This window comes from Proteus sp. fly-1008 (genome assembly GCF_040140305.1).
Taxonomy (GTDB): domain Bacteria; phylum Pseudomonadota; class Gammaproteobacteria; order Enterobacterales; family Enterobacteriaceae; genus Proteus; species Proteus vulgaris_B.
In genome coordinates, this window is record NZ_JBEEWH010000014.1 from 1 (window position 1) to 57,671 (window position 57,671).

The 57,671-nt window shown below is 39.4% G+C and carries 50 protein-coding genes and 5 tRNA genes (1 of these 55 running past the window's edge); 41 read left to right on the forward strand and 14 right to left on the reverse strand.

From position 1 onward, the window contains the following. The first annotated feature begins 82 nt into the window (after nucleotides 1-82). A tRNA-Trp gene (locus ABN256_RS17315) sits at nucleotides 83-158 on the forward strand. 221 nt (nucleotides 159-379) lie between these two features. Here ABN256_RS17315 and hdfR read toward each other — a convergent pair. Further along, nucleotides 380-1,183, reverse strand: coding sequence for an HTH-type transcriptional regulator HdfR (gene hdfR / locus ABN256_RS17320; protein ID WP_349439834.1), 804 nt, complete (start codon nucleotides 1,181-1,183; stop codon nucleotides 380-382). Between the two features lie 115 nt (nucleotides 1,184-1,298). On the opposite strand from hdfR, the gene ABN256_RS17325 reads away from it, so the two are divergent. After that, on the forward strand, nucleotides 1,299-1,637 hold the full coding sequence (locus tag ABN256_RS17325; protein ID WP_072070866.1) for a MaoP family protein: 339 nt from the start codon (nucleotides 1,299-1,301) through the stop codon (nucleotides 1,635-1,637). A 46-nt stretch (nucleotides 1,638-1,683) separates the two neighbouring features. On the opposite strand, the gene ABN256_RS17330 is transcribed toward ABN256_RS17325, so the two are convergent. Continuing rightward, nucleotides 1,684-3,216, reverse strand: coding sequence for a YifB family Mg chelatase-like AAA ATPase (locus tag ABN256_RS17330; protein ID WP_340894672.1), 1,533 nt, complete (start codon nucleotides 3,214-3,216; stop codon nucleotides 1,684-1,686). A gap of 442 nt (nucleotides 3,217-3,658) precedes the next feature. On the opposite strand from ABN256_RS17330, the gene ilvL reads away from it, so the two are divergent. The 6 genes from ilvL (at nucleotide 3,659) to ilvA (ending at nucleotide 10,250) form a co-directional block, all read left to right on the forward strand. Further along, a complete protein-coding gene (ilvL, locus tag ABN256_RS17335; RefSeq protein WP_071788577.1) occupies nucleotides 3,659-3,760 on the forward strand; it encodes an ilv operon leader peptide in 102 nt (33 codons plus the stop codon). Between the two features lie 130 nt (nucleotides 3,761-3,890). Then, entirely contained in the window at nucleotides 3,891-5,540 is a 1,650-nt protein-coding gene (ilvG, locus tag ABN256_RS17340; protein WP_197269672.1) for an acetolactate synthase 2 catalytic subunit, read from the forward strand. Further along, nucleotides 5,537-5,812 carry an acetolactate synthase 2 small subunit gene (gene ilvM, locus ABN256_RS17345; RefSeq protein ID WP_023583660.1) on the forward strand — a complete coding sequence of 92 codons (276 nt, stop codon included), beginning with the start codon at nucleotides 5,537-5,539 and terminating at the stop codon, nucleotides 5,810-5,812. The genes ilvG and ilvM overlap by 4 nt, the downstream gene beginning before the upstream one ends. Before the next feature lie 10 nt (nucleotides 5,813-5,822). Further along, on the forward strand, nucleotides 5,823-6,749 hold the full coding sequence (gene ilvE, locus ABN256_RS17350; RefSeq protein WP_023583659.1) for a branched-chain-amino-acid transaminase: 927 nt from the start codon (nucleotides 5,823-5,825) through the stop codon (nucleotides 6,747-6,749). Nucleotides 6,750-6,821: 72 nt separating this feature from the next. Next, complete coding sequence (gene ilvD / locus ABN256_RS17355; protein WP_196554216.1) at nucleotides 6,822-8,672, forward strand: dihydroxy-acid dehydratase; 1,851 nt, start codon at nucleotides 6,822-6,824, stop codon at nucleotides 8,670-8,672. A 3-nt stretch (nucleotides 8,673-8,675) separates the two neighbouring features. After that, nucleotides 8,676-10,250 (forward strand): threonine ammonia-lyase, biosynthetic, encoded by a 1,575-nt coding sequence (ilvA, locus tag ABN256_RS17360; protein ID WP_072070862.1) that lies wholly within the window; start codon nucleotides 8,676-8,678, stop codon nucleotides 10,248-10,250. On the opposite strand, the gene ilvY is transcribed toward ilvA, so the two are convergent. Then, on the reverse strand, nucleotides 10,236-11,123 hold the full coding sequence (gene ilvY / locus ABN256_RS17365) for an HTH-type transcriptional activator IlvY (RefSeq protein ID WP_072070861.1): 888 nt from the start codon (nucleotides 11,121-11,123) through the stop codon (nucleotides 10,236-10,238). The two genes, ilvA and ilvY, sit on opposite strands and share 15 nt — an antisense overlap. 169 nt (nucleotides 11,124-11,292) lie before the next feature. Between ilvY and ilvC the strand changes: the two genes are divergently transcribed. Next, nucleotides 11,293-12,768 carry a ketol-acid reductoisomerase gene (gene ilvC / locus ABN256_RS17370; protein WP_196554218.1) on the forward strand — a complete coding sequence of 492 codons (1,476 nt, stop codon included), beginning with the start codon at nucleotides 11,293-11,295 and terminating at the stop codon, nucleotides 12,766-12,768. A gap of 371 nt (nucleotides 12,769-13,139) precedes the next feature. Then, the gene (gene rep, locus ABN256_RS17375; protein ID WP_196554219.1) at nucleotides 13,140-15,164 is read left to right on the forward strand and encodes a DNA helicase Rep; all 2,025 of its coding nucleotides are present in this window, start codon (nucleotides 13,140-13,142) and stop codon (nucleotides 15,162-15,164) included. Between the two features lie 73 nt (nucleotides 15,165-15,237). Here rep and gppA read toward each other — a convergent pair whose 3' ends face one another. Both gppA and rhlB read right to left on the reverse strand, forming a co-directional pair. After that, nucleotides 15,238-16,746, reverse strand: a complete 1,509-nt coding sequence (gene gppA, locus ABN256_RS17380) for a guanosine-5'-triphosphate,3'-diphosphate diphosphatase (RefSeq protein ID WP_196554220.1) — start codon at nucleotides 16,744-16,746, stop codon at nucleotides 15,238-15,240. 3 nt (nucleotides 16,747-16,749) lie between these two features. Further along, entirely contained in the window at nucleotides 16,750-18,051 is a 1,302-nt protein-coding gene (gene rhlB / locus ABN256_RS17385; RefSeq protein ID WP_196554221.1) for an ATP-dependent RNA helicase RhlB, read from the reverse strand. Nucleotides 18,052-18,170: 119 nt separating this feature from the next. Here rhlB and trxA point away from each other — a divergent pair, with 119 nt between their 5' ends. The 19 genes from trxA to ABN256_RS17480 all read left to right on the forward strand — a co-directional run bounded on the left by trxA (nucleotide 18,171) and on the right by ABN256_RS17480 (nucleotide 35,572). Beyond that, the gene (gene trxA / locus ABN256_RS17390) at nucleotides 18,171-18,497 is read left to right on the forward strand and encodes a thioredoxin TrxA (RefSeq protein WP_006535838.1); all 327 of its coding nucleotides are present in this window, start codon (nucleotides 18,171-18,173) and stop codon (nucleotides 18,495-18,497) included. A gap of 567 nt (nucleotides 18,498-19,064) precedes the next feature. Then, nucleotides 19,065-20,324 (forward strand): transcription termination factor Rho, encoded by a 1,260-nt coding sequence (gene rho / locus ABN256_RS17395; RefSeq protein WP_036939597.1) that lies wholly within the window; start codon nucleotides 19,065-19,067, stop codon nucleotides 20,322-20,324. A gap of 411 nt (nucleotides 20,325-20,735) precedes the next feature. Continuing rightward, nucleotides 20,736-21,824, forward strand: a complete 1,089-nt coding sequence (wecA, locus tag ABN256_RS17400; RefSeq protein ID WP_197269670.1) for a UDP-N-acetylglucosamine--undecaprenyl-phosphate N-acetylglucosaminephosphotransferase — start codon at nucleotides 20,736-20,738, stop codon at nucleotides 21,822-21,824. A 24-nt stretch (nucleotides 21,825-21,848) separates the two neighbouring features. Further along, on the forward strand, nucleotides 21,849-22,907 hold the full coding sequence (gene wzzE, locus ABN256_RS17405; RefSeq protein WP_197269988.1) for an ECA polysaccharide chain length modulation protein: 1,059 nt from the start codon (nucleotides 21,849-21,851) through the stop codon (nucleotides 22,905-22,907). Between the two features lie 129 nt (nucleotides 22,908-23,036). Next, nucleotides 23,037-24,167, forward strand: coding sequence for a non-hydrolyzing UDP-N-acetylglucosamine 2-epimerase (gene wecB, locus ABN256_RS17410; RefSeq protein ID WP_069369918.1), 1,131 nt, complete (start codon nucleotides 23,037-23,039; stop codon nucleotides 24,165-24,167). Further along, on the forward strand, nucleotides 24,164-25,426 hold the full coding sequence (wecC, locus tag ABN256_RS17415; RefSeq protein WP_109410126.1) for a UDP-N-acetyl-D-mannosamine dehydrogenase: 1,263 nt from the start codon (nucleotides 24,164-24,166) through the stop codon (nucleotides 25,424-25,426). Before wecB ends, wecC begins: the two co-directional genes overlap by 4 nt. Next, entirely contained in the window at nucleotides 25,423-26,490 is a 1,068-nt protein-coding gene (gene rffG / locus ABN256_RS17420) for a dTDP-glucose 4,6-dehydratase (RefSeq protein ID WP_284551360.1), read from the forward strand. The genes wecC and rffG overlap by 4 nt, the downstream gene beginning before the upstream one ends. 19 nt (nucleotides 26,491-26,509) lie before the next feature. Continuing rightward, nucleotides 26,510-27,391, forward strand: coding sequence for a glucose-1-phosphate thymidylyltransferase RfbA (gene rfbA / locus ABN256_RS17425; protein WP_072064612.1), 882 nt, complete (start codon nucleotides 26,510-26,512; stop codon nucleotides 27,389-27,391). Further along, nucleotides 27,369-28,082 carry a dTDP-4-amino-4,6-dideoxy-D-galactose acyltransferase gene (rffC, locus tag ABN256_RS17430; protein WP_196554224.1) on the forward strand — a complete coding sequence of 238 codons (714 nt, stop codon included), beginning with the start codon at nucleotides 27,369-27,371 and terminating at the stop codon, nucleotides 28,080-28,082. Before rfbA ends, rffC begins: the two co-directional genes overlap by 23 nt. Before the next feature lies 1 nt (nucleotide 28,083). Further along, a complete protein-coding gene (gene rffA / locus ABN256_RS17435) occupies nucleotides 28,084-29,214 on the forward strand; it encodes a dTDP-4-amino-4,6-dideoxygalactose transaminase (RefSeq protein WP_196554225.1) in 1,131 nt (376 codons plus the stop codon). 2 nt (nucleotides 29,215-29,216) lie between these two features. Further along, nucleotides 29,217-30,473, forward strand: a complete 1,257-nt coding sequence (wzxE, locus tag ABN256_RS17440) for a lipid III flippase WzxE (RefSeq protein WP_349439835.1) — start codon at nucleotides 29,217-29,219, stop codon at nucleotides 30,471-30,473. Then, nucleotides 30,470-31,555, forward strand: coding sequence for a TDP-N-acetylfucosamine:lipid II N-acetylfucosaminyltransferase (locus tag ABN256_RS17445; protein ID WP_196554226.1), 1,086 nt, complete (start codon nucleotides 30,470-30,472; stop codon nucleotides 31,553-31,555). Before wzxE ends, ABN256_RS17445 begins: the two co-directional genes overlap by 4 nt. Then, on the forward strand, nucleotides 31,552-32,916 hold the full coding sequence (gene wzyE, locus ABN256_RS17450) for an ECA oligosaccharide polymerase (protein ID WP_072070848.1): 1,365 nt from the start codon (nucleotides 31,552-31,554) through the stop codon (nucleotides 32,914-32,916). The genes ABN256_RS17445 and wzyE overlap by 4 nt, the downstream gene beginning before the upstream one ends. Further along, nucleotides 32,916-33,653: a lipopolysaccharide N-acetylmannosaminouronosyltransferase gene (gene wecG, locus ABN256_RS17455; RefSeq protein WP_196554227.1), complete on the forward strand. Its 738-nt coding sequence runs from the start codon at nucleotides 32,916-32,918 to the stop codon at nucleotides 33,651-33,653. The genes wzyE and wecG overlap by 1 nt, the downstream gene beginning before the upstream one ends. A 217-nt stretch (nucleotides 33,654-33,870) precedes the next feature. Then, a tRNA-Arg gene (locus ABN256_RS17460) sits at nucleotides 33,871-33,947 on the forward strand. Nucleotides 33,948-34,011: 64 nt separating this feature from the next. Continuing rightward, a tRNA-His gene (locus ABN256_RS17465) sits at nucleotides 34,012-34,087 on the forward strand. A 22-nt stretch (nucleotides 34,088-34,109) separates the two neighbouring features. Further along, nucleotides 34,110-34,196, forward strand: a tRNA-Leu gene (locus ABN256_RS17470). A gap of 28 nt (nucleotides 34,197-34,224) precedes the next feature. Further along, nucleotides 34,225-34,301, forward strand: a tRNA-Pro gene (locus ABN256_RS17475). A 953-nt stretch (nucleotides 34,302-35,254) separates the two neighbouring features. Next, nucleotides 35,255-35,572, forward strand: coding sequence for a hypothetical protein (locus tag ABN256_RS17480; protein WP_196554228.1), 318 nt, complete (start codon nucleotides 35,255-35,257; stop codon nucleotides 35,570-35,572). 85 nt (nucleotides 35,573-35,657) lie between these two features. On the opposite strand, the gene hemY is transcribed toward ABN256_RS17480, so the two are convergent. From hemY to hemC, 4 genes are read right to left on the reverse strand one after another with little or no spacing between them, the layout of a single operon-like run. Next, entirely contained in the window at nucleotides 35,658-36,878 is a 1,221-nt protein-coding gene (gene hemY, locus ABN256_RS17485; protein WP_196554229.1) for a protoheme IX biogenesis protein HemY, read from the reverse strand. A gap of 4 nt (nucleotides 36,879-36,882) precedes the next feature. Continuing rightward, nucleotides 36,883-38,136 (reverse strand): uroporphyrinogen-III C-methyltransferase, encoded by a 1,254-nt coding sequence (gene hemX, locus ABN256_RS17490; protein WP_349439836.1) that lies wholly within the window; start codon nucleotides 38,134-38,136, stop codon nucleotides 36,883-36,885. Nucleotides 38,137-38,156: 20 nt separating this feature from the next. After that, the gene (hemD, locus tag ABN256_RS17495) at nucleotides 38,157-38,894 is read right to left on the reverse strand and encodes a uroporphyrinogen-III synthase (RefSeq protein WP_196554231.1); all 738 of its coding nucleotides are present in this window, start codon (nucleotides 38,892-38,894) and stop codon (nucleotides 38,157-38,159) included. Beyond that, the gene (gene hemC, locus ABN256_RS17500; protein WP_196554232.1) at nucleotides 38,891-39,832 is read right to left on the reverse strand and encodes a hydroxymethylbilane synthase; all 942 of its coding nucleotides are present in this window, start codon (nucleotides 39,830-39,832) and stop codon (nucleotides 38,891-38,893) included. Before hemC ends, hemD begins: the two co-directional genes overlap by 4 nt. A gap of 987 nt (nucleotides 39,833-40,819) precedes the next feature. Here hemC and ABN256_RS17505 point away from each other — a divergent pair. After that, on the forward strand, nucleotides 40,820-43,414 hold the full coding sequence (locus tag ABN256_RS17505; protein WP_340894693.1) for a class I adenylate cyclase: 2,595 nt from the start codon (nucleotides 40,820-40,822) through the stop codon (nucleotides 43,412-43,414). Nucleotides 43,415-43,482: 68 nt separating this feature from the next. Here the strand turns inward: ABN256_RS17505 and cyaY are convergent, their stop codons facing one another. After that, on the reverse strand, nucleotides 43,483-43,800 hold the full coding sequence (cyaY, locus tag ABN256_RS17510) for an iron donor protein CyaY (protein WP_197269665.1): 318 nt from the start codon (nucleotides 43,798-43,800) through the stop codon (nucleotides 43,483-43,485). A gap of 79 nt (nucleotides 43,801-43,879) precedes the next feature. Between cyaY and lptM the strand changes: the two genes are divergently transcribed. From lptM to ABN256_RS17545, 7 genes are all read left to right on the forward strand, one after another. After that, nucleotides 43,880-44,047 carry an LPS translocon maturation chaperone LptM gene (lptM, locus tag ABN256_RS17515; protein ID WP_072070841.1) on the forward strand — a complete coding sequence of 56 codons (168 nt, stop codon included), beginning with the start codon at nucleotides 43,880-43,882 and terminating at the stop codon, nucleotides 44,045-44,047. A 41-nt stretch (nucleotides 44,048-44,088) separates the two neighbouring features. Beyond that, a complete protein-coding gene (gene dapF / locus ABN256_RS17520; protein WP_072070840.1) occupies nucleotides 44,089-44,913 on the forward strand; it encodes a diaminopimelate epimerase in 825 nt (274 codons plus the stop codon). Nucleotides 44,914-44,938: 25 nt separating this feature from the next. Then, nucleotides 44,939-45,649, forward strand: a complete 711-nt coding sequence (locus ABN256_RS17525; RefSeq protein WP_196554234.1) for a DUF484 family protein — start codon at nucleotides 44,939-44,941, stop codon at nucleotides 45,647-45,649. Continuing rightward, complete coding sequence (gene xerC, locus ABN256_RS17530) at nucleotides 45,646-46,569, forward strand: tyrosine recombinase XerC (protein WP_197269663.1); 924 nt, start codon at nucleotides 45,646-45,648, stop codon at nucleotides 46,567-46,569. Before ABN256_RS17525 ends, xerC begins: the two co-directional genes overlap by 4 nt. Continuing rightward, nucleotides 46,569-47,285: a 5-amino-6-(5-phospho-D-ribitylamino)uracil phosphatase YigB gene (gene yigB, locus ABN256_RS17535; protein ID WP_196554235.1), complete on the forward strand. Its 717-nt coding sequence runs from the start codon at nucleotides 46,569-46,571 to the stop codon at nucleotides 47,283-47,285. The genes xerC and yigB overlap by 1 nt, the downstream gene beginning before the upstream one ends. A gap of 144 nt (nucleotides 47,286-47,429) precedes the next feature. Then, complete coding sequence (gene uvrD / locus ABN256_RS17540) at nucleotides 47,430-49,586, forward strand: DNA helicase II (protein WP_036939531.1); 2,157 nt, start codon at nucleotides 47,430-47,432, stop codon at nucleotides 49,584-49,586. A gap of 151 nt (nucleotides 49,587-49,737) precedes the next feature. Then, a complete protein-coding gene (locus ABN256_RS17545) occupies nucleotides 49,738-50,145 on the forward strand; it encodes a hypothetical protein (protein ID WP_196554236.1) in 408 nt (135 codons plus the stop codon). Here ABN256_RS17545 and rarD read toward each other — a convergent pair. Further along, complete coding sequence (gene rarD, locus ABN256_RS17550; protein WP_109410165.1) at nucleotides 50,142-51,035, reverse strand: EamA family transporter RarD; 894 nt, start codon at nucleotides 51,033-51,035, stop codon at nucleotides 50,142-50,144. The two genes, ABN256_RS17545 and rarD, sit on opposite strands and share 4 nt — an antisense overlap. Nucleotides 51,036-51,180: 145 nt before the next feature. After that, nucleotides 51,181-51,648, reverse strand: a complete 468-nt coding sequence (locus ABN256_RS17555) for a thioesterase family protein (protein ID WP_036939522.1) — start codon at nucleotides 51,646-51,648, stop codon at nucleotides 51,181-51,183. A gap of 232 nt (nucleotides 51,649-51,880) precedes the next feature. On the opposite strand from ABN256_RS17555, the gene pldA reads away from it, so the two are divergent. From pldA to yigL, 4 genes are all read left to right on the forward strand, one after another. Beyond that, nucleotides 51,881-52,756, forward strand: coding sequence for a phospholipase A (pldA, locus tag ABN256_RS17560; protein WP_072070834.1), 876 nt, complete (start codon nucleotides 51,881-51,883; stop codon nucleotides 52,754-52,756). 114 nt (nucleotides 52,757-52,870) lie between these two features. Then, on the forward strand, nucleotides 52,871-54,700 hold the full coding sequence (recQ, locus tag ABN256_RS17565) for an ATP-dependent DNA helicase RecQ (RefSeq protein ID WP_340894699.1): 1,830 nt from the start codon (nucleotides 52,871-52,873) through the stop codon (nucleotides 54,698-54,700). Between the two features lie 18 nt (nucleotides 54,701-54,718). After that, the gene (pldB, locus tag ABN256_RS17570; RefSeq protein WP_196554238.1) at nucleotides 54,719-55,723 is read left to right on the forward strand and encodes a lysophospholipase L2; all 1,005 of its coding nucleotides are present in this window, start codon (nucleotides 54,719-54,721) and stop codon (nucleotides 55,721-55,723) included. A gap of 12 nt (nucleotides 55,724-55,735) precedes the next feature. Continuing rightward, the gene (yigL, locus tag ABN256_RS17575) at nucleotides 55,736-56,536 is read left to right on the forward strand and encodes a sugar/pyridoxal phosphate phosphatase YigL (protein ID WP_349439838.1); all 801 of its coding nucleotides are present in this window, start codon (nucleotides 55,736-55,738) and stop codon (nucleotides 56,534-56,536) included. A 76-nt stretch (nucleotides 56,537-56,612) separates the two neighbouring features. On the opposite strand, the gene ABN256_RS17580 is transcribed toward yigL, so the two are convergent. Next, complete coding sequence (locus ABN256_RS17580; RefSeq protein ID WP_349439839.1) at nucleotides 56,613-57,635, reverse strand: fimbrial protein; 1,023 nt, start codon at nucleotides 57,633-57,635, stop codon at nucleotides 56,613-56,615. Nucleotides 57,636-57,644: 9 nt separating this feature from the next. Further along, nucleotides 57,645-57,671, reverse strand: the end of a protein-coding gene (locus tag ABN256_RS17585) for a fimbria/pilus outer membrane usher protein (RefSeq protein WP_349439841.1). It continues 2,499 nt past the right edge of the window; 27 of the gene's 2,526 nt are visible here — the last part of the coding sequence; its start codon lies off the right edge, out of view — the gene reads right to left on this strand; its stop codon occupies nucleotides 57,645-57,647.

Consider the following 57,671-nt stretch of genomic DNA (forward strand, 5'->3'; position numbering starts at 1 on the left):
AGCGGTAGTTCAGTTGGTTAGAATACCTGCCTGTCACGCAGGGGGTCGCGGGTTCGAGTCCCGTCCGTTCCGCCAACTATTTAGGGGCGTAGTTCAATTGGTAGAGCACCGGTCTCCAAAACCGGGTGTTGGGAGTTCGAGCCTCTCCGCCCCTGCCAGTTACCAATTAAGTAATAACAAAATTTATACTTCTTTGTAGCCCAGTTAATTAACTGGGCTTTTTGTTATCTATTATTCTCTAAATCTTTCTTCCTGAGCATTTATTATGCTTTACCCTACAAGCTGACAACACATTTCCCTATACCAATATATCAGTATGACACTATTGATATTTATTGATAACTATAGAAAAAACTAAGCTTTATTGTTGGTTTATAGGCTATTTTAATAGTTGTTGTATTAATGCTTGTTGATCACTGCTATTTAGCCAAACAGCAAATAAAGGCTTTTGAACAATATCTGTTGAGGCTGGCATAAGATCAGAATAAAGATCACGCCAATGTGTGGGAAGAAAAGCAACCGCATGTGTTGTTTTCATTAATTGATAGGCAATAGTTGCTGAATTAGTGGTTAAAATAGGATCAATTTTTGGCACTATTCCATTTGGAATAAAGGACTGAAAATCTGCACTCCACTCTATTTTGATAAATTGTGCTATTTCTTCTGTTTTATCTGATTTTATTTTCATCAACTGAAAAGTAATATCGCCAATAATTTTGCTTTCTAATTCATCCATCTTGGGTGCTTCAGTTGTAAAAAGAAGATCAAGTTCTCTTGCATGAAGTTGTTTTACAAGAGATTGCCTCGTAGAGACTCTAGATTCGATTCTGAGCTCTTTTCTTTCTAGATAAGATTCCTGTAACCAAGATGTTAGGTAAGCTTCCCAGAGTGATGCTGTGGCGCCAATTGATAACTCAGAATGTTGAGATGCATGGCTAATTTCTTTTTTAGCTAAAAGCCAAGTATTCATTAACGATTCAGCATAAGGAATAAGCCTTTCACCAGCAACAGTGAGGCGGATATTATTGCGGTGGCGGGTAAACAGATTTGTGCCTAATTGTGTTTCTAATTGCCGTATTCTAAAACTAACCGCAGATTGCGTTAAATAAAGAGATTCAGCGGCTCGGCCAAAGTGTCTAGTCTTACTGACTTCCAAAAAGGTTTTCAGTAATTCGGTATCCACATCTATCTCCAAAAAAATTTGTCGTTACGATTTAAATATTTTGTTTTACAGAACCGCATGACTATCTAATACTCCGCGCCATAAGTATGACGATAGAGAATTAGGAGTGTGTCAGATGGCAGAAAGTTTTATCACGACTAATCGTTTTTTTGACAATAAACATTATCCGCGTGGTTTTTCTCGTCATGGCGATTTCACTATCAAGGAATCCCAGATATTGGAACGTCATGGTCAAGCCTTTAATGAACTTGATTTAGGTAAACGAGAGCCTACAACTGAAACGGAAAAATTATTTGTTGCCATGTGTCGTGGCGAACGAGAAGCAGCAACGGTTGAAGAAAAAATTTGGAAGAAATATACCAGTCGTATAAGTCGTCCAAAACGTTTTCATACATTATCGGGTGGAAAGCCACAGCTCGATCCATCTGATGACTATACCGACTCTGATGATTAATATCATTAGTTTTAGTAAAAAGGAGCGTTTTTTCGCTCCTTTTTATTTATCCATCTAATTGCTTTTGTAAATAGATCATTAATCTATCCATTGCACGAAAGCTTAATGCTTCAATTAAATGATTTCTCTGTATTTTCTCTTCATCAGCAAGATCTGCAATTGTTCTCGATACTCTTAAGATTTTATGCCATGCGCGTATAGATAATTCTAATTTATTGAGTGTATCCTCGAGAAAAGTGGCATCACTGGTATTTAATGAGCAATAGCATTCAATTTCTTTCCCTGTTAGGTAAGTATTTACTTTTCCGCACCGTAAAAATTGCCGTTCTCTTGCTTTTAAAACTCGGGCTCTAATTGTCATGCTATTTTCTGTCTCAAATGAAGGATGAATCAGTGCGCCTTGAGGAAGAAGGGGCATCTCTACAGATAAATCAAATCTATCTAGAAAAGGCCCAGAAACCTTGCTTAAATAGCGTAATATCTGTTTTATTGGTGCTCGATTATGATTACCTTGATAGTGTCCTGTTGGGCTTGGATTTAATGCACCTATCAGTAAAACATTTGCTGGATAGCTTATTTTGGCTTTGGCTCGTGAAATAGTAATCTCTCTCGCATCGAGTGGCTCACGTAATGCGTCCAGTACACGGCGTTCAAACTCTGGCAATTCATCTAAAAACAAGATCCCATGATGTGCTAAGGTAATTTCTCCTGGTTTAGGAAGTGTTCCACCTCCCGTTAAAGCAACCGCAGATGAAGTATGATGCGGTGCTCTAAAAGGTCTTAAGGGCCATTTTCGTTCATTAAATGTAATTCCTCTTAAACTACTAATGACCAAGACATCAAGTGCTTCTTTGGGGGTTAAAGGAGGGAGAAGCGTACTTATTCTTTGTGCTAACATTGTTTTCCCAGTTCCAGGCGGGCCAAGAAATAAAATGTTGTGATTTCCTGCTGCTGTAATTTCTGCAGCTCTTTTTGCATTATTCTGACCAATTATATCGCTCATATCTTTATTATCTTGATTTTCAATTGCGTCATTAATAATAAATTCTTCCGCTTCAATTAATGGCGTATTATTTTCTAGATGATGACAAATTTCTAAAAGATGAGAGGCTAATAAAGCAGATCTATTTGGTAATAATGAAACTTCCGTTTGATGTTCTATTGATACAATACATATTCGATGATCTTTTGAAGCGCTAAGTACGGAAGGAATAATAGCGTTTACTCGTTGAAGCTTACCTGAAAGTGCAAGCTCTCCAATAAACTCATAACGTTCTAATTTATTTGAGGTTAATTGCTCTGAAGCAATTAATATTGCAAGTGCAATAGGTAGATCATAACGCGCCCCTTCTTTAGGTAAATCGGCAGGCGAAAGGTTAATTGTTATTCTTTTTGCTGGATAAATATATCCACTATTAATTAATGCGCTTCTTACTCTGTCTTTTGCTTCTTTAACGACAGTCTCAGGTAAGCCCACTAATGTTAATCCGGGTAATCCTTGACTAATATGTGCTTCAATCGTAATAAGTGGTGCTGAAATACCTAAAGAAGCTCGAGTATATATTATTGCCAATGCCATTTTTTATTCTCCATTATTTTTAATCTTTTTAATTTATTTTTTCTTGTGTGTTAAATGGAGTGTTAAATAAATGCGAGATATCTCTAAAATAAAACAACGTATTGAAATATAATAAAAATATAAATTCAAATATAATTATTTAAAGTAATATAAAATTAATTAAATATATATTTATCATCTAAGTTTAAATAACAAAATTCAATAATAAAAAAAACAAAATACCAGTAATAACAACAGCATTAATCACTAATAAATTAATAATTTAAAGGTTAATAGTCTGGTTGGTATTTGGTTTATAAAAATATTCATAAAAATCATTATGTTGAGATTATTTTTAAAATAAACGTTGTCAATACTAAAATATCATGATAACTCTAAAAGGACAGAGTGAAAGAAAACACAACAAACATACATTTTTAATAAGAAAAGAAGTCATAAAACTATGAATACTATCGTCCTAGTGATTAGCCTAATTATTGTCAGCGTGGTGGTGATTATTAACCCACCGTGCGGGGCTGCACTAGGACGAAGAAAGGCTAACTAAACTAGCCGGATCTCTTAAAAACCCCCGCACCGAAAGGCGCGGGGGTTTTTTTTGAGCCTGAGTTTGAAAAAGAGATTCAATAGAAGATAAATTCAAATTAAACAAGAAGTTAAGATGGCAGGGTGAGAGGATGAATGGAGCACAGTGGTTAGTACAGACATTACGAAAACAGCAAGTTGAAACCGTCTTTGGTTATCCTGGTGGTGCGATTATGCCTGTTTATGACGCACTCTATGATGGCGGTATTGAACATATTTTATGTCGTCATGAGCAAGGTGCTGCCATTGCTGCTATCGGTTTCGCCCGTTCTACTGGTACAACAGGTGTTTGTATTGCGACATCAGGCCCAGGCGCTACTAATGTTATCACTGGACTTGCTGATGCATTGTTAGACTCTGTGCCTGTTGTTGCCATTACAGGACAAGTTGCCTCTGATTTAATTGGGACTGATGCATTTCAAGAGATTGATGTTTTAGGTCTTTCGTTGGCATGTACTAAACACAGTTTTTTAGTCTCATCTGTGGATGAATTACCAAGAGTATTATCAGAGGCATTTTCTATAGCCTCTCAAGGGCGTCCTGGCCCTGTTTTAATTGATATCCCGAAAGATGTTCAATTAGCTGATGCTTCCCATTTATCAAGTTATGAATTACCTGAGGAACAAGAATTTCCTTATCCAACACAAGAGTTAGCACAAGCTAAACAGATGTTAGCACAGGCACAAAAACCTATTTTGTATGTAGGTGGAGGTGTTGCCATGAGCAATGCAGTGGATGCATTAAGAGAGTTTGTGAAACAAACCGAAATACCTGTTGTTTCCACGTTAAAAGGGTTGGGCTGTGCTGATGCGTTAGATGATAATTATTTAGGTATGTTAGGCATGCATGGCACTAAAGCGGCAAATTATGCAGTTCAGCGTAGTGATTTATTAATTGCAGTTGGTGCGCGTTTTGATGATCGTGTCACGGGGCGATTAAATACTTTTGCGCCTAATGCCAAGGTTATCCATATCGATATCGATCATGCAGAATTAAATAAATTGAAACAGGCGCATGTTGCGTTATTGGGGGATGCTAAGAGGTTGTTGCCTGTATTGTCTCAGTCATTATCTATCGCATCTTGGCAACAAGAAGTACAAGAATTAAAAACAGAACATGCTTGGCGTTATGATCATCCGGGTTCTGCAATTTATGCCCCTTTGTTATTAAAACAATTATCAGATGCCAAACCTAAAAATACTGTTGTGACAACAGATGTTGGCCAGCATCAAATGTGGTCGGCGCAACATATGGCATTTGATGCACCTGAAAATTTTATTACCTCAAGTGGTTTAGGCACCATGGGGTTTGGTATCCCGGCTGCTGTTGGTGCTCAAATTGCTAGACCTGATGCTTGTGTTATCTGCGTCTCAGGTGATGGTTCTTTTATGATGAATGTGCAGGAACTGGGCACAATCAAACGTAAACAATTACCAATCAAACTGGTGTTATTAGATAACCAACGTCTTGGTATGGTTCGCCAATGGCAAGAACTATTTTTTGAACAACGTTATAGCGAAACAATTTTAACGGATAATCCAGATTTTGTTGCCTTGGCAAAAGCATTTGATATTCCGGGGCAACGTATCACAGAAAAAGCACAGGTTGCTGATGCTATTACATGTTTATTAGAGAGCGATGGCCCTTATTTACTACAGGTATCTATCGATGACGCTGAAAATGTCTGGCCTTTAGTTCCGCCGGGCGCAAGTAATGATGAGATGATGGAGAAATCAAAATGAACCAACACAATATCACAATTGAAGCCCGTTTTTGTCCAGAGATCTTAGAACGTATCCTGAGAGTTATCCGCCATCGTGGTTTTCATATATGCTCAATGAACATGAATATCACGGAAAGTAATAATATCAATTTAAGCCTGACTGTAAGCAGCCAGCGACCATTAGAACTTTTATGCAGCCAGTTAACAAAATTAGCTGATGTTGCAGGTATTCAAGTATCACATCAACAGAAAGAGAAATTACGATTCATGAATGCACTCAGTGCCATGTAAGGATAAAAGAATGACAAAGCAAGCTGATTATATTTGGTTTAACGGTGAAATGGTTCCATGGGCTGAGGCAAAAGTGCACGTTATGTCTCACGCATTACATTATGGAACTTCTGTATTTGAAGGTGTGCGTTGTTACAATTCTCATAAAGGTCCTGTGGTATTTCGCCATCGTGAGCATATGCAACGTTTACATGACTCAGCCAAAATCTATCGTATGCCTGTTGAGCAAAGCGTTGATGAGTTAATGGAAGCATGTCGTGAAACCTTACGTAAAAACAAATTAGTCAGTGCTTATATTCGTCCATTAGTTTTTATTGGCGATGTCGGTATGGGAGTTAATCCGCCAGCAGGTTATAAAACGGATGTGATTATCGCTGCATTCCCTTGGGGAGCCTATCTTGGTGAAGAGGCTTTAGATAAAGGTATCGATGCGATGGTTTCCTCTTGGCACCGCGCGGCACCAAATACTATTCCAACCGCAGCAAAAGCTGGTGGGAACTATTTATCATCATTATTAGTGGGAAGTGAAGCGCGTCGTCATGGCTATCAAGAAGGAATAGCATTAGATGTTCATGGCTATTTATCAGAAGGTGCAGGTGAAAACTTATTTGAAGTAAAAGATGGTGTTATTTTTACACCTCCATTTACTTCGTCGGCTCTGCCGGGGATAACTCGTGATGCCATTATTAAACTGGCAAAAGATCTGGGTTATGAAGTACGAGAGCAAGTGCTTTCTCGTGAATCACTTTATCTTGCAGACGAAGTCTTTATGTCAGGCACAGCGGCAGAGATAACACCAGTACGTAGCGTTGATGGTATTCAAGTAGGTATCGGACGTTGTGGTCCTGTGACCAAAGCAATTCAAAAAGCCTTCTTTGGTCTGTTTACGGGTGAAACAGAAGATAAATACGGCTGGTTAGATCCAATCAATTCATAAACATAATCAAATAAATTTGTTTAGCGGGTAGATCGTTCCCTACTCGCTTTCTTTATCGCAGGAGTGTGAAAAATGCCTAAATACCGTTCAGCAACAACAACACACGGTCGTAATATGGCTGGAGCCCGTGCCTTATGGCGTGCAACAGGAATGACTGATGCTGATTTTGGTAAACCCATTATCGCAGTTGTGAACTCATTTACGCAATTTGTACCGGGTCATGTGCATCTGCGGGATTTAGGAAAACTCGTTGCTGAGCAAATTGAAGCCGCTGGTGGTGTCGCTAAAGAATTTAATACCATTGCGGTTGATGATGGTATCGCAATGGGACACGGTGGCATGCTTTACTCTTTGCCATCCCGTGAACTTATCGCAGACTCTGTTGAATATATGGTTAATGCGCACTGTGCTGATGCAATGGTGTGTATCTCAAACTGCGACAAGATCACCCCAGGGATGTTAATGGCGTCTTTACGTTTAAATATTCCGGTTATTTTTGTTTCTGGTGGCCCTATGGAAGCGGGAAAAACGAAGCTTTCAGACCAACTGATCAAATTAGATCTGGTTGATGCCATGATCCAAGGCGCAAACCCAAATGTCAGTGATGCTGATAGTGAACAAATTGAACGATCAGCTTGCCCAACGTGTGGATCGTGTTCGGGTATGTTTACTGCAAATTCCATGAACTGTTTAACTGAAGCTCTGGGATTATCTCAACCGGGAAATGGCTCATTACTTGCAACACATGCTGATCGTGAAACACTATTTATTAATGCGGGTAAGCGTATTGTTGAATTAACCAAACGCTATTATGAAAAAGATGATGAATCTGCATTACCACGCAATATTGCCAAAAAAGAAGCCTTCGAAAATGCAATGATCTTAGATATCGCAATGGGCGGCTCGACAAATACGGTTCTGCATTTATTAGCAGCAGCTCAAGAAGGTGAAGTTGATTTCACTATGGAAGATATCGACAGGCTTTCTCGCCAAGTACCTCATTTATGCAAAGTAGCTCCAAGTACACAAAAATATCATATGGAAGATGTTCACCGTGCAGGTGGAGTTATGGGTATTTTAGGTGAATTGGACAGAGCCGGATTACTCAACCGCAATGTGGGTAATATCTTAGGATTAAGCTTGCCAGAAACGTTAGCACAATATGATGTAATGTTAACACAAGATGAACAAGTAAAATCAATGTTCCAAGCAGGCCCTGCAGGTATTCGTACAACGAAAGCATTTTCTCAAAATTGTCGTTGGCCAACCTTAGATACTGATCGTGAAAACGGATGTATCCGTAGTAAAGAACATGCTTATAGCCAAGATGGTGGATTGGCGGTGTTATCTGGTAATTTAGCGGAAGATGGTTGTATCGTTAAAACAGCGGGTGTTGATGAAGATAACTTGGTCTTTAGTGGCCCCGCAAAAGTATATGAAAGCCAAGATGATGCGGTAGAGGCCATTTTAGGTGGAAAAGTAGTTGCTGGCGATGTGGTAATTATTCGCTATGAAGGCCCTAAAGGTGGCCCAGGAATGCAAGAGATGTTGTACCCAACCTCTTATTTAAAATCAATGGGATTAGGGAAAGCTTGTGCACTTATCACTGATGGACGTTTCTCTGGTGGCACATCTGGTTTATCTATCGGGCATGTTTCACCTGAAGCGGCAAATGGTGGAGTAATTGGTTTAGTGGAAGAAGGTGATATTGTCTCTATCAATATTCCAACCCGAGAAATCTCATTAAAGGTAGATGATAAAACGTTATCAGCTCGTCGTGATGCACAAAATGCCCGTGGTGATAAAGCATGGACACCACAAAATAGACAGCGCCAAGTTTCATTTGCCTTACGTGCTTACGCCTCTTTAGCCACTAGTGCCGATAAAGGCGCGGTGCGTGATAAATCTAAATTAGGGGGCTAAAAAATGGCTGCCTTTAGACCTTTAAATTCAGCGCCAAGTAGCGCTGAATATTTAAAAGCGGCGCTGAGCGCACCCGTTTATGAAGCCGCAATAGTAACCCCGCTTCAAGAGATGACAAAAATCTCTGAACGTTTAGAAAATATTATTTTAGTTAAGCGAGAAGACAGACAACCAGTTCATAGCTTTAAATTACGTGGTGCTTATACCATGATAGCGGGACTGACTCCTGAGCAAAAAGAAAAAGGTGTCGTGACGGCGTCAGCGGGGAACCACGCGCAAGGTGTTGCATTGTCAGCCAATCGAATGGGAGTAAAAGCTCTCATTGTGATGCCAGTGGCAACAGCAGATATCAAAGTTGATGCTGTTCGCCAATTTGGTGGAGAAGCTTTGCTTTATGGGGCTAATTTTGATGAAGCAAAAGCAAAAGCTATCGCGCTATCAGAAGAGATGGGATACACCTTTGTGCCGCCTTTTGATCATCCTGCTGTAATTGCTGGGCAAGCGACATTGGCGATGGAGCTTTTACAACAAGATGTTCATCTTGATCGAATTTTTGTGCCTGTTGGTGGCGGTGGCTTAATTGCAGGTGTCGCCGTATTAATCAAACAGCTTATGCCAGAGATTAAGGTAATAGGTGTTGAAGCGGAAGAAGCTGCATGCTTAAAAGCTGCTTTAGAAGTAGGGCATCCCGTTGAATTAGCAAGAGTTGGATTATTTGCTGAAGGTGTTGCGGTTAAACGTATTGGTGATGAAACGTTCCGTTTATGCCAAAAATATGTTGATGATGTTATCACTGTGGATAGCGATGCAATTTGTGCCGCAGTAAAAGATTTATTTGAAGATGTACGTGCGATTGCAGAACCTTCAGGTGCATTGGCATTAGCTGGGCTCAAAAAATACGTAGAAGAACACCAAATCAAAGGTGAGCGTCTTGCGCATGTTCTTTCTGGTGCAAATGTGAATTTTCATGGTTTACGCTATGTTTCTGAACGCTGTGAGCTCGGTGAAAAACGTGAAGCGCTATTGGCGGTGACTATTCCTGAACAGAAAGGAAGTTTCTTACGTTTTTGTCAAATCTTAGGTCAACGGGTTGTTACTGAGTTTAATTATCGTTATAGCGATGCTGATCCCGAAAATGCACGTATTTTTGTCGGTGTACGGTTAAGCCAAGGGTTACAAGAACGCAAAGAAATTTTACGTGAACTCACGGTAGCGGGTTATCAAGTTGCTGATTTATCTGATGATGAAATGGCAAAATTGCATGTGCGTTATATGGTTGGTGGGCGTCCGAATAAACCACTTAAAGAGCGCCTGTTTAGCTTTGAATTTCCAGAATCTCCGGGCGCTTTAATGAAGTTTCTAAAAACATTAGGGACTTATTGGAATATTACCTTATTTCATTATCGTAGCCATGGTACGGATTATGGACGTGTGCTGGTGGCATTTGAACTCCCTGAAACGGAAGGGCGTTTTGAGCGACATTTAGATGACTTGGGTTATGAGTATCATGATGAAACAGGAAACCCTTCTTTTCAATTATTCTTGTCACCGCAACCAGCAAGTTTAGTCGTGGAGTAGTCGCCAAAAAGCACTGATAACAGGTTCTTGAAGGCGTTTGTGTAATGTGCAAACGCCCAATTCAAAAGGTTCTACCATTGAAATATTATCAAGTGAAGAGATGCGATTACGTACAGGTTCAGGACAGTTATCAACGACAACCTGAGGGATAAGTGCAATACCACAACCTAATGCAACCATTGAAACAATCGCTTCATGTCCCGAAACCGTCGCATAAATTGAGGGATTATGGATACGATGACGCTTAAACCATAGTGCGATCCGTTGTCTTGATGGGCCATGTTCAGGAATGATAAACGGAATATTGAGCCAATCTGGTTTCTCTTGAGTTGCAAGATGGCGAACATTGCAAGGTAGTGCTGGTGCAATCAGCACTAATGGTATTTCACCTATTTTTTCAAAACAGATATTTTCAGGAAGTTTGTCTGGTTTACCCGCGATACCTAAATCCGCTTCATCAGATTGCACTTTATCGACCGCATCAGCCGCATCACCTGTCGTGAGTTTTATTTCGACTAATGGGTTTTCAGCTCGAAAACGATCAAGAATAGGAGGTAAATGACTGTAAGCGGCAGTCACAGAACAGAATAGGCGTAACTCACCAGAAAGGCTGGGGCTATTTTGATTTAGCGTGTGTTTAAGTTGCTTATATTGCAATAAGGTTTGTTGGGCATAGCGCTTTAATTGTTCACCAGCATCAGTAAGGGTGACTTGTCGGTTGTCACGTAAAAATAGTGGATGGCCTAAGCTTTCCTCAAGGCGTTGAATTTGACGAGATAGTGTAGAAGGGCTGACGTGCATTGCTTGTGCAGTCTTGGTGAAATGACAGCTTTCCGCTAAATGTACAAAGAGCTTGAGATCACGAATATCCATTGTCAGGCACTCATGTGATAAAAAAGAACGTTGCATTTTTTGCAACACTATCTTGTAAATATATCAATTTAAGCAACGGCTTTCATCCCCTATAGTAAAGTCATGCAACACCTCACAGAGAGTGAGGATAATAATAGCAAACACATACACAACGATTTTGGAGTCTTCTATGGCAAATTATTTTAATACATTAAATCTGCGTCAGCAGTTGTCGCAATTAGGTAAATGTCGCTTTATGTCACGTGAAGAATTTGCTGATGAAGCAAATTACCTGAAAGGCAAAAAAGTCGTTATCGTTGGTTGTGGCGCTCAAGGCCTTAACCAAGGTTTAAATATGCGTGATTCTGGCTTGAATATCGCCTATGCATTACGCCAAGAAGCAATTAATGAAAAACGTGCATCATGGCGTCGTGCGACTGAAAATGGTTTTGAAGTTGGAACCTATGAAGCACTGATCCCACAAGCAGATTTAGTCGTTAACTTAACGCCAGACAAACAACACTCAGCGGTTGTTCAAGCGGTTCAACCACTGATGAAATCAGGTGCAGCATTAGGCTATTCTCATGGTTTTAATATCGTTGAAGTGGGCGAAAAAATTCGTGATGACATTACCGTTGTTATGGTTGCACCGAAATGTCCAGGTACCGAAGTTCGTGAAGAATATAAGCGTGGCTTTGGTGTTCCAACATTGATTGCTGTTCACCCAGAGAACGATGCAAAAGGTGAAGGTATGGCTATTGCTAAAGCATGGGCCGCGGCAACTGGTGGACATCGTGCCGGCGTTTTAGAGTCTTCTTTTGTTGCTGAAGTAAAATCAGATTTAATGGGTGAGCAAACAATTCTGTGCGGTATGTTACAAGCAGGCTCACTGTTATGTTACGACAAAATGGTTGCTGATGGCGTAGAGCCAGGTTATGCAGGTAAGCTAATTCAGTTTGGTTGGGAAACCATTACGGAAGCCTTGAAGCAAGGTGGTATCACCTTGATGATGGACAGATTATCTAATCCAGCAAAAATGCGTGCCTATGCATTATCAGAACAATTGAAAGAGATCATGGCTCCGCTGTTTGCTAAACATATGGATGACATCATTTCAGGGAAATTCTCTGAGACAATGATGGCTGACTGGGCAAATGATGATAAAAACTTGCTGACATGGCGTGAAGAGACCGGAGCGAGTGCCTTCGAAAATTACCCTGAATATGAGGGGAAAATCAGCGAGCAAGAGTACTTTGATCACGGAGTATTAATGGTTGCAATGGTTAAAGCTGGTGTTGAATTAGCCTTTGATACGATGATTGAAGCGGGTATCTTTGCTGAATCAGCATATTATGAATCACTGCATGAGTTGCCATTAATCGCAAATACCATTGCTCGTAAGCGTTTATATGAAATGAACGTGGTTATCTCTGATACCGCAGAATACGGTAACTATCTGTTCTCATTCGCTGTTGTTCCTATGCTGAAAGAGTTTATGACAACATTGCAATCTGGTGATTTAGCGAAAAAAGTTCAAGATAATGGAACAGATAACGCACAATTACGTGATATCAATGAAGCAATTCGTCAGCACCCAATTGAAGCCGTAGGTAAAACGTTGCGCGGGTATATGACGGATATGAAGAAGATTGCCGTCGCCAACTAATTTTCTGATTTTTCGTCACTCTTTACGCGATAAGTGCGTTGGCTTCGCTCTGTTACCCAAGGCACATACTGATTGATTTTTCGTCGTTATTTACGCGATAAGTGCGTTGGCTACACTCGGTTACCCAAGTCACATACTGATGTATGCTCCTTGGGATAACCTCCTTTGCCGCCTTCTTCTCACGTAAATAGCTTAGAAAAATAAGCAGAAAATAAAGATTAAATTTTATTGAAACCGTATTTCTTCATGGAGTACGGTTTTTCGTTTTTATAGTTTAAGGAAAATTGAAAGGGGGAATACTCAAGACTTTGGCTGGTTTCTGCTACAATTATCCCCCGTTATGTTCTTGGTTAATGAAGTTTGGAAAAAGTATGCGATTAAATCCCGGTCAGCAAAAAGCAGTTGAATATGTGTCAGGTCCTTGTTTGGTCTTGGCTGGCGCAGGGTCGGGTAAAACACGGGTTATTACTAATAAAATTGCACACCTTATTCGTCAATGCCAATATCCCGCAAAACAGATTGCGGCGGTTACTTTTACCAATAAAGCTGCGCGTGAAATGAAAGAGCGTGTTGCTCAAACATTAGGGCGCCAAGAAGCGAAGGGATTGATGATCTCAACGTTCCATACATTGGGATTGGAAATTATTAAACGCGAATATAAAGCGTTAGGGATTAAAGCTAAATTTTCATTATTTGACGATCAAGACCAGTCTGCACTACTCAAAGAATTAACAGTAGATTTATTAGAAGAAGATAAAGATTTACTTTCTCAGTTAAAGAGCCAAATCTCTAACTGGAAAAACGATATGCTCACGCCAGAACAAGCAATTGGAATGGCGAGATCGCAACAAGACCATACTTTTGCCGAATGCTTTCGACGTTATGAACAACATCTGCGTAGCTGTAATGTGCTCGACTTTGATGACTTAATTAGCCGACCAACCCTATTATTGCGCACAAATGAAGAAGTCAGAGAGCGCTGGCAAAGACGTATCCGCTATTTGTTGGTGGATGAATATCAAGATACCAATACAAGCCAATATGAATTGGTAAAGTGGTTGGTAGGCGAAAGGGCTCGTTTTACCGTTGTAGGTGATGATGATCAATCCATTTATTCATGGCGTGGTGCTCGCCCTCAAAATCTCGTGTTGTTACAAAAAGACTTTCCACAACTCAATGTAATCAAACTTGAGCAAAATTATCGATCTTCAGGGCGCATTTTAAAATCAGCGAATATATTGATTGAAAATAACCCTCATGTTTTTGAAAAACGATTATTTTCTGAATTAGGTTATGGTGATGAACTGCGAGTTTTAACGGCAAATAATGAAGAGCATGAAGCAGAGCGTGTAGCGGGTGAATTAATTGCCCACCATTTTATTAATAAAACGAATTATAAAGATTACGCGATACTTTATCGTGGTAACCATCAGTCTCGTGTTTTTGAAAAATATCTGATGCAAAATCGCATTCCTTATCGTATTTCAGGGGAAACCTCCTTTTTCTCACGAGAGGAAATAAAAGATATTCTTGCTTATTTGCGAGTCATTACTAATCCTGATGATGATGCGGCATTTTTACGTATTGTGAATAAACCTCGTCGTGAAATTGGACCAATAACAATCCAAAAATTAGGTGAATGGGCAAAAATTCGAGATAAAAGCTTATACAATGCCTGTTTTGATTTAGGGTTAAGCCAAACGCTAACTGGACGAGGTTTAAATTCATTACAAGCATTCTCACAATGGATGTCACGTATAGTGCAAAAATCGGAACGAGAGCCACTGCTGGCTGTGCGCGATTTATTGCATGAAATGGATTATGAAAGTTGGTTATATGAAACCTCAAGTAGTGCAAAAGCTGCAGAAATGAGGATGAAAAATATTAATCAGCTATTCTCATGGATGAGTGAAATGCTAGAAGGCAATGAATTACATGAACCTATGACTCTTTCTCAAGTGGTTAACCGCTTTACTCTGCGCGATATGATGGAGCGCGGTGAAACAGAAGAAGAGCTAGATCAGGTTCAGTTAATGACATTGCATGCCTCTAAAGGTCTTGAATTTCCACATGTTTTTTTAGTGGGAATGGAAGAAGGTATATTGCCACATCAAAGCAGTATTGATGAAGATAATGTTGAAGAAGAGCGACGCCTTGCTTATGTGGGCATTACTCGTGCACAAAAAACACTCACGTTTACATTATGCAAAGAAAGACGTCAATATGGCGAATTAATTCGACCAGATCCAAGTCGTTTTCTGTATGAATTACCTCAAGATGATTTAAATTGGGATACTAATAAAAAGAAAGCGTTAAGTGCAGAAGAGAAGCAAGAAAAAGGGCAAAAGGGTGTGGCGGGATTAAGAGCAATGCTAGCAAAACATAAATCTGAATAATTTATTAGTTATTAAAATTAACCCCTTGTCATATAAATGTACAAGGGGTTTTTATTTTTGTATAAGTAAAAAGTTAACTTATACGAGAGCTATTTTGTTCTTCAATCATTAAAGACCAATGCACATAACTCTGTAGTTGGATCTCTTCTTGGAGATTTTCAGCCCGTAATGGGTGCTCATTAAGCCACTGATAAGGCAGGGTAATAATGAGTGTTTCACCCTCAGTACGTAATCGCAATGCGGGAAGTGTGTCATCGCGGCGACGGCTAGCAAAAATAATAGCTAATCGCAGTAGACGCACTAATTGATAGGCTTGATTTATCGGCAATGCATTTTGATGATTAAGAGGGGCAAGATCGATAATTCCCATTTGATTTCTTAATAACGATGCTAATAAACGTCGTTGTGCTGGTGTGTATCCAGGTAAATCAAGATGAGAAAGTAGATAGCTTGCATGTGACGGTGCTTGACGAAAATCAACACTGAGCCCAATTTCATGTAATGCACAGGCACTATTAAGTAATTCACGACAACGATTATCTAACTGCCAACTTTTACTGACTTGAATAAAAAAGTGTTCAGCCAGTTGTTGTACGCGGTGTGCTTGCTCAATTTCAATTTGAAAACGACGTTGGATATTGCGAAGGGTGCGTTGGCGAATATCTTGCTCAATAGGTAAGTGCAACATGCCATAGACTAGTCCTTCTCTTAATGCGCCTCCCGCAAGGATCATATTTTTAATGTGCAAGGTTTCAAATATGGCGATCAAAATAGCAAGTCCACTTGGAAACACTAAGGCTCGTTCAAAAGTGAGCCCTTCAATTTCCAACTCTTCCAACTTTCCACATTCAATAGCTTTATGTTTAAGCCGTTCCAACTTAGGCAAGGTAATTAATTCGTCCATTCCTTGCGCAATCATGATCTCTTGCAGAGCTTGAACAGTACCAGATGCACCTACGCAGACTTGCCAGCCTTGTTGAAGTAATTTCTCTGCAACAGGGGCGAGTATAGCTTTCGCTGCATCTTGTGCTTTGGCAAAATTTTCTTGAGTGAGAGTGCGATCAGTAAAATAGCGCTCTAACCAAGTCACGCAACCCATACTTAGGCTCATCAATTGCGTCGTTTTAGCGCCGGTACCTGTCACTAACTCAGTGCTTCCACCACCAATATCCACCACTAAACGTTGTTCTGCACCACCTGTGGTATGTGCAACACCACGGTAGATAAGGCGTGCTTCCTCCTCACCACTAATGACATGAACCGTATTACCCAGAATTTCAGAGGCTTTAGCGACAAAAATATCTGCATTTTTAGCAATACGTAATGTGGCTGTTGCGACGACTTTGATTTGTTCTGCTGGAATATCACGTAGATATTCAGAAAACAGTCGTAAACATTGCCAACCGCGTTCCATTGCCTGTTCTGACAATTCATTTTCACTGTTTAGGCCCGCAGCGAGTCGAACTTTACGTTTCACACGGGAAAGTACTTGTATTGAACCCGCAATTTCTCGAACGACTAACATATGAAAACTGTTAGAACCTAAATCAATAGCAGCATAAAGTGATGAAGATTTCAGCATAATTTATGGATGACTCGGGCGTTTATTTCGGTTGTTACGTTGAGTATTATTTCCTCGGTTTCGCGACGGCGCATTATTGCGACGAGGCTGATTTTGGCGAGGGCGGTGACGGCGTTTAGGCTCAGGAAGATCTGTCAATAACGCATCACTATTATATTTACTCACAGGAATAGCATGTTGAATATAGGTCTCAATTGCAGGTAAATTTAGGGCATATTCTTCACACGCAAGACTGATTGAATTACCACTATTACCCGCACGTCCAGTTCTACCAATGCGGTGAACATAGTCTTCACAATCATCAGGTAAATCATAGTTAAAAACATGTGTTACAGATGGAATATGAAGACCTCTAGCAGCAACGTCGGTGGCAACCAGAATATCAATATTACCTTGGGTAAAATCTTCTAAAATACGCAGACGTTTTTTCTGAGGAACATCACCTGTTAATAAACCAACGCGGTGTCCATCTGCGGCAAGGTGTGCCCAAATGTCGTCACAACGATGTTTTGTATTGGCGAAAATGATACAGCGATCAGGCCATTCTTCTTCGATTAACGTTTGAAGAAGGCGCATTTTCTCTTCATTTGAAGGATAAAAAAGCTCTTCTTTTATACTAAAACCTGTTTTTTGTTCAGGTTCAACTTCAACGTATTCAGGGTTATTCATTTGTTCAAAGGCAAGTTCTCTTACACGGTAAGATAGTGTTGCAGAGAACAACATATTCATACGCTCAGTCGCAACTGGCATACGGCGGAAGATCCAACGAATATCTTTAATAAAGCCGAGATCGTACATTCTGTCCGCTTCATCAAGTACTACAACTTGAATTGCGCTAAGATTAATATGACCTTGCTTAACATAGTCAATTAAGCGCCCAGTTGTGCCAATAACAATATCGACACCATTACTTAATACTTTTAGTTGTTCATCATAGCCGTCGCCACCATAGGCGAGACCCATCTTAATCCCTGTGCTTTGTGCAAGCTCTTTAGCATCAGAATAAATCTGCACGGCTAATTCGCGTGTTGGTGCCATAATAAGAGCACGAGGTTGGTTCGCTTCATGCCCTTCTTTTGCAGGGTGCGTTAAAAGATAATGAAACGTTGAGGTTAAAAACGCCAACGTTTTGCCTGTTCCTGTTTGGGCTTGCCCGGCAATGTCTTGACCTTTCACAGTGATAGGTAACGTCAATGCCTGAATTTGTGTACAATTAGAGAACCCTTTTTTCTCAAGGGCTTCTATCACTTTTGGATGCAAGGCGAAGTCGGAAAACTTCTTTTCTGTCAAATATGTTTTGCTCATAATGTAATAGAATATCAGTTATGGGTTGCATTACAAAAGTTTATCCGCTGAAATGCAGACAGACTTTTGTTATTTAATGTTACACTGGTACGGTCAATATTATTCTTTGGAGTAGAACAATGAGCGATAAAATCCTTCACTTATCTGACAGCAAATTCGATGCTGATGTATTAAATGCAACCGGCCCCGTGCTCGTTGATTTCTGGGCTGAATGGTGTGGCCCATGTAAAATGATTGCTCCTATTCTAGATGAAGTTGCAACAGAATACGCTGGTAAATTAACAGTTGCGAAGCTAAACATCGATCAAAACCCACTAACAGCACCAAAATACGGTATTCGTGGCATTCCTACACTGATTTTATTCAAAAATGGTGCAGTTGCAGCGACTAAAGTAGGTGCGTTGTCAAAAACTCAACTAAAAGAGTTTTTAGACGAAAATATCTAATTTGATTTAGATATCAAAAATAAAGTAGGACGTTTAGACCTTGTCAGTATTTCTGTTATTGACCGCTAGACGTCCGCTTCGAAGCATGATAAGTTAGCGCCACTTACTTACATAATATATCGGATCTTCTTGTCAATATGATTAGACATGATTAAATAAGTCTGAGATATTGAATATCAAGCGTGCAAAGTAATAGAATTGAATAACATGATATGATATTTAATCTAATATGATATTTAATATAAGTAATCTGAATTCATCTAACCAGTCAAGTTGCCTTAGAATAATCTATAGTATTCAGGGAATATAAATTTTTCCAAGTATGTTCCTAACCCATAAGTTGAAAGTACACTCATAGCATTAAGACAATGAATGTCACTTCTCTGGGTATAAAGCAGACTGGTCTAATAGTATTAATACTCTCTAACATTATCATTTTAGTTATACCCTTATGTTAGAAAGTTATAATCTGTAATTTTACACATGACGAAACTGACAGCGATTCGCTGTTATACTATTCACGTTCATAGTTCGAGAGTTACCCCGAGTTATTAAGAACCCACCATTATGAATCTTACCGAATTAAAAAATACGCCGGTATCAGAACTGATAGCACTTGGCGAAAATATGGGGCTAGAGAACCTGGCTCGAATGAGAAAGCAAGACATTATTTTCTCTATCTTGAAGCAACACGCGAAAAGTGGAGAAGATATTTTCGGTGACGGTGTGCTGGAAATATTGCAGGATGGCTTCGGCTTCCTACGTTCCGCAGACAGTTCCTACCTTGCTGGTCCCGATGATATCTATGTTTCTCCAAGTCAAATTCGCCGTTTTAACCTTCGCACTGGTGACACCATCGCAGGGAAAATCCGTCCTCCTAAAGAAGGTGAACGTTATTTTGCCCTCCTAAAAGTTAATGAAGTTAACTTTGATAAACCAGAAAATGCCCGCAGTAAAATCCTCTTTGAAAACTTAACACCTTTACATGCTAATAATCGTTTACGCATGGAACGTGGTAATGGTTCAACAGAAGACTTAACTGCGCGTGTTCTTGACTTAGCCGCACCAATCGGCCGTGGCCAACGTGGTCTTATTGTTGCTCCACCAAAGGCAGGTAAAACAATGTTGCTGCAAAATATTGCAGCAAATATTGCTCATAATTACCCTGATTGCGTATTGATGGTACTTCTGATTGATGAACGTCCAGAAGAAGTAACTGAGATGCAACGCTTGGTAAAAGGTGAAGTTATCGCCTCTACCTTTGATGAACCAGCTTCTCGCCACGTACAAGTTGCAGAGATGGTCATTGAAAAAGCAAAACGCTTAGTTGAGCATAAAAAAGACGTTATCATCTTGTTAGACTCTATTACTCGTTTAGCGCGTGCTTATAACACTGTTGTACCTTCGTCAGGTAAAGTGTTAACTGGTGGTGTGGATGCAAACGCATTGCATCGCCCTAAACGTTTCTTCGGTGCGGCTCGTAATGTTGAAGAAGGTGGTAGTTTAACTATCATTGCAACAGCGCTCGTTGATACTGGTTCTAAAATGGACGAAGTTATCTACGAAGAATTTAAAGGTACAGGTAATATGGAATTGCACCTGTCTCGTAAAATTGCTGAAAAACGTGTTTTCCCAGCGATCGATTATAATCGTTCTGGTACACGTAAAGAAGAATTGCTGACGACCCAAGATGAGCTACAAAAAATGTGGATCCTGCGTAAGATTATTCATCCTATGGGTGAAATCGACGCGATGGAATTCCTCATTAATAAATTAGCGATGACGAAGACAAATGAAGAGTTCTTTGACTTTATGAAACGCTCATAAGATTTATTAACAAAGCGGCTGAGCTAATAACAACATTAAAATATTAAAAGAGTGTGCTCTGTTACAGAATAAGTAATATCCCCTCAATTTATATGCTGTTAAGCTCGTTTACTTTGTTAGAATGACGATATGATAAAAACGCCACACTATTGTGGCGTTTTTTGTTTTTATTTTTTATGGGTGTAATTAAATTTTGAGTGCAATATTTTAGCGAGAAGTTGGTATATATATTGCATGTTTTAGTAATTGATAAAAATAGCGATGGCATCAATAAAAAATAGTTAAGGAAAACTTATAATTGATGAAGGGTGGTGGGTTTTGAAGAAACTCGTCGTGGTGGAGCTGGAAAAAAGAATAAAAACACATGGAAGGGTAAAATAACCAGCTATATTTATTATAGAGAACAGTACTGTGGATATACTAAAAATGAGCACAAGCGTTTTTTATGTGTTCTTATTTTCTTTCGCATTTTTATTCTTTGCTCGTAAAATTGCAAAAAAAATAGGACTCGTGGATAAACCAAATTATCGTAAAAAACATCATGGATTGATCCCTCTTGTGGGCGGGATTTCAGTCTATTTTGGTATTGTTTTCGCATTTTATATTTCAGATATCTACATTCCTCATAAGGAATTATATCTGGCATGTGCGGGACTTCTTGTTTTTATCGGTGCGTTAGATGATCGCTTTGATATTAGTGTCAAAATAAGAGCAACTATCCAAGCATTTGTTGGGATCGTGATGATGGTGGGGGCAGGATTAAAACTGGACACACTTGGTCATGCTTTTGGTCCTTGGGAAATGCATTTAGGGCCTTTTGGTTACATTGTGACACTTTTTGCCGTTTGGGCTGCAATTAATGCTTTCAATATGGTTGATGGTATTGATGGGTTATTAGGTGGTCTTTCTTGTGTTTCTTTTGGCGCGTTAGGTATTTTGTTATATCAAAGTGGTAATTCTGCGCTCGCATTCTGGTGTTTCTCATTTATTGCTGCAATTTTGCCTTATATCCTTTTGAACCTAGGGGTCTGCGGTAAAAAATTCAAGGTCTTTATGGGGGATGCTGGTAGTACCCTGATCGGGTTTACTATCATTTGGCTATTAGTTGCATCAACACAGACTCAGCCTCGTCCTGTAAAAGCAGTCACTGCATTATGGATAATTGCTATTCCTCTTATGGATATGGTGGCAATTATGTACCGCCGTTTACGTAAAGGGATGAGCCCTTTCTCACCAGACCGTCAACATATTCATCATTTGATTATGCGTGCGGGTTTTACCTCTCGCCAAGCCTTTATTTTAATAACGGTGGCTGCTGCACTTTTAGCCGCGATTGGTATTATCGGTCAAAACCTATCATTTGTCCCTGAATGGTTCATGTTGGCATTATTCTTGCTTGCATTTGTTATGTATGGTTATTGCATTAAACGCGCGTGGCGGGTCGCTCGTTTTATTAAACGACATAAGCGTCGCTTACGTAGAGCAACACAACAGCATTAATATAAGCAGAGGTCTTTTAACGTGATGAACTCGGAAAATAACGCTTCCCGACAGGGTAATCAGCCAGATAACGAACTCGATATCCGAGGTCTTTGTTGTGCGCTTTGGTCAGGAAAAAGCTGGATTATAGGGTTCGCTCTGCTTTTTGCTGTGATTGCACTTGGGGCATCATATTTGATGCAACCTAAATGGAGTGCAATTGCAATGACAGAGAAACCAACGATAAATAACTTAGGCAGTTATTATTCGCAATCTCAGTTTTTACGTAATCTTGATACACAAATTAATCCATCAGCACAAACCCCAGCTTTAAGTATCCCTGATGAAGCTTATCAAGAGTTTGTTACTCAAATTGCTGCTTTTGATACTCGTCGCGAGTTTTGGCTACAAACGGATTATTTCAAGCAACGCAAAGAAAACGATGAGCAAGCTAATGCAGCGTTATTGGATGAGTTAATTAATAATATTCAATTTACGCCTTCTGATGAGAAAAAATTGATTAATGATCAATTAAGACTCATTGCAGAATCATCGAAAGAGGCGAGCCAATTATTAAATGAGTATATCGCTTTCGCTAATAAAAGAGCGTCTACTCATCTTAATGAAGAAGTGATAACTGCATGGGCAACAAGAACACAGTCAATGAAAGCGTTAGTTAAACGCCAAGAAATGGCGGCTCAAGCGGCTTACCAACGTCAAATTAACTTATTAGAGCAATCAATAAAAGTTGCTGAGAAACAAGGTATTTCTCAAAAACAGACATCTATTGCGATTGATGAGTTGCCTGACTCTAAATTATTCCTGCTAGGTGTTCCTCTATTGCAATCGCAACTAGAAACTTTAGTGGCGACAGGTGCTGATTTTGATAGTGATTATGATCAAAATACAGCAATGTTAGCGACCCTCACTGTGGGAGCAAAATTGCAAGATAACTTCCAAACTTACCGTTTCTTACGTACTCCTGAAGATCCTGTAAAACGTGATAGTCCTCGCCGTGCCTTTATGATGGTACTTTGGGGGGCAATTGGGGTATTAGCAGGCGCAGGTGTTGCATTAGTAAGACGTAGCTCATTAAAAAAATAATAACTATTAAATTTTGTCATTGATGACAATAACGAGACATCAGGTGTTTCGGCACCTGATGTATTGAGTATAAGGGCATATTGCTTTCCCAAAAATAAGCGATATAACAACGAAAAAAAGAGAGCCACTGTGAAAGTGTTGACTGTTTTTGGCACACGCCCTGAAGCGATAAAAATGGCACCTTTAGTGCACGCTTTAGCAAATGATGATTCGTTTGAAGCGAAGGTATGTGTTACGGCCCAACATCGAGAAATGCTTGATCAGGTATTAAATCTTTTTGAGATCAAACCAGATTACGATCTCAATATTATGAAACCAGGACAAGATTTAACGGATATTACCTGTCGTATTTTAGAAGGGTTAAAACCGGTATTAGCATCATTCCAACCTGATGTTGTTTTGGTGCATGGTGATACAACGACAACCATGGCAGCAAGTTTAGCCGCTTTTTATCAACGCATTCCAGTTGGCCATGTGGAAGCAGGATTGCGTACAGGCAATCTTTATTCACCATGGCCAGAAGAAGCCAACCGTACCATTGCAGGGCATCTTGCCATGTATCATTTCGCACCAACAGAGACAGCAAAATTAAATCTGGTACGAGAAGCGGTTGCAGATAAAAATATTTTTGTTACTGGAAATACTGTTATTGATGCACTGTTTTGGGTGAGTGATAGAGTGATGGGCAATCAAACACTCTTAAATGAACTCGCTGTAAACTATCCTTTTATTCAGCCAGATAAAAAAATGATCCTTGTGACGGGACATCGTCGCGAAAGCTTTGGTGGTGGTTTCGAACGTATTTGCCAAGCATTAGCTGAAATCGCCTTAGCACATCCTGATGTTGAAGTTGTCTATCCTGTTCACTTAAACCCAAATGTGAGTGAGCCTGTTCAACGTATTCTTCACGGCATTGACAACATTAAACTAATACAACCACAAGATTATCTCCCATTTGTTTATCTAATGAACCATGCTTACCTTATTTTGACTGACTCTGGTGGCATTCAAGAAGAAGCGCCTTCATTAGGTAAACCTGTTCTTGTCATGCGTGATACCACAGAACGTCCAGAAGCGGTTGAAGCGGGTTCTGTTCGTTTGGTGGGAACCGATACCAAACGTATTGTTAGCGAAGTAACCTCTTTATTGACAGACGAAAACGCATATCACCAAATGAGTAAGGCGACAAACCCTTATGGTGATGGACATGCCTGCCAACGTATTCTTGAAGCATTGAAAAAAAATCAGGTGACATTATGAGTTTTGAAACTATTTCTGTTATCGGCCTCGGCTACATTGGTTTACCTACAGCGGCAGCTTTTGCCTCTCGTAAAAAAAGCGTCATCGGTGTTGATGTTAATCAGCATGCAGTTGATACAATTAATAAAGGTCAAATTCACATTGTTGAACCTGATCTTGATAAAGTTGTTAAACAAGCCGTTGAAGAGGGGCACTTAAAAGCCTACACCACCCCACAGCCAGCAGATGCTTTCCTTATTGCGGTACCAACACCTTTTAAAGGTGAACATGAGCCTGATTTGGCTTATGTTGAATCGGCAGCTCGCTCTATTGCACCTGTACTGAAAAAAGGCGACCTTATTATCCTAGAATCGACGTCACCTGTTGGTTCTACTGAACAAATGGCACAGTGGTTAGCTGAAGCTCGTCCAGATTTAACCTTCCCTCATCAAGACGGTGAAGAAGCAGATATTGATATTGCTTATTGTCCTGAGCGTGTATTACCTGGTCAGGTTATGATTGAGCTTATTCGCAATGACCGAGTTGTTGGTGGGATGAACCGTAAATCTTCCGAACGTGCGAGTGAGCTATACAAAATTTTCCTTGAGGGTGAATGTGTTATCACCAATGCGCGTACCGCAGAAATGTGTAAGCTAACAGAAAATAGCTTCCGTGATGTTAATATTGCATTTGCTAACGAATTATCACTGATCTGCGCTGACCAAGATATCAATGTGTGGGAGCTAATTAGCTTGGCGAACCGCCATCCACGCGTCAATATTTTACAACCAGGCCCTGGCGTTGGTGGACACTGTATTGCAGTTGATCCTTGGTTTATCGTGTCACAAAATCCAAAGCAATCTCGTTTAATTCACACTGCGCGTTTAGTCAATGATGGCAAACCAGTGTGGGTTATTGATCAAGTGAAAGCAGCGGTTGCGGATTGTCTGACTGAAACGGGTAAACGCGCTAATGAAATTAAAATAGCCTGCTTTGGTTTAGCCTTTAAACCTAACATTGATGATTTACGTGAAAGCCCAGCCATGAACATCACCAAACAAGTGGCAGATTGGCACAGCGGTACAACATGGGCTGTTGAACCTAATATTCATGAGTTACCAACCAAACTGAAAGGGATCACGGAGTTAGTGTCAACTGAGCAAGCATTAAAAGATGCGGATATTGTCTTAATGCTCGTTGATCATCAGCAATTTAAAGCGATCCCTGGTAGTAAAGTCACTCAAAAATGGATTGTAGATACTAAAGGAGTATGGCGTTGAAACGCATTCTAGTTACAGGTGGAGCCGGTTTTATCGGCTCTGCTGTTGTTCGACATATTATTGAAAACACCAATGACAGCGTTGTTGTGGTGGATAAGCTGACTTATGCCGGTAATTTAGAGTCATTAGCGACAGTAGCTAACAGCGAACGCTATGCGTTTGAGCAAGTTGATATCTGTGATAGAGCAGAGCTTGACCGCTTATTTTCTCAATATCAACCAAATGTTGTGATGCATTTAGCGGCTGAAAGTCATGTTGACCGTTCTATTGATGGCCCTGCGGCATTCATTGAGACCAATATTGTTGGTACTTACACATTACTAGAAGCGGCTCGCCATTATTGGCAAGTACTCTCTGAAGATAAGAAAGCGGCATTTCGTTTTCACCATATTTCAACAGATGAAGTGTATGGCGATCTAGAAGGTACAGATGATTTCTTTACTGAAACCACACCTTATGCCCCAAGTAGCCCTTATTCTGCATCTAAAGCATCAAGTGACCATTTAGTACGTGCATGGTTACGGACTTACGGTTTACCTACGGTGATCACAAACTGTTCAAATAACTACGGTCCTTATCACTTCCCTGAAAAATTGATCCCTTTAATTATTTTAAATGCGATTTCAGGAAAGCCATTACCTGTCTATGGAAAAGGTGAGCAAATTCGTGATTGGCTCTATGTTGAAGATCATGCTCGAGCACTCTATTTAGTCGCAACAACAGCAACACCGGGTAAAACCTACAATATTGGTGGTCATAATGAGCGCCGTAATATTGATGTTGTTAAAACAATTTGTGCGCTATTAGAAGAGTTATATCCAGCAAAACCGGAAGGTGTTTCTCAATACGCTGATTTAATTACATATGTAAAAGATAGACCTGGTCATGATCTGCGTTATGCCATTGATGCTGCGAAAATTGAAGCTGAATTAGGTTGGAAGCCCGAAGAGACATTTGAATCAGGTATTCGTAAAACTGTTTTGTGGTACTTAAATAACGAAACATGGTGGAAACGTGTACTTGATGGCTCTTACGCAGGTGAACGTTTAGGGCTTGGAAACTGATTAAGTAAAAGGATAAATGATGAAAGGTATTATTCTAGCGGGTGGCTCTGGTACACGACTACATCCGATAACCAAAGGGGTATCGAAGCAGTTATTGCCTATCTACGATAAGCCCATGATCTATTATCCGCTTTCAGTTCTGATGCTTGCTGGTATTCGAGATATTTTGATCATTACAACACCCGATGACATGACCTCATTCCAACGTTTATTAGGTGATGGTTCTGCATTTGGTGTTCATCTTCAATATAAAATACAGCCATCGCCAGATGGTTTAGCTCAAGCGTTTATTTTAGGTGAAGAATTTATTGGTGATGATCATTGCTGTTTAGTGCTAGGCGATAATATCTATTTTGGTCAAGGCTTTAGTCCAAAACTAAAACAAGTTGCTCAACGTGAACGGGGAGCGACAGTTTTTGGTTATCAAGTCATGGATCCTGAACGATTTGGTGTTGTTGAATTTGATGATGATTTTAAAGTGCTGTCGATTGAAGAAAAGCCGGAACAACCGAAATCTAATTGGGCTGTAACAGGGCTTTACTTCTACGATAACCGTGTGGTTGATTTTGCTAAAAAAGTAAAACCCTCTATTCGTGGTGAACTAGAAATTACGTCTATTAATCAGATGTATCTTGAGTGTGGCGAGCTTAATGTTGAACTGTTAGGGCGTGGTTTTGCATGGTTAGATACCGGCACTCACGACAGTTTAATTGAGGCTAGTACTTTCGTTCAAACCGTTGAAAAGCGCCAAGGATTTAAAGTGGCGTGTCTTGAAGAGATTGCTTGGCGTAATGGATGGCTCAATGATGACCAAGTAAGAGAAAGTGCAAAATCACTGTCTAAAACGGGTTATGGTCGCTATCTATTGGATTTATTACATGTCCGTCCTCGCCAATATTAATTATCTTGAGTGGGAAAGTGAATTTTTCTCACTCAAAACAGGGCGTCTTGAGTTTGATACTCAAGCGCCTGCATTAATAGACAAACAGCTTGATGCATTTGCTCTGGTTCAAGCTAAAGTCGCATCTCATGAGCTTTCACTCATCGATAAACTCAGTCAATTAGGTTTTCAATTTGCGGAAGGTGAAATTGATTTTAAACTGCCAATTGGCATAGAAAATGCTTGTAAGAAAGCGCCCGAATTATATTTTAGAAAGGCCAATGATGCTGATATTAATTTACTGATGAAAACGGCATCAGAGGCTTTTGTTCAAAGCCGTTTTCGAGCACCTTGGTATCAAGAAGGCGACAGCAGTCGTTTTTACGCATTATGGGTTAAAAAAGCCGTACTAGGCACGTTCGATGATATTTGCTTACTAACTTATGATATTGAAAATAACATGAGTGGTTTTGTCACTTTACGTCGTCTATCTGAAAGTGAAGCAAGAGTGGGGTTACTTGCAGTAATGCCCAATAGAACAGGACAAGGCATTGGTAAACAACTGATGTCGGCCGCGAAGTTTTGGTGTCAACAGCAAGGTATTTCAACCCTATATGTTGCAACACAAATCAGCAATATTGCAGCTTCGCGTTTATACACACACAGTGGGGGCTTAATAGAGAGCACCACTTATTGGTTATACAGGGGATAATATGATTCCGTTTAATAAACCACCCGTTGTCGGCACCGAATTAGAATATATGAAACAAGCCATGGAAAGTGGCAAGCTATGTGGTGATGGCAATTTCACAAAAAAATGTGAAAAGTGGTTAGAAGAACAATTTCATTGTCATAAAACGCTGTTAACGCCATCTTGTACTGCATCGCTTGAAATGGCCGCTATCTTATTAGATATCAAGCCTGGCGATGAAGTCATTATGCCGAGTTTTACCTTTGTTTCGACCTCTAATGCGTTTGTATTACGTGGGGCAACCATTGTTTTTGTTGATATTCGTCCAGATACCATGAATATCGATGAAACAAAAATTGAAGCGGCAATTACAGACAAAACTCGAGCTATCGTGCCTGTTCATTATGCGGGTGTTGCGTGTGAAATGGACACGATTATGGCTATTGCGAAAAGACATAATCTATTTGTTATCGAAGATGCAGCACAAGGTGTCATGTCAACTTACAAAGGTAAGGCATTGGGCACTATTGGTCATATTGGTTGCTATAGCTTCCATGAAACTAAAAACTATTCATCAGGTGGTGAAGGTGGTGCAACGCTCATTAACGATCCTGACTTAATCAATCGTGCAGAAGTTATCCGCGAAAAAGGCACTAATCGTAGCCAATTTTTCCGTGGACAAGTCGATAAATACACTTGGCGTGATATTGGTTCTAGTTACTTAATGTCAGATTTACAAGCTGCATATTTATGGGCACAGCTTGAAGAAGCTGAAAGAATTAATGAACGTCGCTTAGCGTTTTGGCAGATTTATTATGATGCATTGACACCATTAGCAGAGAAAGGCTTATTAGCGCTTCCAATCGTTCCTGAAGGATTAGAACACAATGCGCATATGTTCTATATCAAACTGAACAATATCGAGCAACGTACTGCGTTTAATGATTATATGAAAGCGCACGATGTTTTAACTGTCTTCCACTATGTGTCATTGCATACCAGCCCAGCAGGTATGAAATTTGGTCGTTTTGATGGTGAAGATATTTTCACTACACAAGAAAGTGAACGTTTAGTGCGTTTACCTATGTTTTACAATATGACAGAAGAAGAACAGCAAATCGTTATTGGCCATATTCGCGATTTCTTTGCTTAATTATGTCATTAGCCAAAGCATCAATTTGGACAGCGGGATCAACCCTGATAAAAATCGGGGCTGGTCTGCTTGTTGTCAAATTACTCGCTGTCTCCTTTGGTCCTTCTGGCGTGGGATTAGCAGGTAACTTTCGTCAATTAATTACCGTACTTGGCGTATTGTCTGGTGCGGGTATTTTTAATGGTGTAACGAAATTAATCGCACAATATCAAGATGATGATATTCAGCGCAAAAAAGTGTTGGGTACTTCATCATCTATGATTTTGCTGTTTTCTACACTGTTAGCTATTTTATTTCTTCTTTTTTCTGCACCCATTAGCCAAGTGTTATTTGGCGATGATTATCATCAATATCAGGATATTGTAAGAGCTGTTGCTTTTATTCAAATGGGAATAGCGTATAGCAATTATTTCCTAGCGATATTAAAGGGGTATCGTGATGCCGCTGGTAATGCATTATCAATTATCACGGGTAGTATCATTGGTGTTATTGCTTATTATTTATGCTATTTATTTGCGGGTTATCACGGTGCATTAATTGGACTTGCATTAGTGCCTGCACTTATTTTATTTCCTGCTACATTTTTAGTAGTAAAGCGTAAGCGATTTGCGTTAAGTGAGCTTAAACCCCGTTGGGATAAGGCAATAGCAAGCCATCTTGGTAAATTTACGATTATGGCGATATTGACATCGATTACGTTGCCAGTCGCTTATATTATGATGCGTAATCTACTTGCTGAGCACTATAGCTGGGATGATGTTGGTATTTGGCAAGGTGTAACTAGCATTTCAGATGCTTACTTGCAGTTTATTACAGCCTCTTTTTCTGTTTATTTGTTGCCAACACTCTCTCGATTAACGCAAAAGAGTGACATTACCAAAGAGATCGTAAAATCACTGAAGTTTGTACTTCCTGCAGTTGCCGTTGCTAGTTTTATGGTGTGGTTATTGCGTGATTTTGCAATTTGGTTACTGTTTTCAGACAAATTTGTCGCTATGCGTGATTTATTTGCATGGCAACTTGTTGGTGATGTTTTAAAAGTAGGCGCTTATGTCTTTGGCTATTTGGTCATTGCAAAAGCGGCATTACGTTTTTATATCCTTACAGAAGTAAGTCAATTTGCTTTACTAACACTATTTTCCCGTTGGCTTATTCCTGAACATGGCGCACTTGGTGCAGCTCAAGCCTATATGGCAACGTATATTATTTACTTCCTTCTCTGTAGTTCTGTTTTCGTGATTTATTGCAGGCGCAAATGACAACTTTGATTTACGTACTAGGTTCAGACATTGTGCATCATAACAACACAATGTTACGGTTTTTTAACGACCACCTCGTCACAGAGGCGGGATTAACGTATAAACCTCGTTTTATCGTTGCCAGTAAAGATACTTCACTACAAGAAAGCTACCCAGCTTTAGACATTGAGTGTTTATCGGATAAAAAACAGGTTGCCCAGAGAGTGATTACATTGGCAAAGGCTGATACTCACCAACGATTTCTTTTTTTAGGCCAATTTAATGCCCCGATTTGGCTGGCATTACTGACAGGTAAAATTAAGCGGCATCAGTTTTGGTGGCATATTTGGGGGGCCGATCTGTATCAGGATTCTAAGCAGCTCAAATTTAGACTATTTTATCTTCTTCGCAAGTTAGCACAAAAACGAGTAGGGCGAGTGTTCGGCACACGAGGTGATCTTAATTACTTCGCGCAGTTTAACGTTAATATTCCAGCAAGTTTGCTTTATTTCCCAACAAGAATGGAACCAGCACTGACTGTGACAGAAAAGTCATCTATTGATGCACAACAAATCACTATTATTGTCGGAAATTCAGGGGACAGATCAAATCGCCATATTGAAGCATTACAATCGATAGCAGAACAATATGGAACGCGTGCAAAAGTGATTATCCCAATGGGATATCCTGATAATAATGACGTATATATTGATGAAGTATCTCAAGCTGTTAATCAGTTACTTCCTGATAATCAGGTTGAGATTTTACGTGATAAACTGGCATTTGATGATTATTTAGCCTTATTAAAGACATGTGATTTAGGCTATTTTATTTTTCATCGCCAGCAAGGCATTGGTACGCTTTGTCTACTTATCCAATTTGCGATCCCTTTTGTTATTAGCCGTCAAAATCCATTTTGGCAAGATTTAACAGAACAGAATGTTCCAGTCTTTTTCTCAGGTGATAAATTAGATGCTGCTCTGATTGAAGAAGCTCAACGTCAATTACTTATACTTGATCGCCAAAATATTACCTTCTTTGCGCCTAATTTTACTGATGGTTGGAAACAGTTGATTGAGATAAGTACAGGAGAACCCCAATGACATTGGCGGAACTGGGTGGCTTGACACTCGTTTATTTTATCTCCTTAAGTTTTATTTTATTACTGACTTATCAAGAGTTTCGTCGAGTTCGTTTTAATTTTAATGTTTTTTTCTCAATGCTTTATTTGCTGACATTCTATTTTGGCTTTCCACTGACCTGTATGTTGGTGTTCCAATTTGATGTGGCAGTTGTTCCTGTTGATTCATTATTATACGCATTATTAGCTTCTACCAGCTTCTATGCTATTTATTATGTAACTTATAAGGTTAGGTTGAGAAAGCCCGTTAGCGGCCCTTCTAGGTCGTTATTTACGATGAATAGAGTAGAAACCAATCTTACTTGGATCTTATTGGCATTAATTGCATTTGTAACAGTAGGGATTTTCTTCCTACAAAATGGTTTTTTACTCTTTAAGCTCAAAACATATAGCCAAATTTTTTCAAGCCAAGTATCTGGTGTTGCGCTTAAGCGCTTTTTCTACTTTTTTATTCCCGCCATGCTGGTGGTTTATTTCTTAAAACCGACACAGCAGCGCTGGATTTTCTTCCTGTGTGCAACGGTTGGTTTCGGAATTTTAACTTATATCATTGTGGGTGGAACTCGCGCGAATATCATTATCGCTTTTGCTCTGTTTTTATTTATCGGCATTGTTCGTGGTTGGATAACGTTGTGGATGCTGGTTGCTGCGGGTGTGATGAGTATTGTCGGGATGTTCTGGCTGGCATTAAAACGCTATGGGCTTGATGTTAGTGGGGCTGAGGCTTTCTATACTTTCTTGTACCTAACTCGTGATACGTTTTCCCCTTGGGAAAATTTAGCATTATTACTTGATAATTATGACAAGATTGAGTTTCAAGGGCTTGCTCCAATTATTCGTGATTTTTATGTTTTTATTCCCTCTTGGGTGTGGCCTGAACGCCCTGATGTGGTACTCAATTCAGCAAACTACTTTACATGGGAAGTTCTTGATTACCATGCAGGCCTTGCGATTTCACCAACCTTAATTGGTTCTTTAGTGGTGATGGGGGGCGTTGTGTTTATCCCATTAGGCGCAATCGTGGTGGGATTAATTATTAAATGGTTTGATTGGTTGTATCAGCAAGGACTTAATGAAAACAATCCTTATAAATCCGCTATTTTACAAGCATTCTGCTTTGGGGCGATTTTTAATATGATTGTTTTAGCGCGAGAAGGGGTTGATTCATTTGTCTCTCGTGTTGTGTTTTTCTGTCTGGTTTTTGGTTTATGTTTAGTTGTTGCAAAACTGCTTTATTGGTTATTTGAAAGCGCGGGATTAGTGCGTAATTACGTGACTCGTCAAATACAAGGTGAACCTCGTTTAGAGAAAAAGGAAAAGTAATGGGATCCAATTCAATTCCGAAGTATTCAATCCGTGGACATAATATCTGGGGATTTCGAGATATGGCTCATTTTCTGGATTATCTTTATGAAGGAACACAAATAAAAAGTGGATCTCTGATTGCGATAAATGCAGAAAAAATCCTAACCGCAGAAACCGATACTGCCTTGAATGAATTGCTTAACGAAGCTGATTATCTTTATGCAGATGGTATTAGTGTTGTGCGTGGTATTCGCCGTAAGTATCCAGATGCCAATGTTTCTCGTATTGCGGGTGCAGATTTATGGGAAGCATTAATGGAAAGAGCAGGTAAAGAAGGAACGCCAGTCTTTCTTGTTGGTGGTAAACCAGAAATTCTGGCTCAAACCGAAGAGAAACTAAAATCACAATGGAATGTGAATATTGTGGGGAGCCAAAATGGTTACTTCACACCTCAAGATAGAGATGCGTTATTTGAGCGTATAAAGGCCTCTGGTGCGAAGATAGTGACTATTGCTATGGGTTCACCTAAGCAAGAGCTATTTATTCGTGCATGCCGTGAAGTTTACCCTGATGCATTATATATGGGCGTGGGGGGGACTTATGACGTATTCACAGGTCATGTTAAGAGAGCACCGAAAGCATGGCAGAACCTTGGCTTAGAATGGTTATATCGTTTGTTATCACAGCCAAGCCGAATTAAGCGCCAATTTAAGTTGTTAAAATTTGTTGGATACTACTATTCCAATAAATTGTGATGGTCATTGGATGTTTATTTGTTAGCTAAATGATTTATTCACACTTTCATCTAGCATCTTTATTGTTTAATTATTATACTAGTGGGGCGCTTAGCGTGTAAAAACGCTCCATTTATCGACGAAATGCACAAACTATCGTCAAACAAACTTTTTTTTTCAAAAAGCACTAGACAGACAGTGCGTAAATCCGTACTATCCTCTCCCGCAACGGCGTGAAGCGCCCGTAGCTCAGCTGGATAGAGCGCTGCCCTCCGGAGGCAGAGGTCTCAGGTTCGAATCCTGTCGGGCGCGCCATTAAAGCGTGCTAAGAGTTACGGTGAAGAGCGTTGTTGTAAGAAGTAATAAGATAGCTGTTATGGTGGCTATAGCTCAGTTGGTAGAGCCCTGGATTGTGATTCCAGTTGTCGTGGGTTCGAGTCCCATTAGCCACCCCATCTTATCTTAGTTATTGTTTATGCGAGGGTGGCGGAATTGGTAGACGCGCTAGCTTCAGGTGTTAGTGTTCTAACGGACGTGGGGGTTCAAGTCCCCCCCTTCGCACCAATAAACAAGATAAGGGCAGTGATTCAGACGGCGAGTAGCGCAGCCTGGTAGCGCAACTGGTTTGGGACCAGTGGGTCGGAGGTTCGAATCCTCTCTCGCCGACCAATAAGAAAAAGCCCCGATAAAAAAATCGGGGCTTTTTCGTATCTGTAATTTATAATTTCATATTTAAACTCAGTATATTTATTTTTCCATATCCATATCCATATCCATATCCATATCCATATCCATATTCAATTCTAGCTTTAGCTATCTTTTTCTGGTGCTTATCCTTAATTGATCTCAAATAGGAACAATAACGTCACTCTTTATAAGTGATATCTGGTCTTATCACTTAAGCTTTATTAATAATTTAAATTATTGCCTTATTTTACTCTTCATAAAACGAATAGATGAATTAGTAAAAAAACGTGATTTAATTATATGAAATATAACGATTTTATTTTTTGTGTCGGTAAATGCCAACACTTGGCATTTTTAATGTCGCTAATGGGCGACATTTAACTCATTGATTTAATGTTATTAAATAAGTTGTGTGTTTTTATTGTCGTGAAAAAGAGACGTATGTTAGGCCTTATATTTTCTTTTCTATTTAGCAATAGCAGTATGAAAGCATAGGTGATGTACTTTTTATCATAAAAAATGAGTGAAACAGAAAAGGAAAACTAAAATTCAATAAGTTATCTTATATTTTTGAGGCGGGAGATTTTTATTCTCAAAAAATAAAAGTTGGCACGCTAAATGCATTATTTATATCGTAGATGCTCATTCCACTCCTTATGACAGCATTGACTTCATAAACCTAGGAATGATGCAGAGCCGATTATTCGGTGCCTACGTCCACGTTAACGATGAACATCATTCATCATCAACAGGACGAAACGTTGAGTGAGGCACCATCCGTCTGTAGACCTGATTGTATATTTATGCGCCTGTATAGTTTTATACAGGCGTTTTTTTCTATGTGCTTTTTTTACGTCATATAGCCTATCCGTTTTGTGTTCATCGCCTTATCACGTTATCATCCAGCACAAGGATAGACGGGAGATAGTAGCATCATGATAAATAAACAAAAAGCATACCTTGCACAGGAAAGACTCTTTCTCATAGAGAAGTTTGGCCCATTATTATTCTTTTTGATCCCGTTGATTATGCTGATTATTGGTGGCAAATCATGGGCTAAGTATGTGGCTTTTCTTTGTCAGGGGATTGCGCTGATTTATATCGTGGTGTTTTACCAAGCAAGAAAATATTACTTGTCATTTAATCAAGAAAACGTGAAAGGAATTCCCGGTCGTTTTTACCGTATTGCTTGGATATATCTCTTTTTGACTTTATGTGTAGAAGTGGTGTTGTTATTTCAATATGGCTTTTAAATCACATAAAAAAACCCTCAATAATAAAGAGGGTTTTTAGATCAGGTGATTAAACGATTTATGATCACATTCTTATCGAATGCGCTTATTTACTTTTTTTCGGCTCTTCAAAAATGACAGAATCTTTTTTAAGCGTCATTAATAAAGCATCCTTACGAACTTTGGCCGACTCCTCAGATTTTTTCTGTTTATCCAAGGCATCAGCAAGCCACGCAAAGTCATGAACGTCAGGACGCTGTTTTAACGCATTACGAAATGCCGATTCTGCTTGCACCCATTGCCCTTGTTGCATGGCAATTTGCCCTAATGTACTGTTGAGTAATGGTGTAGGACCATGTTGCTTAATAAGTGAATTTAGCACTTTTAAAATCACATTAGCATCTGTATTTTTTAAACGTGGCAACAGTAAGATCAAGCGTTCATCATACTGACGTTTGATCCCCTCTAAAATGATCGTTTGGGCAGTAACAGGATCGTTGCACTCAATAAGATGTTCAGCTAAAACAACACGTAATGCATTATCATGGTGTACTTTACGTGGTTGTGCTTTCCACCAATTTTTTAACCCATCACAGCCACTTTCGGACATTTTTTGTCCCATAATACCAATGTAGGCTTTTTGGCGTAATTGTTCTAATTCATCATCCGTATGTAATGCAATTTTTTGCATAGATGGAATGATATCAAGTAATGCTTGCCAAGCTGCGGTTCGTGTATAAGCCGTTTCAGCTAAACGTAAAACCTCCGGGTGGCGAGGAGCCTGATTTAATAATTCATCAATTCCAGTACGCGCCGCATGATTTTCATTTTGTGCTAATAAAATACGCACTCGAGTAATATCAACTGGAAGTTGATTGGTATCGGCAAGTTCAGCGGCTCGTTCAAGATGTTGCTGAACTCGGAATTCATCACCACGTTGTTGTGCTGCTTCTGCCGCTAATAGATAGTTTACAACCGGTTGTTCCGCATAGTCTGCATTGCGACTCATCAGTTTTTCAACTTCTTTAAAGTCGCCTTCTGCTAATTTCATTAACGCCATACTCGTTTGTTTACGAGCTCGATTACGTTTACGGAAAGAAAACCAACTATAGGCTTTTGAACCTGTACCAATAAAACGGCGATAACTCCAACCAATCAGCAACAGCGCCAATTGCAGTAAAATAAACATAATGACGAGGCTGGTAACACTGGTTTCAATATTCCAATTATCTGTTTGTATAAGCACATAGCCTTGATGTCCTGCCAATATTGGGCCAAAAATGATGCCCGCAATAAGCACCACAAAAAGGAGCAGTATTTTTAACATAAGCTTATTCTCCTTGTTGTGCTACAGGCGCATCAGCTGCTGTACTATCGGCAGCTGCATCTTGTGCACTTTCTGGTGTACTTTGTTCAGCTTCTACTGCTTGCGCATCTTGAGCTTCAACAGCTTTCGGTTGAGTATACTCATTTTGCGCCAGTAAGTTACGGATCTGTCTTTCTACACGTTTTTCTAACAGTACTGGGCTTTTTAATTCTGTAGGCATTGTCAGCGTGATAGGTTGTTTTTCTAATTCAGAGACAGTCTCTAAAAATGCGGTTGTACTTGGATCAGAGGTATCGAAATAAGCACGAACCCAAGTGGATACTGCCTCAAGCGATTGCTGATAGATCTCAGTTTGATGGCGAGGGACAGCTTGGGAAGCAATTAATAAACGTGAACGAATATTCTCACGTAAATAGATATCTTGGTTTGGCGCTAATAAAGGCACTGCTTCAGTATCTCGACGACGGATAGTAATGAAGTCATCCATAAAGCTTTTCCAGCTTTTACTTAGGTTTTGTTTCCAATCTGACAACGAACCTGAAATAGTTTCGTCATCTTTATCCATAGGGGGGCCATTACGCTCAAGATCTGCTAAACGCAGATTATCAATCTGATTAGCTAACTGATTTATCTGTAAGATAGTGCCGTCATTATCAATCTTGGTTAATGCGGCTAAACTACTGATATCTTCATTAATAGCACGACGAATTTCAAGTAAACTTGGATCGTTCATTTCTGCCAAGCTACTATCAGCACCTTTTAGTAAACTTACTGCGGTCACCACATCTTGATCATTCCATAACTTACGACCCGCCATTTTCACCATAAAATCGGCTTGTGCTAATAACCAACTTTTGACATCTGCACTGGAAATAGCCGCAAATCGAGTTTGTAGATCTTGAATTTGATTATCTGTGGTTTGGCGTTCGTTTTGTAATTTCTCAATAATTTGTTTTTGTGAGTTAAACAAACTATCAATATTATCAAAGCGTTGTTGATAGGTATTTTGTAGCTGCTGTAATTGAGTTAGCTCTAATTTAAGTGATTGATTTTCTGCACTTAACTTTGAAGCTTGTTGATTGGTGTAATAGTAAAGACCACCACCGATTGCCAAAATAACAAGGATAGCAACAGCACTTCCAATTAGGCCTGAGCGCTTATTATTAACAGGTTTGACTTCCTGATAGCGGACATTCTCATCAGCTTTAGCTGTATCTTTTGGTAAGTCATTATCATTTGTATTTTTCTGTTCCGTCATATCGGTGTCTCATTTAGGTTCTATATTAATGCATGAAATAAAGCATCATTATTGGCACTTTCAGCAACGGTGACGGTTTCCCACCCTAATCTTTTTGCTATTGTTGCTAATCGTTCACTCACCACCAGTAAATGGCAGTTTAACAGCCATGCTTTCTTAGATTCAGCGACCAGATCAAAGAGTTGTTGTAACATTTCACCGCTAGTGACAACAAGTGTATCAACCTGTGCTTTTTCCCACTGAAGTGCAAAATCGTCAGGGGAGTAATGAATAAATAGGCGTTGGTAACATTCGCATTCATCAATCATTGCACCTCGTTGGCGCAATGTTGTTGCAAGTAAGTCGCGACCACCGTTACCTCTAAGCAGTAAGATCTGTTTATCTTTCACCTGATTGAGAGTAGGAAGCGCGAGAAGATCTTCGCTAGTTTCTCCTTGCTCAGGATAGTGAATAGAAAGACCGCTTAAATGTTGGAAATCCTTTGCTGTGCTTTGACCTATTCCATAATAGGATAGCGTATCTGGCCATGATTGTTGTAATTGATTTAGTTGCCAGTTTGCGTATGACACCGCATTTTTAGAAAGTAAAAAGACACAATCACCCGCCTTTAATCCTTTTAGCTTAGTATCTAATAAAGGAAGCTCACGACCTGCGATGATCTCTATTAAAGGTGCTTGAAATGCTATTTTCCCTGCATTAATTAAACGCTGGGTTAATGCTTTTCCTGCAGGATCAGGGCGAGTGATTAAAATACTCATGCAGGTGTATTGCCTTGATATACCGCTGTTAGAATGGCTCTGGCACCTTTATCTAAAAGCTCTTCAGCTAGAGAAATACCTGCGGTTTCAGCTTCTTGTGGGGGAACTAAACGCTCACCACGTAAAATAGTTTCGCCGTCAGGTGAACCGACTAAAGCCCGTAACCAAATTTTGTCATTTTGCCAAATAGCATAGCTTCCAATTGGAACTTGGCAACCCCCTTCAAGGCGCGTATTCATTGCGCGCTCTGCTTTAACACAAATTGCTGTTCGGGAATGATTGAGAGCATCTAATAACTGACGAGTATCATCGTCATCTAAACGACATTCAATTCCCACAGCACCTTGTCCAACCGCAGGTAAGGATTGCTCGGCGGATAATGGTGTGCGGATACGTTCATTTAGACCAAGACGTTTTAAGCCTGCAACAGCAAGAATAATGGCATCGTAATCGCCGTTATCTAATTTACTTAAGCGAGTACCTACATTACCTCGTAAATCACGAATAATCAGATCAGGGCGTTGTGCTTTTAATTGGCATTGGCGACGTAAACTTGATGTGCCCACAATACTACCTGCTGGGAGTTGCTCTAATGAATCATAATGGTTAGAAACAAAGGCATCTCGAGGATCTTCGCGTTCACAAATTGTCACTAATCCTAGACCTTCGGGAAAATCAATTGGAACATCTTTCATAGAATGAACGGCAATATCTGCGCGTGATCCAAGTAGAGCAAGTTCTAATTCTTTTACAAAGAGCCCTTTACCACCCACTTTAGCTAAAGGTGTATCTAAAATGATGTCACCTTTAGTGACCATCGGTATTAATTCGACGACTAAACCTGGATGAGCAAGTTGTAGTTGTTCTTTCACATAAAGCGCCTGCCACATAGCAAGAGGGCTTTGGCGGGTAGCGATACGGATGGTACTTTTTGACATAATAGTATTATCTCTTCCGAGCGATTAGCGATATTTTTGTTTAGAAATAAGGCATTGTTTTAACACTTTAAGGCTCAATTTTCCAGTTAAGGCGTTTTGAGTAGTGGTAACAATGAAAGAAATAGGGGGATAATCGAAAAAGAAAAAAAGAAAAAGAAAATAAAAAATAAGTAAAATAGGGATCTATTACGATGAATTTATTTATTTTCTGAGTTTTATTCTTTTTATATCTATATAAACAGTGTGGTTATTTACAAAAATAAAACATTGATCTATTGTTGTTAACATGTAATGACCGATAAATAAGATAAATGTAACACCCAATCTGAACGCATTGATAAAACAACCATTATTTCAAATGACATTTTTTTGATGATTACTTTCTCATATATAAAGACACGATAAAATTTAACAAAAATATTATTAAATAAAAATAAAAGAAATAATAAAAAATAGAAAAACAGATTAAGATTTAAATAAAATAAATATCTAATGAATATTAAATATTTATTTTATTATTATTATTTTAATATGAAAAAATATTTCATTATTTGAATATAAAAATAAAAAATATAAAAAAACTATATTTATCAATTAGTTGTTTTTATTTTCATTTTTTTAGCCATTTTCTAAGCTTTGTCAGTATTTATTTTGTTGTTCATCATCAAGTAAGCAGGGGTTTTTGTAGGGTAAATGATGGATTGAGATATTTTTATCGTCATTTTTTTTACAAATAAAATGATTTATCTATATGATTATAATGATATTAATTATGAAGCTTTACACGATTAAGCCCTTAAATATCATTTTTAGATCTTGGTGCTATATTTTGAGTTCCTCTTTACGCCTTGCGCTCAAGGTGTTAAATTGATCACGTTTCCGAGATTTTGTTAGTAAAGTTTTATCTATTAATAATGGATTAACTCAGGCTCGGTCACTTATAAACTCAGATTCTACTATCTTCTTAGTATTGTTCAGGCGAAACTCTTGTATCTTTATATTGAAACACTGAAGCAACGGCTGGATGCGATTAATCAACTCAGACTGGAACGAGCATTTGCATCGATGTGTGATGTTTTTAAACAGGTCTATGGTTTAATTCCTGTTTTATTGCATTACCACCATCCTGAGTTACCCGGCTACCTACAAGGAAATGTTCCTCACGGTACATGTTTCTTTGAACCTGATGACATGCAACGTCAATGGGCCAATAAGCTGATTAACGCATTATGTGATGAGCCAATGGAAGGGTACGCCAGCGGAGAGTTGCCAATTACTGGCATCTATTCGATGGGTAGCACTTCTTCTATTGGGCAAAGTCACTGCTCTGATATTGATATTTGGGTCTGCCATCAATCATGGCTGGATCAGGATGAGCGTGCACTTTTACAACGTAAGTGCCAACTGATTGAGCAGTGGGCTGGTGAGCTAGGCATTGACGTTACATTTTTCTTAATCGATGAAAATAGATTTCGCCATCATGCAAGCGGTAGCTTAGGTGGAGAAGATTGTGGTTCTACCCAACATATTCTTTTACTTGACGAATTTTACCGTACTGCAGTACGTCTTGCAGGTAAACGCTTGCTATGGACGATGGTGCCAGTAGAAGAAGAGCACCATTATGATGAATATGTTAACTCCCTTTATGCTCAGGGCGTATTAACACCCAATGAGTGGTTAGATTTAGGGGGGTTAGGTGAACTTTCAGCAGAAGAGTATTTTGGTGCAAGTTTATGGCAACTTTATAAAAGCGTTGATTCACCATATAAAGCAGTATTAAAAAGTATTTTATTGGAAGCTTATTCAGCGGATTATCCTAATGGAAAACTGCTGGCATTAGAGATGAAGCAACATCTTCACCGTGGTGAAATCGTTAATTACGGTTTAGATGCTTATTGTATGATGCTTGAGCGTGTTACGCGTTATTTAGTTTCTATCAATGATTTAACTCGCCTTGATCTTATTCGTCGCTGTTTCTACCTGAAAGTGTGTGAAAAACTATCTAACGAAAAAACACAAAATGAATCCGAAGGTTGGAGACGACAAGTCTTATCGCAATTAGTGACTCAGTGGCAATGGGATAACGAACGTTTAACGATCCTCGATACCCGTGATAGCTGGAAAATCGAGCGAGTACGAGATGCGCATAACGAACTATTAGATACGATGATGCAAAGCTATCGTAATCTTATCCGTTTCGCGCGTCGCAATAACTTAAGTGTCAGCGCAAGCCCACAAGATATTGGCGTATTAACACGTAAACTTTATGCTGCATTCGAAGCATTGCCTGGCAAAGTAACACTGGTTAACCCGCAAATATCACCTGATTTATCAGAGTCACATTTAACCTTTATTTATGTACCTCAAGGCCGAGCAAATCGTAGCGGATGGTATTTATATAATCGTGCCCCTGATTTTGAAAATATCGTTGGACATCAACCATTAGAATATAACCGCTATCTAAATAAATTAGTGGCATGGTCTTACTTTAATGGGCTGTTAACAAAAGAGTCTCGTGTTTATATTCATCAAGGGGATTCCTCTTGTGATGAAATTAAACTACATGAATTAGTCAGGGATATGTCGAGCCATTTCCCTATTCGTTTACCAGCACCAACACCAAAAGCATTGTATAGCCCTTGCGAAATTAGACATCTAGCCATTATTGTCAATTTGGAAACAGATCCAACAGAGAGTTTTTCTGATCAAGTGGTTCACTTTGATTTTAGAAAACTGGATGTGTTTAGCTTTGGTGAAAAAGAGCAATGCCTTATTGGTAGCATCGATTTGTTGTACCGCAACTCTTGGAATGAGGTAAGAACTCTTCATTTCAGTGGCACACAGTCTATGTTGGAATCGTTAAAAACGATTTTAGGTAAAATGCACCAAGATGCGGCACCGCCGGCCTCTGTTGAAGTATTCTGCTATAGCCAACATCTACGTGGTTTAATTCGTACCCGCGTGCAACAGCTAGTATCAGAATGTATTGAGCTACGCTTATCAACGAATCGTTTAGAGCCGGGACGTTTTAAAGCTTTACGTATTGCAGGGCAAACTTGGGGATTATTTTTTGAACGCCTCAATGTCTCGGTGCAAAAATTAGAAAATGCTATCGAATTTTATGGTGCAATTTCATATAACAAACTTCATGGATTGCCTGTTAAGTTGGATAAAGACGCTCGTTATTTACCTGCGGTCATTGATGGTTTTGCGTGTGAAGGGATTATCCAATTCTTCTTTGAAACCACAGAAGATAATAATGTCTTTAATATCTATATCTTAGATGAAGCAAATCGAGTCGAAATTTATTCCCATTGTGAAGGAAGCAAAGAAGAGTTAGTGAAAGATGTTAGCCGTTTTTACTCTTCCTCTCATGATCGATTCACATATGGCTCAAGCTTTATTAATTTTAACTTGCCACAGTTTTATCAAATTGTGAAAGTGGAAGGATCAACACAAGTGTTACCTTTTGCTGGTGGATCATTTGGTAAATTATCCGATCTAGGTAGTAAAGAAGTTCAACCTGAGATGAATGTTGTTCCCCACGGATTTACTGATTATAAAGCTGTGCAACACTCTTAATTGAATACAAACTTATAAACACAAATGGGAGCTATCATAGCTCCCATTTGTGTAACTAACCGTGCTTTTTAGAAAGAAAACGCTTCCCCACTTTGTTCTGTTATTGCTTGTGCTAGCATGGTTAAAAATTCACCACCACTTCTATCACAAATCCATTGATCATCTTTCCAATCAAAGTGATAGCCACCAGAGCGTGTCGCTAGCCAAATTTGATGAAACGCTTCCTGACGATTAATAATAATTTTACTATTATTTTCAAAGGCTAATGTCATTACGCCACCATTGATTTCACAATCAATATCAGCTTCACCTTCATAATTATCAATAGTTTGTTCTATTTCTGACAAGAGTTCGTCAGCTAATTGGTGAAATTCACTGTCGTTCATCTTCATTTCCTATTTGCTTTTCGAGATCTAACTGCGATTATAGAGGATATTAACCAAATAAATGACAGGCAGATTTCGAATGAAAACGTATTTACGTTGCACTCTTGCTATAATAACACTGATTTCTCTTTCGGGTTGTGGCTTGAAAGGCCCTCTTTATTTCCCTCCTGAAGATACTCAGGCAAAAATGACGCAGTCATCCCAGCCAAGCCAGCAAGTTGAGAGCGCCTCAACTCAGACCAATTAGTCAATCTTAGAAACGGTAATTTCGTTTCAGGCAGGGGCAAGATGCAATTTTCAAAAATGCATGGTCTTGGTAACGACTTTATGGTGGTCGATGCCGTGACCCAAAATGTTTATTTTTCACCAGAATTGATATGTCGATTAGCCAATCGTCATACTGGTGTTGGGTTTGATCAATTGTTGGTGGTTGAAGCACCTTATGATCCTGAACTTGATTTTCATTATCGTATTTTTAATGCGGATGGAAGTGAAGTTGCACAATGTGGTAATGGCGCGCGTTGCTTTGCTCGATTTGTGAGACTAAAAGGGCTTACAAATAAAAGAGAGATAAAAGTCAGTACACAGTCCGGCAGAATGACCTTACACGTTATGGATAATGATGATGTGTGCGTCAACATGGGTGAGCCTGAATTTGATCCTCAAAAAGTCCCTTTTCGTGCACAAAAAGCGGAAAAGACCTATATTATCAGGGCAATGGAACGTACTGTATTATGTGGTGTAGTTTCAATGGGAAATCCCCATTGTGTTATACAAGTTGAAGATATCAAAACAGCCGAAGTGGAATTATTAGGACCAGTATTAGAGCAACATGAACGTTTCCCTGAACGTGCTAATATTGGGTTTATGCAAATCGTAGACAGAAATAATCTTCATTTGCGAGTATTTGAACGGGGTGCGGGTGAAACGAACGCCTGTGGTAGCGGAGCTTGTGCCGCTGTTGCGATCGGTATTTCTCAAGGTTTATTAGATAAACGTGTGAAAGTCACGTTGCCTGGCGGATCGCTGTTTATCGAATGGAAAGGAGTGGGTAACCCTCTTTATATGACCGGGCCTGCGACACATATTTATGATGGGATCATCCAGCTATAATATTATTTTTTGAGAGGCTATCTGTATGACGGATAAAAATAAGCAGTTCTGTTGCCCTGAAACAAACGAACTTAATGATCAACAAGTGGTTCGTTACCTTACAGAGCATCCTGATTTTTTTATCCGTAATGCAAGCTACATTGAGCAAATGAAAGTTCCTCATCCCATTCGAGGTACTGTCTCATTAGTTGAGTGGATAATGTCACGCCAACGTAATCGTATTCACTATCTTGAAGAAGATATGCGTTTATTGATAGAGCAAGCTTCTGAGAATGAATCTTTGTTTAGCCAACTCTTATTATTAATTTCTGAGTTGTCCAGCAGTGACTCTCTTAATGAAATGTTAGAGCGTTTAAACCTCTGGGCTAAAAAACTGGGTCTGTACTCTGTTCAATTGCGTTTATTTACCGATCGTTGGCAATTACAACCGCCTTTAGATGCACAGGCACTTGCACTCTCTCGCCAAGCTTTTGAACACTTCCGCATTCAGCATATGGGTGATGATAATCACTATTTAGGCATGCTCAATGGGCAAGAGATCATGTTGTTGATGCCTAATGTACGGCGTTCTGGTTCTGTTGCTCTCTCATTATTAGGACATTATGGTGATTTAGGTGTGATTATTTTTAATAGCCGAGATAATCAACATTTTCAGGAAGGAATGGGAACCGTCATGTTGGATAAATTAGCTCATATCTTACCGGAATTATTAACACGTTGGGTGGCAAGACAATGAGTCAACCAAGTGATCTTCCAGAAACACTCACCACGGCTATAGAGCAATTTCTGCGTCACATTCAAGTTGAACGTAGATTAAGTTCTGTCACAGTAGAAAATTACCATCGCCAATTGATGGCCTTAGTGCAAATGATGGTTGAGATAAAAATAACGCAATGGCAATCACTTGAAAGCCAACATGTACGTATGTTATTGGCAAAAAGCCATCGAAGCGGGTTACAGCCGACCAGTCTAGCTTTGCGTTTTTCTGCGTTACGTAGCTTTCTTGATTGGCAAGTAGCACAAGGTATGCTGGATGTTAATTCAGCGAAAGGTATTCGTACACCTAAATCAGGTCGTCATCTTCCTAAAAATATGGATGTAGATGAAGTCAATCAATTAATGAATATCGACTTAAACGATCCCCTTTCTGTCAGAGATAGAACCATGCTAGAAGTGATGTATGGTGCGGGTTTGCGTTTATCTGAACTGACCAATCTCAATATTAATGATATTGATCTAAATGAAGGTGAGGTGCGTGTATTAGGTAAAGGAAGTAAAGAGCGTAAAGTTCCTCTAGGAAGAAAAGCGATAGAATGGTTACAAAATTGGTTTCCGATGCGAGAACTTTATGCACCAGAAGACAAGGCTGTTTTTATCTCAACTCAAAGTGGTAAGCGTTTATCAGTGCGTAGTGTACAAAAACGTTTTGAACTTTGGGGGGTAAAGCAAGGACTAAATAGCCATGTGAATCCTCATAAATTACGCCACTCATTTGCTACACATTTACTGGAATCCAGTGGTGATTTACGTGCGGTACAAGAATTATTAGGGCACGCTAATTTATCAACGACACAAGTTTATACCCATTTAGATTTTCAGCATTTAGCGAAAGTCTATGATGCTGCTCATCCGAGAGCTAAGAGAGAAAAATCATAATGCGTTTTTACAGAACTCTGACGCCAATTGCAGCGATGACTTTTGATCTAGATGATACGCTGTATGACAATGTGCCAGTGATGGATAAAACGGAAAAAGAGACACTGGCTTTTATTCGTCAATATGATCTGCGTTTTAATCATTTCACAGAAGAAGATGTGAATGCTTATAAAAAGCCACTTATAGAAAATAATCCAGAGATATTTCACGATATTACACAGTGGCGTTGGCTTGCCGCTAGGAATATGTTGTTAGATTACAATTACAGTGAAGCCAAAGCAAAGCAAGGTGCAGATGAGATTATGGCGCACTTTGCTTATTGGCGTAGTCGTATTAATGTGCCTCAAAATACACATCAAGTTCTCACTCAATTAGCAGAAAAAATTCCGTTAATTGCCATTACAAATGGTAATGCAAACCCGCTAAGTTGTGGTTTAGGGCAGTATTTTTCACATATTTTGAAAGCTGGCCCTGACGGTCGCTCTAAGCCTTATTCTGATATGTTTGATAAAGCAGCAACGCTTTTAAAAGTGCCTCATCAACAAATTTTACATGTGGGCGATCATCTTGTGACGGATGTTGAAGGTGCTGTTAATAGTGGATTACAAGCTTGCTGGATTAACCTTGATAACCGTAGTTTGTTTGAAGAAGGCGAAACTCGCGTGATGCCACATATTGAAATTACAGATTTAAGTAAACTGATAGAGTTGGTTTAACGTGATCTTAGGTCAAAATGGCAGAGATAAACGCAATTGAAAAAGGCTTTACTTTGCATCACGGATGAAATCCTGTTAGTTTGTTGCTTACTCACTATTTCTGTATATATCCACAGTATTTTCCTCACTAAATGATTGGTAATTATGGACGTCTCATATCTGCTAGAAGGCCTTAATGATAAACAGCGCGAAGCCGTGGCCGCACCTCGCATAAATATGTTGGTGCTTGCTGGCGCAGGCAGTGGTAAAACACGCGTATTGGTACATCGTATCGCTTGGTTATTATCTGTTGAGCAAGCTTCCCCTTTTTCTATTATGGCTGTGACGTTTACCAATAAAGCGGCTGCAGAAATGCGTCATCGTATCGAAGATTTAATTGGTACCAGTCAAGGCGGTATGTGGATTGGGACTTTCCATAGCTTGGCTCATCGTTTATTACGCGCACATTATCTTGATGCAAACCTACCACAAGATTTTCAAATTATTGACAGTGACGATCAATATCGTCTGATTCGTCGCATTGTTAAATCGATGAATCTTGATGATAAGCAATGGCCTGCACGACAAGGAATGTGGTACATCAACGGTAAAAAAGATGAAGGACTACGCCCTCAGCATATTCAAACCTATGGTAATCCTGTTGAAACAACATGGTTAAAAGTGTACCAAGCATATCAAGAGGCATGCGATCGTGCGGGGCTGGTGGACTTTGCAGAGCTTTTATTACGTGCTCATGAGCTTTGGTTGAATAAGCCACAAATTTTAGAACATTATCAAAATCGCTTTACTAATATCTTGGTTGATGAGTTCCAAGATACTAACCGTATTCAATATGCATGGATTAGAATGCTGGCGGGTCAAACGGGTAAAGTGATGATTGTAGGCGACGACGACCAATCTATTTATGGTTGGCGTGGTGCACAAGTTGAGAATATTCAAAACTTCTTAAATGAATTTCCTGGCGCAGAGACTATCCGATTAGAGCAAAATTATCGTTCTACAAGCAATATTCTAAAAGCTGCGAATGCACTAATAGCAAACAACAGTGATAGATTAGGCAAAAATCTGTGGACTGAAGGTGCAGAAGGCGAGCCTATCTCACTGTATTGTGCTTTTAATGATTTAGATGAAGCGCGTTATGTAGTTGGCAGAATTAAGCGCTGGCAAGAAGAAGGTGGTGCGCTGACAGATTGTGCCATTCTTTATCGTAGTAATGCTCAATCTCGTATAATGGAAGAAGCATTACTACAAGCGGCAATGCCATATCGTATTTATGGTGGGCAACGTTTCTTTGAACGTCAAGAAATCAAAGATGCGCTCTCTTATATGCGATTAACCGCAAATCGCCATGATGATGCTTCTTTTGAACGTGTTGTAAATACACCAACACGAGGTATTGGAGACAGAACATTAGATATTGTTCGCCAAGTTGCAAGAGATAACCAAATTACTTTATGGGAAAGTGCATTACAGGTTATCGAACATAAAATGCTAGCAGGGCGAGCAACAGCGGCAATACAGCGATTCTTAGAGTTAATTGAGACGTTAGCATCTGAAACGGCGGATATGCCGTTACATGTACAAACAGACCGAATTATTCGTGATTCAGGTTTGAAAGCGATGTATGAGCAAGAAAAGGGTGAAAAAGCCCAAGCTCGTATTGAAAACTTAGAAGAGCTTGTCACCGCAACTCGTCAATTTAGTTATCAAGATGAAGACGAAGATTTGATGCCATTGCAAGCGTTTCTTTCACATGCGGCATTGGAATCGGGTGAAAGCCAGGCTGATGCGTATCAAGATGCGGTTCAACTAATGACGCTTCACTCAGCTAAAGGACTTGAGTTTTCACAAGTCTTTATTGTGGGTGTTGAAGAAGGCATGTTCCCAAGCCAAATGTCATTAGATGAAGGTGGGCGTTTAGAAGAAGAGCGTCGTTTGGCCTATGTTGGTGTCACTCGTGCAATGAAAAAGTTAACGCTTACTTACGCCGAAAACCGTCGCCTATATGGAAAAGAAGTAAGTCATCGGCCATCTCGTTTTATTGGCGAGTTACCCAAAGAGTGTGTCGAAGAAGTACGTTTACGCGCGACAGTTTCACGTCCTGTTAATCATAGCCGTTTAGGAACTCCGATTATCAGTAATGATACGGGGTATTCCCTTGGACAACGAGTGAAACATCCTAAATTTGGTGATGGAACCATTATTAATATAGAAGGTAGTGGTGAGCATTGTCGATTACAAATTGCCTTTAATGGCGAAGGTATTAAATGGCTGGTGGCTGCATTTGCTCGACTAGAGTAAGTCGTCATTTAAAGTGAGCAGTTACTATCTTAATATAAAAAACACCCTTACTTGTCTATCAAATAAGTAAAGGTGTTTTTTTTAAGGGAAGTTCGATTTGGTTGCTTAATAATCTCGTTATCTATTCTTATTTAACGGAATTAATTAATTGATGAAAATTTCTAGTCTATTTTTTCACACTTACACTTTTGTATCGCCTAGCTCGCGAATTTCTCCGACATCTTCTTCTAGTTATGAATTTTTGATCGAAGATACTGAGGAAGTTCTTTGTGATACTTATCATCCCAGTGGATCCATCAATGAATTCGAAGAAGATTTGTATTGTAAGCTATTGAGACACCAGCGTGATTATATTCCTCGTATCAATCTTAATTACAGTGTTGTGATTAACCATATTCAAGTGATTAATAACGCAATGCTTACGTTATTTAGGCGTTCATATCGCTATGCGGAAGAATTCTCAAAGAGTGTGCATTTGCTAAAGAAAAATAAGAAGAAACGCTCTCCCGCTTTTATACAAATTAGTAATTTAGCGGAAGAGTCAGTTTTGGGGGATTAACCGCGTCTTAAACGACGTTGCGTATAGAGTGCATCTAAGGTAAATAAAATAAGGGCAACCCAAATAAAGCCAAAGGTTACTAATCTTTCTGCATCAATTTGCTCGCCATATACCATTGTGGCAAGAATAAACATCAAAGTTGGGCCAATATATTGGAAGAAGCCTAAGGTTGATAAACGCAGATGATGAGCAGCTTCAGTAAAGAGCAATAATGGTACAGTTGTAATAATACCGGCTGCGATTAACAAGGTATTCAATGACCAACTGTTTTCAAGCATATTGCTTGTTGGTGAGTGGGTAAAAAATAAGATGTAAATTAATGCGACAGGGAATAGCCATAATGTTTCGACCAACATTCCTGTTTGTGCATCGACACCTAATTTTTTACGCAGTAGACCATAAAGCCCAAAAGTTACGGCAAGACTTAAACCAATCACGGGTACAGAACCAAAGTGCCATAACTGAATAAATACCCCCGTAAAGGCTAAACCCACCGCTACCCATTGCATACGACGAAAACGCTCGCTTAAGAAAAGCATACCAAACAGGACGTTAACAAGGGGGTTAATAAAGTAACCAAGACTAGCTTCTAGCATATAGCCATGGTTAACAGCCCATATATAGGTAAGCCAGTTAGTTGCAATAATGACAGCTGTCAGCGCCAAGAGTAGGATTTTTTTAGGTTGACGTATTAATTGTCGTAAATAAGGCCAATGACGACTAATCGTCATTAAAATCAACATAAAAAAGAATGACCATAGGATACGGTGTGTAAGGATCTCTTCTGCGGGCACTTCTTGAATGCTTTTAAAATAGACAGGGGCAATACCCCAGATCAAATAGGCGCCTAAGGCACATAAAACGCCTTTCATCGTGTTTTTCTGGCTCATGCTATCTCTGGAATTGATGGAAAGGAAATGTGTGACGGGGTTATCATACCCAATGACATTATCTAATGTGTCATTAGGCATGCATTTTTACAAGTAATTAATAACATTCTCAGCATCATAGCGCATAATGAATTTTAACAAAGACTTAACCCACAATGTAGGTGGCTGTTCCACTTGCTATATGAACTTGTTTTTCATTATGTAATTCAACACGAGCAACAGAGACTTTATTACCACTGCGCAAGATATGACTACTTGCAGTAAAACACTCCCCACGTCCAGGTCGTAAATAATCAACCCGTAAATCAATCGTACCCATTTTAGCAAGTTTCTGTTCTAACTGCTCTTGGGATATAGGTGCTAAACGTGTTAATGCATTACCAACACAAACTAATCCTGCACTGACATCAAGCACTGAAGCAATAAGGCCTCCATGTAAAATACGTTGAGCAATATTACCGACTAATTTATCTTGGTAGCGGAATTGAATTTCTGCATAATCTTGTTCAAAACGAACTAGCTCTAACCCAATCAACTGGTTAAACGGCATTTTATACACAAAAACATGACCAATTAAGGTTTGAGCCTCTTCTAATGTTAATTGCTTTTCCATTTTTAGAACCTCCGATATTACGTCATAAAGTTAATATAATGTTAATGATACATGACGAAACCGTAATTTCCCATTCGTGCTATAAATATAATGGTGTAAAAATATACGAGATTTAATGGCGATTACGTGTAAAATATGGTGGCTTAAGTGTAATAAAGCACATTTATAAGAACTAATTATAAAGTAAGTACTAACTTCTATATTATTCAATAATGAAACAGGATAATTAACTATGCGTTACATCCGTTCTTTACTTGCGGTGGCTTTATTCTATCCAGCATGGGGATTTGCATCCGAAATTCAAACATCATCATCTCCTGCACCGCTTGTTCAGGGCAGTATTATTTCCGGTTTATTACAAGAATACGACTCACCTTTTGTTCTTTATCCTTATGAATCTAATTATATTATTTACACTGATACCTCTGATATGAATAAAGAGGCGATTCAAAGTTATGATTGGGGTAATAAGGCTAAAAAAGATGAGGTGAAATTTCAGCTTAGTTTGGCTTTTCCTTTATGGCGTGGTATTGCGGGTGAAAACTCTGTATTAGCAGCGTCTTATACTCAACGTTCTTGGTGGCAATTAAGTAATAAGAAAGAATCAGCTCCTTTCCGTGAGACAAACTATGAGCCACAACTCTTTCTAGGTTGGGCTACTGACTATAAATTTGCAGGTTGGACACTTCGTGAAATTGAGACAGGTTTTAATCATGAATCAAATGGGCGTTCAGATCCTACATCTCGTAGTTGGAATCGAGTTTATGCGCGATTTATGGCACAAAAAGGTAATTTGCAGCTCGATTTAAAACCATGGTATCGCTTTAGCGAAAGTGCACAACGTGATGATAATCCAGAAATTAATCGTTACATGGGCTATTATCGTTTAAAAGCAGGTTATCGATTAGGTGAGAGTGTGATCACTGCAACAGGACGCTATAACTGGAACAGTGGTTATGGCGCCGCTGAATTAGGTTGGAGCTATCCAATTACTAAGCATGTTCGCTTTTATACCCAAGTATTTAGCGGTTATGGTGAATCGATGATTGACTATAATTTTCGCCAGACACGTGTTGGTGTGGGTGTGATGCTGAATGATATGCTGTAATTTTCCTCGTTCTGGGGTAGCATAACGCTATAAATGATGACGGCACCTTCATATTGGTGCCTTTTCTTTGACTCCTCATCATAGTTTTTATCAGCAGCTTTTCAGAGGAACGGCGTGTCCACAGCAGAAGTTCTTAATTCAATGCCATCAGCACAGACTATTTTGCGAGAAACCTTTGGTTATCAGCAATTTCGTCCTGGTCAGCAAGAGATCATCCATACTATTACAACAGGACGTGATTGCCTTGTTGTGATGCCGACTGGGGGTGGAAAATCCCTTTGCTATCAAATTCCGGCATTATTGTTAGATGGATTAACCGTCGTTGTGTCGCCATTGATCTCCTTGATGAAAGATCAAGTCGATCAGCTTTGTCTTCATGGCATTGAAGCTACTTATTTAAACTCAACACAAACCCGTGAAGAGCAACTTGATGTTCAAATGCGGTGTCAAAAGGGTGAAATAAAACTGCTGTATATTGCTCCTGAACGTTTAATGATGGAGAGCTTTCTTCACCAATTAGTGCAGTGGAAACCTGCATTGCTAGCTGTTGATGAAGCACACTGTATTTCACAGTGGGGGCATGACTTCCGCCCTGAGTATCGTGGCATTGGATTATTAAGGCAATATCTTCCCGATGTTCCTATTGTTGCACTGACAGCAACAGCAGATAACACAACACGTTATGACATTATAAATCAGCTAGTCTTACGTGATCCTTTAATTCATATCAGCAGTTTTGATAGACCAAATATCCGCTACACTTTAGTCGAGAAATACAAACCACTTGATCAACTTTGGCTCTTTATTCGTGGCCAAAAAGGAAAGTCAGGCATTATTTACTGTAATAGTCGCAGTAAAGTAGAAGAAACCGCAGAGCGACTCAGTAAGCGAGGATTGAGTATTGCAGGTTATCATGCCGGAATGGAGATGACACAGCGAGCTAAAGTACAAGAGGCGTTCCAGCGCGATGATTTGCAAATTGTTGTTGCAACCGTTGCGTTTGGAATGGGGATAAACAAACCTAACGTGCGTTTTGTGGTTCACTTTGATATACCTCGTAATATTGAATCTTATTACCAAGAAACTGGGCGTGCAGGGCGGGATGGATTACCTGCAGAAGCCGTATTATTTTACGATCCCGCTGATATGGCATGGTTACGTCGTTGTTTAGATGAAAAGCCGGAAAGTGACCAAAAAGCGATTGAAATGCATAAGCTCAACGCAATGGGGGCATTTGCTGAAGCACAAACATGCCGACGACTAGTGCTCCTTAATTATTTCGATGAACATCGGCAAAATGCCTGCGGTAACTGTGATATTTGTCTTGATCCTCCTAAGCAATATGATGGGTTGATCGATGCGCAAAAGGCTTTATCCTGCATTTATCGTACGGGGCAACACTTTGGAATTGGTTATATTGTTGAAATATTAAGAGGAGCGAATAATCAACGTATTCGCGATGCAGGACACGATACATTACCTGTTTATGGTATTGGTAAAGCACAAAGTCATGAACATTGGGTGAGTGTGATACGCCAACTTATTCATTTGGGTATGGTGACACAAAATATTGTACACCGCTCTGCATTACAGCTTACTGAGATGGCAAGACCCATCTTACGAGGTGAAGTTCCATTACAATTAGCCGTGCCTAGATTATTAAGTCCAACAAAAAGCCGTAATCAACAAACAAAAAATGCGCATAGACAGTACGATAGAAAATTATTTGCGAAACTACGTAAATTACGTAAATCTATTGCTGATGAAGAAAATATTCCGCCCTTTGTGGTCTTTAATGATGTCACATTGATAGAGATGGCAGAGCAATGTCCTGTTTATCCTGATGAGTTGTTATTAATAAACGGTGTCGGCCAACGAAAATTAGAACGATTTGGACCTGCTTTTATGACACTGATCCGTGACCATATTGAGGGCTTCGAATAACGCCAACAAGGAGAGCCAATGACAACCACTCTTTTTAAACATTCGTGGTTATCTCGTGAAAAGCAGTTTTCTGCTTTTACGAATGGCACTTTATTGGATTTTTGGAACCAGCGTGAAGAAGGTGAATTTACGGGTGTCGATGGAGTAAAGATCCGTTATGTTCATTGGCGTTCACCATCGCACAATAAAGCACTAGTAATTTCTTCAGGCCGTAGTGAAAGCTATGTAAAGTACCCTGAAGTTGCATTTGATTTTTTCCATATTGGCTATGATGTTTTTTTGCTTGATCATCGAGGACAAGGCCTGTCAGACCGACTATTAGAAGACACACAAAAAGGTCATGTAGAAAAATTTAGTGATTATATTGATGACTTCTCAACATTCATTGATACGATAGTGTTGCCTTATCAATACCAACATTATTTTGCATTAGCTCATTCAATGGGCGGTGCTATTTTAACGGGATATCTTCTAAAATATCCTCATGTTTTTAAAGCCGCCGCATTAAGTGCGCCGATGTTTGGTATTAAATTACCGATACCTCGCTGGGTGGCTAATTTTTTAGTCAATCGAGCAGAACAAAGTCAATCTGAAAGAAATAACTACGCAGTATCAACAGGTAAATGGTTTCCATTACCTTTTATTCTTAATGTGTTAACACATAGCCATGAACGATACCGTCGTTATTTACGTTATTACGCTGATTTTCCTGAGCTACGATTAGGTGGCCCTACTTATCATTGGATGGGCGAAAGCCTGAAAACAGGAGATTGGTTAATTGAACATGCGGGAGAGATTGATACCCCTTTATTAGTGCTTGAAGCTGAGCATGACAAGGTGGTCGATAATCAAGAGCTAAGGGCTTTCTGTGAACGTTATAGTCAGTCCAGAACAAGAGAAGAAAAGCAAAAATTGCCACTGGTGATTAAGGGTGCGCATCATGAAATCTTGTTCGAAATAGATAAGCTACGCTCACAAGCATTGAATGAAATCTGTGAGTTTTATGATAAGCATTTATTTTAATCAGGAATGTGTATGTATTCGATAGTCGCTTCAGATCTTGATGGCACGTTGTTATCACCTAATCATGTATTAACTCCCTATACGCAAGAAACACTACACCTACTTATTAATAAAGGGGTGCATTTTGTATTCGCAACAGGCCGCCATCATGTCGATGTTGCTCAAATTCGTGATGGATTAGGCATTAACGCTTATATGATAACGTCTAATGGTGCAAGAGTGCATAACACGCATGGCGACCTTATTTTTAGCCAAGATCTTGAGCCTGAAATCGCTTATGATTTGGCGCTTATGGTTTTTGATCACCCTGAAATTGAAACTAATATTTATGCGGGTGACTACTGGTATGTTAATAAAGAGATGCCGGGGGCTTGTGAGTTTTTTCGAGAATCAGACTTTAGCTATGAATTATATTGTAAAACAGGATTCCCGACCACCAATGTCTGTAAGGTCTTTTTTACCTCTGATGATCATGAGCTATTACTGAAACTAGAGAATGAAATTAATCAGCTTTGGGGTGATAAGGTCAATGTGAGTTTCTCACTACGTAATTGCTTAGAAGTGATGGCAGGGGGCGTATCTAAAGGTGAGGCACTAGAGAAAGTGGCTGAACTGATGCAACACTCTGCGAAAGATGCTATCGCATTTGGTGATGGTATGAATGACAAAGAGATGCTACAGATGGCGGGTAAAGGTTGTATTATGGAAAATGCGCACCAGACATTAAAAGATCTACTACCCAATATGGAAGTCATTGGCGCTAATGCGAATGAAGCAGTTCCTCATTATTTACGTAAGTTATACCAAGTGTGATCCTCTCTAAAGAAAAAGGCGAACAAGATAATAGTGTTCGCCTTCTTTTTATTTTTTTAAATCAGCCTAAACTTTGTTAGTGATATTGCATTGTAAATTGTAATGTCCCATTCGCTTTACCCGCACTCGTTTTATCAGATGTTTGGATATAACCCGCTTCTAAAGGGATAGAATAACTTCCTGCACTGCTGTTTTTTTCACTTACTGTTATTAATTGTCCCAGCTTTATTGGCTGGTTTTGATACTTAACCTGTATGCCATAACCCTTAGCGGTATTGCTGTCTGTTGGATTACTTAAACCAATTGTTCCTGCGGTTTGTTGGCTATCAGCAACACCATCAAATCGAATTTTAATCGGTGAAACAGGATCACAACTTAAATCAATATTGAAATCTTTAATACTCTCTACACTTACAGAGCCCACGCCATTAAAACTGGACTTAGGTACAGCGCCAAGAGGAACATTAATATTATTATTCACCACATCACAACCACTAGAAATAATGGTTAACGGTGAAAGATTAATTCTTGGCTCCGTTTTACCTGTATAGTCACTGGTGATAAAACCATTGTTATAGACAATCAACATTGCAGCCCATATACCCGGAATGGTTTGTGATTTTACATTATCACGTAGCTTATATAGCTTCATTTCTAATGTAACAGAGTAGTTACCGCTGGTGGTGTTAGATGAACAAATAAGCCTGTTACTATAGTTACCATCAATATTTTGCTGTCCATCTACATAAGCAGACCCACTACAACTTCCGCTAATGGTGCCATGTAACGTATAACCAATACCACTGCTATTGAGTTCTCTGACATAAGCCCCATTCACTCTAGGGCTGGAAGCATTAAACGAACCAGGCAAATAAATTCCAGGCCTAACTTCGCCTCCAGAAAGGTTCCACCATGTCCATGCATTCATTGTTCCTAACGGAATTGTGGCGACTTCCGTTAAAATTGGTGCTGAACGCGATACATAAATAGGTGCTGAATAAGTTACTGTCTTAGTCGTGAGATCTGCCCTAAATTCAGCCATAGTGGTTGATGTATACAAAAGAACAGACAGACAACCTAGCGTTATATATTTATTCATTGTTATCACCTATCTGCAATCTAGTTGTAAAAATTG

Bases quoted from the DNA above. Each gene is read 5' to 3' on its own strand.
- rep (WP_196554219.1), top strand. From the start codon at position 13,140: ATGCGATTAAATCCCGGTCAGCAAAAAGCAGTTGAATATGTGTCAGGT.
- ilvM (WP_023583660.1), top strand. From the start codon at position 5,537: ATGAACCAACACAATATCACAATTGAAGCCCGTTTTTGTCCAGAGATC.
- pldA (WP_072070834.1), top strand. From the start codon at position 51,881: ATGCGTTACATCCGTTCTTTACTTGCGGTGGCTTTATTCTATCCAGCA.
- wzzE (WP_197269988.1), top strand. From the start codon at position 21,849: ATGAACTCGGAAAATAACGCTTCCCGACAGGGTAATCAGCCAGATAAC.
- rho (WP_036939597.1), top strand. From the start codon at position 19,065: ATGAATCTTACCGAATTAAAAAATACGCCGGTATCAGAACTGATAGCA.
- ilvD (WP_196554216.1), top strand. From the start codon at position 6,822: ATGCCTAAATACCGTTCAGCAACAACAACACACGGTCGTAATATGGCT.
- rfbA (WP_072064612.1), top strand. From the start codon at position 26,510: ATGAAAGGTATTATTCTAGCGGGTGGCTCTGGTACACGACTACATCCG.
- hemX (WP_349439836.1), bottom strand. From the start codon at position 38,136: ATGACGGAACAGAAAAATACAAATGATAATGACTTACCAAAAGATACA.
- ilvA (WP_072070862.1), top strand. From the start codon at position 8,676: ATGGCTGCCTTTAGACCTTTAAATTCAGCGCCAAGTAGCGCTGAATAT.
- rffA (WP_196554225.1), top strand. From the start codon at position 28,084: ATGATTCCGTTTAATAAACCACCCGTTGTCGGCACCGAATTAGAATAT.
- ilvY (WP_072070861.1), bottom strand. From the start codon at position 11,123: ATGGATATTCGTGATCTCAAGCTCTTTGTACATTTAGCGGAAAGCTGT.
- hemY (WP_196554229.1), bottom strand. From the start codon at position 36,878: ATGTTAAAAATACTGCTCCTTTTTGTGGTGCTTATTGCGGGCATCATT.
- wzxE (WP_349439835.1), top strand. From the start codon at position 29,217: ATGTCATTAGCCAAAGCATCAATTTGGACAGCGGGATCAACCCTGATA.
- yigL (WP_349439838.1), top strand. From the start codon at position 55,736: ATGTATTCGATAGTCGCTTCAGATCTTGATGGCACGTTGTTATCACCT.
- ABN256_RS17580 (WP_349439839.1), bottom strand. From the start codon at position 57,635: ATGAATAAATATATAACGCTAGGTTGTCTGTCTGTTCTTTTGTATACA.
- rffC (WP_196554224.1), top strand. From the start codon at position 27,369: ATGTCCGTCCTCGCCAATATTAATTATCTTGAGTGGGAAAGTGAATTT.
- xerC (WP_197269663.1), top strand. From the start codon at position 45,646: ATGAGTCAACCAAGTGATCTTCCAGAAACACTCACCACGGCTATAGAG.
- ABN256_RS17330 (WP_340894672.1), bottom strand. From the start codon at position 3,216: ATGGCATTGGCAATAATATATACTCGAGCTTCTTTAGGTATTTCAGCA.
- ilvE (WP_023583659.1), top strand. From the start codon at position 5,823: ATGACAAAGCAAGCTGATTATATTTGGTTTAACGGTGAAATGGTTCCA.
- uvrD (WP_036939531.1), top strand. From the start codon at position 47,430: ATGGACGTCTCATATCTGCTAGAAGGCCTTAATGATAAACAGCGCGAA.
- trxA (WP_006535838.1), top strand. From the start codon at position 18,171: ATGAGCGATAAAATCCTTCACTTATCTGACAGCAAATTCGATGCTGAT.
- ABN256_RS17525 (WP_196554234.1), top strand. From the start codon at position 44,939: ATGACGGATAAAAATAAGCAGTTCTGTTGCCCTGAAACAAACGAACTT.
- ABN256_RS17555 (WP_036939522.1), bottom strand. From the start codon at position 51,648: ATGGAAAAGCAATTAACATTAGAAGAGGCTCAAACCTTAATTGGTCAT.
- wzyE (WP_072070848.1), top strand. From the start codon at position 31,552: ATGACATTGGCGGAACTGGGTGGCTTGACACTCGTTTATTTTATCTCC.
- lptM (WP_072070841.1), top strand. From the start codon at position 43,880: ATGAAAACGTATTTACGTTGCACTCTTGCTATAATAACACTGATTTCT.
- ABN256_RS17445 (WP_196554226.1), top strand. From the start codon at position 30,470: ATGACAACTTTGATTTACGTACTAGGTTCAGACATTGTGCATCATAAC.
- pldB (WP_196554238.1), top strand. From the start codon at position 54,719: ATGACAACCACTCTTTTTAAACATTCGTGGTTATCTCGTGAAAAGCAG.
- wecC (WP_109410126.1), top strand. From the start codon at position 24,164: ATGAGTTTTGAAACTATTTCTGTTATCGGCCTCGGCTACATTGGTTTA.
- wecG (WP_196554227.1), top strand. From the start codon at position 32,916: ATGGGATCCAATTCAATTCCGAAGTATTCAATCCGTGGACATAATATC.
- rarD (WP_109410165.1), bottom strand. From the start codon at position 51,035: ATGAGCCAGAAAAACACGATGAAAGGCGTTTTATGTGCCTTAGGCGCC.
- hemC (WP_196554232.1), bottom strand. From the start codon at position 39,832: ATGTCAAAAAGTACCATCCGTATCGCTACCCGCCAAAGCCCTCTTGCT.
- hemD (WP_196554231.1), bottom strand. From the start codon at position 38,894: ATGAGTATTTTAATCACTCGCCCTGATCCTGCAGGAAAAGCATTAACC.
- ABN256_RS17545 (WP_196554236.1), top strand. From the start codon at position 49,738: ATGAAAATTTCTAGTCTATTTTTTCACACTTACACTTTTGTATCGCCT.
- cyaY (WP_197269665.1), bottom strand. From the start codon at position 43,800: ATGAACGACAGTGAATTTCACCAATTAGCTGACGAACTCTTGTCAGAA.
- ABN256_RS17325 (WP_072070866.1), top strand. From the start codon at position 1,299: ATGGCAGAAAGTTTTATCACGACTAATCGTTTTTTTGACAATAAACAT.
- ilvC (WP_196554218.1), top strand. From the start codon at position 11,293: ATGGCAAATTATTTTAATACATTAAATCTGCGTCAGCAGTTGTCGCAA.
- ABN256_RS17480 (WP_196554228.1), top strand. From the start codon at position 35,255: ATGATAAATAAACAAAAAGCATACCTTGCACAGGAAAGACTCTTTCTC.
- ilvL (WP_071788577.1), top strand. From the start codon at position 3,659: ATGAATACTATCGTCCTAGTGATTAGCCTAATTATTGTCAGCGTGGTG.
- ilvG (WP_197269672.1), top strand. From the start codon at position 3,891: ATGAATGGAGCACAGTGGTTAGTACAGACATTACGAAAACAGCAAGTT.
- rhlB (WP_196554221.1), bottom strand. From the start codon at position 18,051: ATGAGCAAAACATATTTGACAGAAAAGAAGTTTTCCGACTTCGCCTTG.
- dapF (WP_072070840.1), top strand. From the start codon at position 44,089: ATGCAATTTTCAAAAATGCATGGTCTTGGTAACGACTTTATGGTGGTC.
- yigB (WP_196554235.1), top strand. From the start codon at position 46,569: ATGCGTTTTTACAGAACTCTGACGCCAATTGCAGCGATGACTTTTGAT.
- gppA (WP_196554220.1), bottom strand. From the start codon at position 16,746: ATGCTGAAATCTTCATCACTTTATGCTGCTATTGATTTAGGTTCTAAC.